60 protein-coding genes, 1 pseudogene and 1 riboswitch (1 of these 62 running past the window's edge) are annotated in these 53,867 nt (G+C 71.4%); of the genes and pseudogenes, 20 read left to right on the top strand and 41 right to left on the bottom strand.

Going from position 1 to position 53,867, the window contains the following annotated elements; genetic code table 11:
• From ACFWIA_RS20480 to ACFWIA_RS20380, 21 genes and pseudogenes are all read right to left on the bottom strand, one after another.
• A protein-coding gene (locus ACFWIA_RS20480) for a carbamoyltransferase (protein WP_387007118.1) crosses the window boundary here: on the bottom strand, nucleotides 1-1,650 show its 5' portion. 366 nt of this gene lie to the left of the window's left edge; 1,650 of the gene's 2,016 nt are visible here — the first part of the coding sequence; it begins with the start codon at nucleotides 1,648-1,650; its stop codon lies beyond the left edge, outside the window.
• A gap of 15 nt (nucleotides 1,651-1,665) precedes the next feature.
• Nucleotides 1,666-2,406, bottom strand: coding sequence for a phytanoyl-CoA dioxygenase family protein (locus ACFWIA_RS20475; RefSeq protein WP_387007115.1), 741 nt, complete (start codon nucleotides 2,404-2,406; stop codon nucleotides 1,666-1,668).
• A gap of 722 nt (nucleotides 2,407-3,128) precedes the next feature.
• Nucleotides 3,129-3,359: an acyl carrier protein gene (locus ACFWIA_RS20470; protein WP_385753725.1), complete on the bottom strand. Its 231-nt coding sequence runs from the start codon at nucleotides 3,357-3,359 to the stop codon at nucleotides 3,129-3,131.
• A gap of 57 nt (nucleotides 3,360-3,416) precedes the next feature.
• Nucleotides 3,417-4,457, bottom strand: a complete 1,041-nt coding sequence (locus ACFWIA_RS20465) for a beta-ketoacyl-ACP synthase III (protein WP_387007112.1) — start codon at nucleotides 4,455-4,457, stop codon at nucleotides 3,417-3,419.
• Nucleotides 4,458-4,989: 532 nt separating this feature from the next.
• Nucleotides 4,990-7,134, bottom strand: a complete 2,145-nt coding sequence (locus tag ACFWIA_RS20460; protein WP_387007109.1) for a UvrD-helicase domain-containing protein — start codon at nucleotides 7,132-7,134, stop codon at nucleotides 4,990-4,992.
• Between the two features lie 82 nt (nucleotides 7,135-7,216).
• Entirely contained in the window at nucleotides 7,217-7,648 is a 432-nt protein-coding gene (locus ACFWIA_RS20455; RefSeq protein WP_387007106.1) for a hypothetical protein, read from the bottom strand.
• An 83-nt stretch (nucleotides 7,649-7,731) separates the two neighbouring features.
• Complete coding sequence (locus ACFWIA_RS20450; protein ID WP_387007104.1) at nucleotides 7,732-9,000, bottom strand: hypothetical protein; 1,269 nt, start codon at nucleotides 8,998-9,000, stop codon at nucleotides 7,732-7,734.
• A gap of 13 nt (nucleotides 9,001-9,013) precedes the next feature.
• Complete coding sequence (locus ACFWIA_RS20445; RefSeq protein WP_387007101.1) at nucleotides 9,014-10,309, bottom strand: OmpA family protein; 1,296 nt, start codon at nucleotides 10,307-10,309, stop codon at nucleotides 9,014-9,016.
• Complete coding sequence (locus ACFWIA_RS20440; protein ID WP_387007099.1) at nucleotides 10,306-11,211, bottom strand: hypothetical protein; 906 nt, start codon at nucleotides 11,209-11,211, stop codon at nucleotides 10,306-10,308. Before ACFWIA_RS20440 ends, ACFWIA_RS20445 begins: the two co-directional genes overlap by 4 nt.
• Before the next feature lie 29 nt (nucleotides 11,212-11,240).
• The gene (locus tag ACFWIA_RS20435) at nucleotides 11,241-13,190 is read right to left on the bottom strand and encodes a hypothetical protein (RefSeq protein ID WP_387007096.1); all 1,950 of its coding nucleotides are present in this window, start codon (nucleotides 13,188-13,190) and stop codon (nucleotides 11,241-11,243) included.
• Between the two features lie 349 nt (nucleotides 13,191-13,539).
• On the bottom strand, nucleotides 13,540-14,244 hold the full coding sequence (locus ACFWIA_RS20430) for a toll/interleukin-1 receptor domain-containing protein (RefSeq protein WP_387007094.1): 705 nt from the start codon (nucleotides 14,242-14,244) through the stop codon (nucleotides 13,540-13,542).
• A 307-nt stretch (nucleotides 14,245-14,551) separates the two neighbouring features.
• A complete protein-coding gene (locus tag ACFWIA_RS20425; RefSeq protein WP_387007193.1) occupies nucleotides 14,552-15,679 on the bottom strand; it encodes a transcriptional regulator in 1,128 nt (375 codons plus the stop codon).
• A 3-nt stretch (nucleotides 15,680-15,682) separates the two neighbouring features.
• Nucleotides 15,683-15,883: pseudogene (locus tag ACFWIA_RS20420) on the bottom strand (helix-turn-helix domain-containing protein); the annotation flags it as partial.
• A 46-nt stretch (nucleotides 15,884-15,929) separates the two neighbouring features.
• Nucleotides 15,930-16,400: an HIT family protein gene (locus tag ACFWIA_RS20415; RefSeq protein WP_387007091.1), complete on the bottom strand. Its 471-nt coding sequence runs from the start codon at nucleotides 16,398-16,400 to the stop codon at nucleotides 15,930-15,932.
• A gap of 188 nt (nucleotides 16,401-16,588) precedes the next feature.
• Nucleotides 16,589-17,212, bottom strand: a complete 624-nt coding sequence (locus tag ACFWIA_RS20410; protein ID WP_387007088.1) for a hypothetical protein — start codon at nucleotides 17,210-17,212, stop codon at nucleotides 16,589-16,591.
• 9 nt (nucleotides 17,213-17,221) lie between these two features.
• Nucleotides 17,222-17,413 carry a hypothetical protein gene (locus ACFWIA_RS20405; protein ID WP_385484434.1) on the bottom strand — a complete coding sequence of 64 codons (192 nt, stop codon included), beginning with the start codon at nucleotides 17,411-17,413 and terminating at the stop codon, nucleotides 17,222-17,224.
• Between the two features lie 257 nt (nucleotides 17,414-17,670).
• Nucleotides 17,671-18,204 (bottom strand): Pycsar system effector family protein, encoded by a 534-nt coding sequence (locus ACFWIA_RS20400; RefSeq protein WP_387007085.1) that lies wholly within the window; start codon nucleotides 18,202-18,204, stop codon nucleotides 17,671-17,673.
• Nucleotides 18,201-19,187, bottom strand: a complete 987-nt coding sequence (locus ACFWIA_RS20395) for a hypothetical protein (RefSeq protein ID WP_387007082.1) — start codon at nucleotides 19,185-19,187, stop codon at nucleotides 18,201-18,203. Before ACFWIA_RS20395 ends, ACFWIA_RS20400 begins: the two co-directional genes overlap by 4 nt.
• A complete protein-coding gene (locus ACFWIA_RS20390) occupies nucleotides 19,187-21,223 on the bottom strand; it encodes a hypothetical protein (protein WP_387007079.1) in 2,037 nt (678 codons plus the stop codon). The genes ACFWIA_RS20395 and ACFWIA_RS20390 overlap by 1 nt, the downstream gene beginning before the upstream one ends.
• Nucleotides 21,220-22,143 (bottom strand): hypothetical protein, encoded by a 924-nt coding sequence (locus ACFWIA_RS20385; protein ID WP_387007076.1) that lies wholly within the window; start codon nucleotides 22,141-22,143, stop codon nucleotides 21,220-21,222. Before ACFWIA_RS20385 ends, ACFWIA_RS20390 begins: the two co-directional genes overlap by 4 nt.
• Before the next feature lie 160 nt (nucleotides 22,144-22,303).
• Entirely contained in the window at nucleotides 22,304-22,945 is a 642-nt protein-coding gene (locus tag ACFWIA_RS20380; RefSeq protein WP_387007073.1) for a Crp/Fnr family transcriptional regulator, read from the bottom strand.
• 224 nt (nucleotides 22,946-23,169) lie between these two features.
• On the opposite strand from ACFWIA_RS20380, the gene ACFWIA_RS20375 reads away from it, so the two are divergent.
• Nucleotides 23,170-23,772 (top strand): hypothetical protein, encoded by a 603-nt coding sequence (locus ACFWIA_RS20375; protein WP_387007071.1) that lies wholly within the window; start codon nucleotides 23,170-23,172, stop codon nucleotides 23,770-23,772.
• Here ACFWIA_RS20375 and ACFWIA_RS20370 read toward each other — a convergent pair.
• The gene (locus ACFWIA_RS20370; RefSeq protein ID WP_387007068.1) at nucleotides 23,759-24,565 is read right to left on the bottom strand and encodes a CbtA family protein; all 807 of its coding nucleotides are present in this window, start codon (nucleotides 24,563-24,565) and stop codon (nucleotides 23,759-23,761) included. The two genes, ACFWIA_RS20375 and ACFWIA_RS20370, sit on opposite strands and share 14 nt — an antisense overlap.
• 19 nt (nucleotides 24,566-24,584) lie before the next feature.
• Complete coding sequence (locus tag ACFWIA_RS20365; protein ID WP_387007065.1) at nucleotides 24,585-24,806, bottom strand: CbtB-domain containing protein; 222 nt, start codon at nucleotides 24,804-24,806, stop codon at nucleotides 24,585-24,587.
• A 63-nt stretch (nucleotides 24,807-24,869) separates the two neighbouring features.
• Nucleotides 24,870-24,947: riboswitch (cobalamin riboswitch) on the bottom strand.
• Nucleotides 24,948-25,128: 181 nt separating this feature from the next.
• Here ACFWIA_RS20365 and ACFWIA_RS20360 point away from each other — a divergent pair.
• Complete coding sequence (locus ACFWIA_RS20360) at nucleotides 25,129-25,713, top strand: histidine phosphatase family protein (RefSeq protein WP_387007062.1); 585 nt, start codon at nucleotides 25,129-25,131, stop codon at nucleotides 25,711-25,713.
• 24 nt (nucleotides 25,714-25,737) lie between these two features.
• Here the strand turns inward: ACFWIA_RS20360 and lysA are convergent, their stop codons facing one another.
• Both lysA and ACFWIA_RS20350 read right to left on the bottom strand, forming a co-directional pair.
• Nucleotides 25,738-27,087, bottom strand: coding sequence for a diaminopimelate decarboxylase (gene lysA / locus ACFWIA_RS20355; protein ID WP_387007059.1), 1,350 nt, complete (start codon nucleotides 27,085-27,087; stop codon nucleotides 25,738-25,740).
• Nucleotides 27,084-27,512, bottom strand: a complete 429-nt coding sequence (locus ACFWIA_RS20350) for an SAV_915 family protein (protein WP_387007056.1) — start codon at nucleotides 27,510-27,512, stop codon at nucleotides 27,084-27,086. Before ACFWIA_RS20350 ends, lysA begins: the two co-directional genes overlap by 4 nt.
• A 426-nt stretch (nucleotides 27,513-27,938) precedes the next feature.
• Here ACFWIA_RS20350 and ACFWIA_RS20345 point away from each other — a divergent pair, with 426 nt between their 5' ends.
• A complete protein-coding gene (locus ACFWIA_RS20345; RefSeq protein ID WP_387007053.1) occupies nucleotides 27,939-29,168 on the top strand; it encodes a 4-hydroxybenzoate 3-monooxygenase in 1,230 nt (409 codons plus the stop codon).
• A 49-nt stretch (nucleotides 29,169-29,217) separates the two neighbouring features.
• Nucleotides 29,218-29,895 (top strand): hypothetical protein, encoded by a 678-nt coding sequence (locus ACFWIA_RS20340; protein ID WP_387007050.1) that lies wholly within the window; start codon nucleotides 29,218-29,220, stop codon nucleotides 29,893-29,895.
• A 214-nt stretch (nucleotides 29,896-30,109) separates the two neighbouring features.
• Here the strand turns inward: ACFWIA_RS20340 and ACFWIA_RS20335 are convergent, their stop codons facing one another.
• Complete coding sequence (locus ACFWIA_RS20335) at nucleotides 30,110-30,613, bottom strand: hypothetical protein (RefSeq protein ID WP_387007047.1); 504 nt, start codon at nucleotides 30,611-30,613, stop codon at nucleotides 30,110-30,112.
• A gap of 137 nt (nucleotides 30,614-30,750) precedes the next feature.
• On the opposite strand from ACFWIA_RS20335, the gene ACFWIA_RS20330 reads away from it, so the two are divergent.
• From ACFWIA_RS20330 to ACFWIA_RS20320, 3 genes are read left to right on the top strand one after another with little or no spacing between them, the layout of a single operon-like run.
• A complete protein-coding gene (locus tag ACFWIA_RS20330) occupies nucleotides 30,751-31,698 on the top strand; it encodes a Scr1 family TA system antitoxin-like transcriptional regulator (RefSeq protein ID WP_387007044.1) in 948 nt (315 codons plus the stop codon).
• A complete protein-coding gene (locus tag ACFWIA_RS20325) occupies nucleotides 31,616-31,792 on the top strand; it encodes a DUF397 domain-containing protein (protein WP_387007189.1) in 177 nt (58 codons plus the stop codon). Before ACFWIA_RS20330 ends, ACFWIA_RS20325 begins: the two co-directional genes overlap by 83 nt.
• Nucleotides 31,773-31,994: a DUF397 domain-containing protein gene (locus ACFWIA_RS20320; protein ID WP_387007041.1), complete on the top strand. Its 222-nt coding sequence runs from the start codon at nucleotides 31,773-31,775 to the stop codon at nucleotides 31,992-31,994. Before ACFWIA_RS20325 ends, ACFWIA_RS20320 begins: the two co-directional genes overlap by 20 nt.
• Before the next feature lie 32 nt (nucleotides 31,995-32,026).
• Here ACFWIA_RS20320 and ACFWIA_RS20315 read toward each other — a convergent pair whose 3' ends face one another.
• On the bottom strand, nucleotides 32,027-32,839 hold the full coding sequence (locus ACFWIA_RS20315) for a phosphotransferase family protein (protein ID WP_387007038.1): 813 nt from the start codon (nucleotides 32,837-32,839) through the stop codon (nucleotides 32,027-32,029).
• Nucleotides 32,840-33,190: 351 nt separating this feature from the next.
• Here ACFWIA_RS20315 and ACFWIA_RS20310 point away from each other — a divergent pair, with 351 nt between their 5' ends.
• The gene (locus tag ACFWIA_RS20310) at nucleotides 33,191-33,406 is read left to right on the top strand and encodes a DUF397 domain-containing protein (protein ID WP_387007035.1); all 216 of its coding nucleotides are present in this window, start codon (nucleotides 33,191-33,193) and stop codon (nucleotides 33,404-33,406) included.
• Between the two features lie 19 nt (nucleotides 33,407-33,425).
• Here the strand turns inward: ACFWIA_RS20310 and tgmC are convergent, their stop codons facing one another.
• The 4 genes from tgmC to ACFWIA_RS20290 form a co-directional block, all read right to left on the bottom strand.
• On the bottom strand, nucleotides 33,426-34,580 hold the full coding sequence (tgmC, locus tag ACFWIA_RS20305) for an ATP-grasp peptide maturase system methyltransferase (protein ID WP_387007032.1): 1,155 nt from the start codon (nucleotides 34,578-34,580) through the stop codon (nucleotides 33,426-33,428).
• Nucleotides 34,577-35,545 (bottom strand): ATP-grasp ribosomal peptide maturase, encoded by a 969-nt coding sequence (tgmB, locus tag ACFWIA_RS20300; protein WP_387007029.1) that lies wholly within the window; start codon nucleotides 35,543-35,545, stop codon nucleotides 34,577-34,579. Before tgmB ends, tgmC begins: the two co-directional genes overlap by 4 nt.
• Complete coding sequence (gene tgmA, locus ACFWIA_RS20295) at nucleotides 35,542-35,790, bottom strand: putative ATP-grasp-modified RiPP (RefSeq protein ID WP_387007026.1); 249 nt, start codon at nucleotides 35,788-35,790, stop codon at nucleotides 35,542-35,544. Before tgmA ends, tgmB begins: the two co-directional genes overlap by 4 nt.
• 344 nt (nucleotides 35,791-36,134) lie before the next feature.
• Entirely contained in the window at nucleotides 36,135-36,503 is a 369-nt protein-coding gene (locus ACFWIA_RS20290; RefSeq protein WP_387007023.1) for a VOC family protein, read from the bottom strand.
• Nucleotides 36,504-36,849: 346 nt separating this feature from the next.
• On the opposite strand from ACFWIA_RS20290, the gene ACFWIA_RS20285 reads away from it, so the two are divergent.
• From ACFWIA_RS20285 to ACFWIA_RS20260, 6 genes are all read left to right on the top strand, one after another.
• A complete protein-coding gene (locus tag ACFWIA_RS20285; protein ID WP_387007019.1) occupies nucleotides 36,850-37,575 on the top strand; it encodes a dienelactone hydrolase family protein in 726 nt (241 codons plus the stop codon).
• A gap of 677 nt (nucleotides 37,576-38,252) precedes the next feature.
• A complete protein-coding gene (locus tag ACFWIA_RS20280; RefSeq protein WP_387007016.1) occupies nucleotides 38,253-38,945 on the top strand; it encodes a DUF6879 family protein in 693 nt (230 codons plus the stop codon).
• Between the two features lie 135 nt (nucleotides 38,946-39,080).
• Nucleotides 39,081-39,605 carry a DUF6879 family protein gene (locus ACFWIA_RS20275; protein WP_387007013.1) on the top strand — a complete coding sequence of 175 codons (525 nt, stop codon included), beginning with the start codon at nucleotides 39,081-39,083 and terminating at the stop codon, nucleotides 39,603-39,605.
• 18 nt (nucleotides 39,606-39,623) lie between these two features.
• Nucleotides 39,624-40,472 carry a helix-turn-helix domain-containing protein gene (locus ACFWIA_RS20270; protein ID WP_387007010.1) on the top strand — a complete coding sequence of 283 codons (849 nt, stop codon included), beginning with the start codon at nucleotides 39,624-39,626 and terminating at the stop codon, nucleotides 40,470-40,472.
• Nucleotides 40,473-40,560: 88 nt separating this feature from the next.
• Nucleotides 40,561-40,809, top strand: a complete 249-nt coding sequence (locus tag ACFWIA_RS20265; RefSeq protein ID WP_385484538.1) for a DUF397 domain-containing protein — start codon at nucleotides 40,561-40,563, stop codon at nucleotides 40,807-40,809.
• A gap of 85 nt (nucleotides 40,810-40,894) precedes the next feature.
• Complete coding sequence (locus ACFWIA_RS20260; protein ID WP_387007007.1) at nucleotides 40,895-41,359, top strand: hypothetical protein; 465 nt, start codon at nucleotides 40,895-40,897, stop codon at nucleotides 41,357-41,359.
• A gap of 12 nt (nucleotides 41,360-41,371) precedes the next feature.
• Here the strand turns inward: ACFWIA_RS20260 and ACFWIA_RS20255 are convergent, their stop codons facing one another.
• The 3 genes from ACFWIA_RS20255 to ACFWIA_RS20245 form a co-directional block, all read right to left on the bottom strand.
• On the bottom strand, nucleotides 41,372-41,980 hold the full coding sequence (locus ACFWIA_RS20255) for an HAAS signaling domain-containing protein (protein WP_387007004.1): 609 nt from the start codon (nucleotides 41,978-41,980) through the stop codon (nucleotides 41,372-41,374).
• Nucleotides 41,977-42,369 carry a PadR family transcriptional regulator gene (locus tag ACFWIA_RS20250; protein ID WP_385484547.1) on the bottom strand — a complete coding sequence of 131 codons (393 nt, stop codon included), beginning with the start codon at nucleotides 42,367-42,369 and terminating at the stop codon, nucleotides 41,977-41,979. The genes ACFWIA_RS20255 and ACFWIA_RS20250 overlap by 4 nt, the downstream gene beginning before the upstream one ends.
• An 89-nt stretch (nucleotides 42,370-42,458) precedes the next feature.
• Complete coding sequence (locus tag ACFWIA_RS20245) at nucleotides 42,459-43,580, bottom strand: MerR family DNA-binding transcriptional regulator (RefSeq protein ID WP_387007002.1); 1,122 nt, start codon at nucleotides 43,578-43,580, stop codon at nucleotides 42,459-42,461.
• Nucleotides 43,581-43,685: 105 nt separating this feature from the next.
• Between ACFWIA_RS20245 and ACFWIA_RS20240 the strand changes: the two genes are divergently transcribed.
• Together ACFWIA_RS20240 and ACFWIA_RS20235 are read left to right on the top strand one after the other, a co-directional pair.
• A complete protein-coding gene (locus ACFWIA_RS20240; RefSeq protein WP_387006999.1) occupies nucleotides 43,686-44,252 on the top strand; it encodes an isochorismatase family protein in 567 nt (188 codons plus the stop codon).
• Nucleotides 44,253-44,332: 80 nt separating this feature from the next.
• Nucleotides 44,333-45,022, top strand: coding sequence for a hypothetical protein (locus tag ACFWIA_RS20235; RefSeq protein WP_387006996.1), 690 nt, complete (start codon nucleotides 44,333-44,335; stop codon nucleotides 45,020-45,022).
• A gap of 42 nt (nucleotides 45,023-45,064) precedes the next feature.
• On the opposite strand, the gene ACFWIA_RS20230 is transcribed toward ACFWIA_RS20235, so the two are convergent.
• Nucleotides 45,065-45,790 (bottom strand): hypothetical protein, encoded by a 726-nt coding sequence (locus ACFWIA_RS20230; protein WP_387006993.1) that lies wholly within the window; start codon nucleotides 45,788-45,790, stop codon nucleotides 45,065-45,067.
• Between the two features lie 169 nt (nucleotides 45,791-45,959).
• On the bottom strand, nucleotides 45,960-46,352 hold the full coding sequence (locus ACFWIA_RS20225) for an SgcJ/EcaC family oxidoreductase (RefSeq protein WP_387006990.1): 393 nt from the start codon (nucleotides 46,350-46,352) through the stop codon (nucleotides 45,960-45,962).
• Between the two features lie 133 nt (nucleotides 46,353-46,485).
• Here ACFWIA_RS20225 and ACFWIA_RS20220 point away from each other — a divergent pair, with 133 nt between their 5' ends.
• The 4 genes from ACFWIA_RS20220 (at nucleotide 46,486) to ACFWIA_RS20205 (ending at nucleotide 50,071) form a co-directional block, all read left to right on the top strand.
• Nucleotides 46,486-46,881, top strand: a complete 396-nt coding sequence (locus tag ACFWIA_RS20220) for a molybdopterin-binding protein (protein WP_387006987.1) — start codon at nucleotides 46,486-46,488, stop codon at nucleotides 46,879-46,881.
• A 37-nt stretch (nucleotides 46,882-46,918) separates the two neighbouring features.
• Entirely contained in the window at nucleotides 46,919-47,722 is an 804-nt protein-coding gene (modA, locus tag ACFWIA_RS20215) for a molybdate ABC transporter substrate-binding protein (protein WP_387006984.1), read from the top strand.
• Nucleotides 47,719-49,653, top strand: coding sequence for an ABC transporter permease (locus ACFWIA_RS20210; RefSeq protein ID WP_387006981.1), 1,935 nt, complete (start codon nucleotides 47,719-47,721; stop codon nucleotides 49,651-49,653). Before modA ends, ACFWIA_RS20210 begins: the two co-directional genes overlap by 4 nt.
• A gap of 154 nt (nucleotides 49,654-49,807) precedes the next feature.
• Nucleotides 49,808-50,071 carry a chaplin gene (locus ACFWIA_RS20205; protein ID WP_387006977.1) on the top strand — a complete coding sequence of 88 codons (264 nt, stop codon included), beginning with the start codon at nucleotides 49,808-49,810 and terminating at the stop codon, nucleotides 50,069-50,071.
• A gap of 87 nt (nucleotides 50,072-50,158) precedes the next feature.
• On the opposite strand, the gene ACFWIA_RS20200 is transcribed toward ACFWIA_RS20205, so the two are convergent.
• The 5 genes from ACFWIA_RS20200 to ACFWIA_RS20180 form a co-directional block, all read right to left on the bottom strand.
• On the bottom strand, nucleotides 50,159-51,025 hold the full coding sequence (locus tag ACFWIA_RS20200) for a tyrosinase family protein (protein WP_387006974.1): 867 nt from the start codon (nucleotides 51,023-51,025) through the stop codon (nucleotides 50,159-50,161).
• A gap of 35 nt (nucleotides 51,026-51,060) precedes the next feature.
• Nucleotides 51,061-51,486 carry a tyrosinase family oxidase copper chaperone gene (locus ACFWIA_RS20195; protein WP_387006971.1) on the bottom strand — a complete coding sequence of 142 codons (426 nt, stop codon included), beginning with the start codon at nucleotides 51,484-51,486 and terminating at the stop codon, nucleotides 51,061-51,063.
• Between the two features lie 370 nt (nucleotides 51,487-51,856).
• Nucleotides 51,857-52,357 carry a hypothetical protein gene (locus tag ACFWIA_RS20190; RefSeq protein WP_387006969.1) on the bottom strand — a complete coding sequence of 167 codons (501 nt, stop codon included), beginning with the start codon at nucleotides 52,355-52,357 and terminating at the stop codon, nucleotides 51,857-51,859.
• Between the two features lie 143 nt (nucleotides 52,358-52,500).
• Entirely contained in the window at nucleotides 52,501-53,004 is a 504-nt protein-coding gene (locus ACFWIA_RS20185) for a DUF5949 family protein (protein ID WP_387006966.1), read from the bottom strand.
• Nucleotides 53,005-53,174: 170 nt separating this feature from the next.
• On the bottom strand, nucleotides 53,175-53,456 hold the full coding sequence (locus ACFWIA_RS20180; RefSeq protein ID WP_385484587.1) for a hypothetical protein: 282 nt from the start codon (nucleotides 53,454-53,456) through the stop codon (nucleotides 53,175-53,177).
• Nucleotides 53,457-53,867: the final 411 nt, after the last annotated feature.

Below are 53,867 nucleotides of genomic sequence, written 5' to 3'. Positions count from 1 at the left end.
AAGCAGCGCATCGATCGCCTGCGTCGGCGTCTCGACGATCGGTTCGCCACGGACGTTCATGCTCGTGTTGACCAGCACGGGTATCCCCGTGCGTTCTCCGAACGCGGTGAGCAGGGCATGCCATCGAGGATGGCGGATGCGGTCGACGGTCTGCACGCGTGCCGATCCATCGACGTGAGTCACGGCACCGAGCCGATCACGCCACTCCGGGCGCACCTGCACAACCCGCAGCATGTAAGGGCTCTCTTTGTCTGGCCCCATGTCGAAGAAAGTGTCGGCGGCTTCGACAGGCACGACTGGTGCGTAGGGCCGGAACTCTTCTCGGTACTTGATGGATCGGTTGAGGTGCTCCCACGTGGAGCGTTCGAAAGGGGCGGCCATGATGGAGCGATGGCCCAGCGCACGAGGCCCGAACTCCGAGCCACCCTCGAACCAGCCGATCACATGCCCCTGCACAAGCCGCTCGACGATCTGCCGCAGGTCATATCCGCCGGTGCTGAGGAAGCCGCTCCACCGGTTCAAAGCGGCGTCGACCTCCTCAGCCCGATAGGGCCTGCCGAGGAAGTCGTGGCTGACGGAAGTTCCCTTGGTTTCGCCAGTCAGCAGGTAGTGAGCCGCGGCCGCGACACCGATGGAGATCCCGGCATCGTGGCTGGCCGGCATCGCGTAGAACCGTTGCACCCCGGATTCGCGAACGATGCGCTGGTTCGCGACGCTGTTGAGCGCCACACCGCCAGCGTAGGCAAGGTCGGCCTCGCTTGTCAGGGCCAGGACTTGGGAAGCACGCTCGACCAGTGCGACCTCCAGATCCGCCTGTACTCTCGCGGCAAGGTCGCGATACTCCATGGGCTTGCCGCGCCGGTTGGCACGCCTTAGCCGCTGCTTCCATTCGCTCGTGAAGCGGGAGATCCCTGATTCGTCCCTCGTGAGCAGGCTTTCTCCGAACCTGGAAGCCTCGCCGTAGGGGGCGAGGCCCATCAGTTTCCCTCCCTCCTGCCAGTCACCGAAGACATACTGGGAAACCGATGCGTAGGTCTCTCCCAGGGACGATGAGCCGCACATGGGATGGAAGGACGCCGCTACACCGCGGTCGATCAGTCGGTAGCCGGAGCGGTCGAACACGTACGCCGACTCGACGTGATACGGAGGCCGCGGAACGGGCATCGGCCTGTTCACGTACTCGGCGAGCTCCGGCCCACGCAGGAGAAGATCATCGGCGCCGATCACGCTTCCTCCGGAACCATCCACTACCCACACTGCTGAGCGGTCGAAAGGACTGGAGAAGAACGTGGCGAACGCATGGGCCAGGTGATGGGATACGAACACCGAACGTTCGCCGACTGGGTCGAAGAGGTCGAAACACTCGTCTGCGAACGGAAAATTCAATCCCACTTGAGTGGGAACAAGGTTCTGTGAATTGAACGCGAACAGGTCGACGTCATCACGAGTCAGACCAGCCGCGTCCAGGCAATAGTCGGCGGCGGCACGCGTGTTGAGGAACGGCCGGCCGTCACGTTTGATTCGGGTGAGGCGTTCGAGCTGGATGGCAGCGACAATCTCGCCGCCGCGCAGGAGACAGGCCGAAGCGTCGTGGCTGCACGAAATGCCGAGAACGACGGGGCCGCCTTCTCTGACGTGGCTGGACACCATGGAGGGCATTACCGCCTAGGACAGTTGGTGGTGCGGAGCACGAAGAGGCAGCGTCGAGCCGTAACGCGATGTCTGCGTTTCACTCTTCGGCTGCGAGTAGTAGTTCACGACGGCGGCAAGCCTGTCATGGTCGGAAAGATTCTGCGCACTAGCGTGAACGGTCATGACGTCCAGGAACAGCGCGTCACCGGGCTCCATGATGGCCGGGCGAACCTGGCTCAGATCCAGCTCCTCCTCTCGCACCTGGTAGTCGTCCAAGTCTTCATGCGGAAGCAATCGCTTGTGCGAGCCGGGCAAGAGCTCGATCCCGCCGCGCTCAGGTGTTGCAGGATCTATCGCGCACCACAGTGTGACCTGACGGGCTGACATGTCGGTCCAGTACGCCAGGTCCTGGTGCATGGGCTTACGGCGGCCGCTTCTCGCCGGCTTGAAGATGAGCTTCGAGGAGTGGAGATAAATGCTGGGGCCAATCAGATCCTCAACGTGGTCGAGCGCGCGCGGCGAGCCGAATATCTCTCGGAAGCCGCGGTCGTTATCGAAAGGCGCTGGCACCCTACGGAGTACTGGTGCCTCGTTGTCGTCCTGGTCCCAGGCAGTGCTGTCCTGCTGCGAAGTGGAAGCCTGCGCCGCTGCGGATCGTGCGTAGTAGTCCTTGATGTAGTTGAGATCGCTTGGACTCAAGAAGGCCGGAATGATGCAGTATCCGTCGCGGTTGAACTGCTCGATCTGATCAGCAGTGAGAGCCTTGAGCGTCATGTGACTGAGAGTACTGATGTTCCCTCCTGCGATCAATGGGCTTGTCTGTAAAGGCGGTTCAGTAAGAGCGTCTCTCACGTGCGGTGATGACTGTGCGGCATGACGTGAGCCGTGCGTGCCGATCCGTCGAAGCCTCTGGTTCAGATGAACTCTGGTAGCTGGTCGTCCCGTTGCAGCCGTGGCCCACTGCTCGCCCACAGGGCGGAGGGACCACGCCGAGTGACGAACGGGCTAAACGCAAGGCGGTGTGTACGTGTTGACCAGCGGATGCGCCTAGCGGCATCAACCCACGGCGTTCGGCGCATCGTCAGTTCACGGTACGGACCGAGGCCGGCCCTGTGGCATCAGCCACACCGGGTCGCGCTCGACGAACTCGGTGCCTGGGGCTGGGGCGTCACCCGGCTTCGCCGTCGCGTGCGGTCGGGCGAACCGTCGTAACAGACGTGGTGATGAAGCCATGCCCTTCGGCTACAGGGAGGCCGTTATGACACCTCGCCGCGTTGTCGGATCGCCCGAATACACTCAGCATGAGGACGACCCTTCGCCTTGCAACGCACCGCAGCTGACAACGCGCGCTGATCCACCGCGGATTACGGATCAGCCCTTAGCGTCGACGAAGCGAAGTCAAGCCAGTAACAGGGTTGGGGCGTTCCCCGGCTGAAGCGTCACTGAGAGTTGGGCTCTCGACCCGGTGAGGCAGGTTCAGGGTTGGCACTGTTCAGTCAGACTCGTCCACTCCGCTGGCCTATCAAGTGAGCGAGGTCGGCGACCGTCGCGGCTTCGAGCAACTCGTCATCACTAATCTCGATACCGATCCGTTTGCTGAGCACCATAGACAACTCCACCATGGCAAGGGAGTCCAACCCGGCCTCATCACGGCTAGCCTCCGGCCGTATGTCTTCCTCCGCGAGGTGGAGATCAGTGATCAAGATGTCCTTGAGGGTGTCGTACACGGTTTCTCCCTGAGCTGCTGACGACGTGACAGATGAGTGTGTGGCGGGGCGGGACGACTACCGCTCGCCCTCAAGGGGGACGACGCCCTCAAGTTTGGGCCACACCACAGTGGTGGCACCCCATGTCAGGCCGCCGCCGAAGGCTGTGAGTAGGACTCGGTGCCCCGGGGCTAGGTGGCCCCTGGCGGTCGCTTCTGCGAGCAAGATGGGGACCGATGCCGCAGCAGTGTTGCCCACATGCTCGATGTTCTGGGCCTGGCGGTCCGAGGGGATGCCCAACTCTGAGGCGACGAAGGAAGTAATCCGTGCATTGGCCTGATGCGCGACGAACCTGTCGATCTGGTCGAGTCGCCAGCCAGCGGCTTCCACGGCGACGGTCGCCGCAGTGCTCATCCGCTCAACGGCATGACGGAAGACCTCACGTCCCTGCATCCGGAAGTACCCCTCCTGCCCGGTGGTGAACTGCTTCTGAGATCCGGCTGTTTCAACGGCAATCAGGTCACTGAGCTCGCCATCGCTTCCCAGCACCATCTTCCCGATTGCGCCGGGCTCATCAGCGGTCCCTCGGCGCAGCACAAGCGCGCCGGCGCCGTCTCCGAAGATCGGAACAGTGGTGCGATCTTCGGGATCTAGAAGAGTTGAAAAGGTGTCTGCTGCGATGAGCAGAACTCGTTCCGCAAGGCCGGCTGCGATGAACCCCGAGGCTGTCGCAAGCCCGTAGAGGAAACCCGTGCAGACTGCGGAGACGTCAAAGGCGGCGATCCCGGTCAGTCCCAACCGTGATGCGACCTCGGGAGCCGTGGCCGGGCAAGATCGGTCGGGAGTCGTCGTGGCCACTATCAGTGCTTGGACCTCGGCGTTGCCAGCAGACGCCAATGCTCGCGTTCCTGCTTCCACCGCCAGGTCGGATGTAACCATGCCGGGGGGCACCACATGACGAGATGAGATCCCAGTTCTTCTGTAGATCCACTCCGTAGAGGTGCCCAAACGGGCGTGCAGGTCCTCGTTGGTCACCACGTTCGGCGGCAGCCAGTACCCAAGGCCGCAGATGACCGCTGCCTTGCCCGGTAGTGCAGCCTGCGGAACTATGCCAGCCATCAGAGGCTCATGTCCGAGTAGCGAACGTTCCAAAAGATCCGTCGCAAGACGCCTCCTCCGCTAGTCAGTTGATGATCACATGATCAGTGTATGTTCAGCTCTCTCAAGCACCGTGCAATCGCGAAGCCCTGTGGTGCTCCCGCCGGCGACCGCGCCCGCGGGAAGGACGACACGAACCTCGAAGGCGGGAGCTGGACATCGCGGTCAACCCGTCGTTCCTCCTCGCCGGCCCGACCGCCCTGGACACCGAGCACGTCCAGTTTCAGTTCATGCCCCCAAGACGTCCGCCGTCCTGCGCCGGACTGGCAGAGCCGGCTGCACAGCCACGGCCGCGTGCATCAGCCTCTGTTCCATGCCCGTCCCACTCCAGGGAGGGCAAGGCTGTCAGACCGTCTAGCACGGCCGACCCGCCCGGCACACGGTCACGGCGATGCCGCAACCGTAGGCGCCCGGCACCGACGACCACTGGGAGCGGGCGTTTGGGGGTTCTCCTGGCACCCGCCTGCGCGGAAGGCATGGGCTAGGGGAGCACTCAGTGCGGGCTCTGACCGCGATCGCCGAAGGGCCGCGTCCGGCCGGGCCCGTTGATGCTGCCCAGCCAGAGCACGTCGCGCGCCCGGGTCATGGCCACGAACAGCTGGCTGCGGGCCAGCTCGTCGCGCTCGCGGCCCGTTTCCGAGACCTGCGGGTCGGCCGAGCGGACGCCGTTGGTCAGGGCGGCATCGTGCACGGGCAGGAACACGCGTTTGAACTCCAGGCCCTTGGCCCGGCGGTAGCTGCCCAGCTTGACGGCGTCGACCGGGCGCCCGTCGTAGTGCTCCAGGAGGCACACGGGAACGCCCGCGCGGTCGAGCAGCCGCTGGTAGTGGCCGATGGCGCGCATCGACAGGCACAGCACCGCGGCATCGGCACGGGCACCCGACGGCAGGGTCCGCAGGGCCTCCAGGAGCGCCTCGTCGTGCTCGGCCTGCGTCGGCTGCGACACCCGGATCACCTGACCGTCGTGGTAGGTGAGGTCGACGTCCCGCCGGCCCGACGTGTTCGACCCGTCGATGTCCTCGAAGGAGTCCTCGGCGACGACGGCGAGTGCCGTGTCCAGGATCTCCCGGGAGTTGCGGTAGTTGGTGCGCAGCACCTGCCCGCGGTCCCCCCGGATGTCGATCCCCGCGTCGGACATGCGGAAACCGCCCGGGTAGACGGCCTGCTGACCGTCCCCGACCAACAGCAGTCCGTTGGGCGCGTCGCCGACGAGTGCGTGCAGGAGCCGCACCCCGACCAGGGTCAGGTCCTGGACCTCGTCGACGATGACGGCCGCGTAGCGGCGTTGGCCCGTGCGGAGCCGGGCCTCCGCCAGGGCGAGGGAGAGGACGTCGTTGAAGTCGTGCACGCCGCGCTCCGTGCGACGCTCTTCGTACGCCTCGTACAGCGCCCAGACGGCCTGCCGGTGCGGGCGTCGCAGGCTCGCACGGCGACGTCTGCGGGGCACGGTGGCGTACTCCTCGAAGGAGACGATGCCGCGGCCCTTGATGACGTGGTCGATCTCCTCCTGCCAGTAGCCCGGGGCAGGATCGATCTCCGTGAGGCAGCTGCCGCGCCCCTGGTGCGCCCAGGCGAGGCTGAACGCGGTCCCGGCCTTGGCCCGGTGCAGCCGGACGGGGACGCCGCAGTCCTGGAGGAACTCCTGTGCCCAGGAGTGCAGGCTGCGGAAGTCGACCCGGTCGGCCACCGCGGGCGCCAGGTCCTTGAGGAAGGTGGCCTGCACCCGGGGGAGGTTGTTGGCGAAGGTGACGTACAGGATCCGGCCGGTGGTGCGCTGGGCCAGGTGGGCGGCCCGGTGCAGGGCGACGACCGTCTTGCCGGTGCCCGCAGGGCCGCTGATCCGTGCGGGGCCGGCCCAGTTGCGGCGTACCAGGGCCACCTGGTCGGGGTGCAGGAAGGTCATCCACTGTTCCACGGGTGCCCGCAGCGCCTCTTCGATCGCTGCGTCCCGCAGAGCGGCGAGGTCGATCAGGCCGTCGGACGGCTCCTGGTCCGGCGGCCTCCATGGAATCGGGGACGGCGACGGCGACGGTGTCATCTGCGGCAGGGACGATCCCTCGTACTTGGGGAAGACCCGTTCCAGGTGGTCGGCGATGGCACGAACGGACTCGGCGCGCAGTCGACGGGGCTCCGACAGCAGGGCCGGCCCCACCTCGCGCTCGCCCAGCAACCGGATCCTGCCGAGTTCCGCGTCGACGCGGCGCCCTGCGAAGACCATGAGGGGCTGGACCGCGACCGGGGACATCCCCAAGGACGCCACCGCCGACTCGGCCACCTTCGTCACGGCCAGGAGCTTGGTCGCGTGTTCGTCGCGCGGCTCGCCGTCGACGCTCAGCCTTCCGCCCGTGGTCTGCGGGGCGGAACGCCAGTTCTTGACGTCCAGGACGAACACCCCACCGGGGCCGACCAGCAGCATGTCCACGTTGGCGGTGCGCGTCCCGGGCCATTTGCGGTCCACCAACAGCCGCCAGCCACGGGCCACCAGGACCAACAGCTGGGCCGCGACCTTGCGTTCGCCCTCGCTCGCGAGTTCCCAGCGGCGGGCCTGCTCACGGGCCGTCTGCCACTGCTCCCTCAGTAGCCGTTCCTCCCTCCGCACCTCCTGCGCCCGCCGCGAAGCCGATCCACCAGCCGTCATGCCACGCCCCCTCGTACGCAGAGTAGCGATCATAGGACGATCAGCCATGACGAGACAGGGCGAGACGCAGGGGCGTGGCCTGTCAGGGGCCGGCGAGCAGCGCCAGGGCAACGACGACGTCTGCCAGGACGAGGGTCCCGTAGAACAGGCTCATCGTGCGCGACAGGGCGACGATGCGCCACGGGACGGACTGTGCGTAGCGGTCCGTGTCCATGCTGAACAGGGGGGTCTGGGCTGCGCCCGGGGCAGCCGAGCGCTCGTACAGGGAGCGGAACAGCCTCTCCTGCCCCAGGTAGTAGGTGTCCAGCAGCCAGAGCCCCGACGTCATCATGAGGGCGATCAACGCCCCGACCCATCCTGCGCCTCCCATCGCGGCGGCGATCAGCCCCCCGGTGAGGGCCATCGTCCATCCTTTGATCAGGAACGAGTTGGTGCCGAGGCGGCCGATGGTGGCCTGGAGCAGTTCTAGGTGCTTCACCCTCATCTCGTCCGGGGACTGCGGCACGGTGGTCATCTGATGGCCTCCCTGTCCTACTGGATCTCGGTCTCCTGCGCACTCCCGCAGGTCCTGTCGTCGGATGGTTCCGTGGTACCCCGCTACTGGTCGAGTTCCCCCAGCGCCGTCCGAAGCCGGCTGGCGAAGTCGTCCGGGCGGTGGTCGGCGAGCACCTTGCGTACCTCGTCGAGCATGTCGAAGCGGAGCTCCGGTCCGCCCTTGAGCTGCACCGGACCGAGCACGTCCCGGATCGTGTCCTGCTCGAAGGGCCATGCGGACGAGCGCAGGGGGTAGTCGAAGGCACCGGCGCGGCCCGTGCGGGCGCGTTCCTCCACGAGGCCCGTGGCGGCGGCCTCGACGCACGTGCGGGCGCTGTGCTCCGCCTCGTCGGCAGCGGCCTTGAGATCGAACCAGGTGGCGACGTGGGACACGAGTGCCTTCCGTGCCGTGTCGGCCAGGTCGTCGGCAACCTTGGTGCGCCGCTTCAGCGCCTTCTCCCCGGCCTTGACGGCCCTGGTCTCCTCGGCGTGCTGGGGCGCGTGGGGATCGTGCGACAGCACCTTGGTGGCAACGGAGGCGGCGCCCAGGAACAAGAGGAGAACCACGATCACCGGGTGGAAGGCCGCCAGGTAGGCGTCGTCCGAGCGCACCGCTATCTGGGTCCGCACGACTCCACAGGCCGCGATGAGTCCGAGGACCGCAAGGACGAACAGCCAGGGGGCCACCAGCAGACGCCGTCCGTGCCGGCCGCCACGGCCCGTTTCGGCGCCCTGGCCGGTCGCCGGGACGGACCGGGCCCGGCGGACGACGTCCAGACGCTCGGCCAGGAACGTTCCACCGACCAGCAGGCAGACCCCGATGGCAAGGCCGGGTAGGTACGCCAGCCAGTACGGCATCGTGCCGGGTCTCGTGTCGAGGACCTGCTGGACCACGGAGCCCACGAACGCCGAGTCGAAGACCGCACCGGCAACCGTCACGGGCCAGACCAACCACCGCCACAGGGCCGCCGGCCGTGGCTGCCGGGGTGTTCCGGGCTCCTCCGCAGCCAACGCCTTCCGTGGGACCGGCAGTTCCCCGGCGCGGGCGCGGCGGAGCCGATCAACGGCGCTGATGCCCCGCTCGACTCCCTGTGCGGACGTGACCACGGCGGCGCAGGCCGCCCCCAGGGCCCCGAAACGGTCTATCAGCTGGGTGTTGCCGTCGGTGAACGCTCCCATGAGGACCGCACGTTCGCGACTGTCCGTCCGGTCGACGAGACGAACGGGCGGCACCGTGCCCTCACAGGCACCGTCCTGACCGTTCCCGCCCGGACAGTCGATGGCCGAACCCAACAGCACGCCGTTGCGTGCACGGCCGTTCCCGATGCTCATCCGGCTCACTCCCTCATCGCACGACCACGATGTCGACACGGCGGTCGCACCGCAGCTTCTGGTTCTCGTTCAGATCGCCTCCGGAACCCGGGCACCCGTCGGCGACGCCCCTGCCGACGGCCGTCACGCCCCGCACGCCGAGCCGTTCCAGTTCGTTCTTGACGGCATCGGCGCGCGCCTGCGAGAGGCTGCGGTTGTTGGCCGTGCCGCCGCGTGGATCGACGTACCCGAAGACCCGGACGCCGACGTCGTCCTTTCCGCGCAACCCGACGGCGATTTTGGTGAGTTCGGGCAGCGCTTCCGGCAGGAGGACGGAGGAGTTCGTATCGAACAGGGCCCTGGCACCCGCCCGCTGGTACGTGCGCTGCGGGAACTCGACCGTCTGGTCGTCGGGGCGCCGCGCAGCCGCCTGCTCGTCGAGCGATTCGGCAGCGGCGGCGGTCAACGTGCAGTCCTCGGGACGGGCCGGCTGCGGGTGCGCTGCCGCGCAGAGCCGCTTCCACAGACCGCTGATCCACTCCGACTGCGCGGGCGAAGCCTGGGGCTCGTCGCGTGCGGTCCGTCCCAAGCCGACGAGCACGGTCCGCACGGAGCCCAGGACCTCCGGTGTGACCTCGCCTTCGGCCAGGCACCGCTCGACGATCGCATCGGTCTCCAGGCTCCCTTCGAAGCCGGAGTGCCGCAGATCGGCGCAGCCCTTCGTCGGCAGGCCGTCGGTGAGGACGATCAGTCGGCGAACGCCCTCGTCGTCGGCGAACGCTCCACGCGCCTCCCGAAGGGCCCCCAGCACGTCGCTGCCGCCGCGCTCGGGAACGGTGGACTGGGCCTCGGCCACCGCCCGCCCCAGGCACTCGGGTACGGCGGCGCTGCGCCGTCGCTCGTTCTCCTCGTTGCCGCCGCCGCGCGGCTTGGCGGCCCAGCCGCGCGCGATCCACCGGATGTCGTGCACGTCCCCCCCGAACGCGGCGACGGACACGGTCCCGACATCGGCGAGCCACGGGCCGATGTGCCGGGCGACGGCGGCGCGGTGGTCGAAGCCGCCGGACGTTGGAGCGGAACCGCGTACGGAGGAGGAGGCGTCGACGAGGATCACCGTTTGCCCCCCGCCGCGGGGTGCGTCCGTGGCCGCCTTGCGCATCCAGTCGCAGGCGACCTGCGGATCACGGCTCGTGCTGCACCCCGAGAGCAGGCCCGAGACGAGGGCGACCAGCAGCGGCACGGCGCACGCCTTCCAGGTCGTGCGGGCCGTGCGGGAGCCCGGCGCCGACCGTGCGCCTCGACGCGCCCCGGTGACGGGGGTCGCTGTCATTCGGGTCCCTCCGTCGTGTGCGAGGCGTCGAGAATCCACGAGAAGGGGGTGAGCCCCATCTGCTGGGAGAAGCTGTTCAGGGCCTTGTCGTAGGCATTGGCGAACTCGAAGAGTCCGACCTGTTCGTGGTTGGTGGTGGCCTGGTTGAGCACCTCGGCCAGGGCTTCCGTGCCCAGGCGACGTGCGGTCCTCAGCTTGTCGACCGCGGTGGCGAAGTCCCCGTCCGCGAGGACGGCCGCGAACGGTACGAGGAACGTCCGCTGCACCTGGGTGAGTTCGCCGCCCTGTTCGAGCGTCGCGATGACCTGGAGCCATTCCTCCGTCAGTTGCCTGGCGTGCGCGGCCTTCAACAGTCCCAGGCGAAGGTCCTCCTTCATCCCCTGTTCGGCCAGTCGCGCGGGACGCACGCGGTCACGCAGGACGGGGTCGACGCGCACCCGAGCGGTGGGCCGGCACTTGATCAGTCCCTCCGCGTCGTCGTAGCACCACCCCGCGGCGAGACGCGTGTTGATCAGCGTCTCGGCCGCTACGGGGTCGTCGGCGTCGCAATCGCGCGCCAGTCCCCAGGCCCGCCTGAGGAACTCGTCGCGGGCCTCGGCCGACAGCGCAGCGGCGCGTTCCCGCAGCCGCTCGACGGACATCTCACTGCTCTGCCACCGGAAGTGCGGCAGCACGTGGAAGTCGAAGGCGTCGCCGCGCGCCACGAGCAGCACGGGGTCCTCTCCGGGCGCCAGTTCGGCGTAGGAATCGATCTGGAGGGGGTCCACCGTGCCGAGCTGGGTCGACCCCGGGTCGACTCCCGTGCTCGGATCGTCGGCCGCGCGAGCGCGGCGGCGTTCCCGGCGGGCGCTCCACCAGGCGAACAACCGGGCCAGCAGGCCCCGCTTGTGTCGGGTCGTCATCGGTGTGTCCTTTCGTCGGCTCCGGCGGGTCATCCGAGGGCTTTCAGGACCCGGTGCAGGGTCGGGGAGTCCGGGTGGCGCAGCCGCCAGACCTGGTTCAGTTGGAACCGGGCCCGTTCGGGGAGCGGATCGGTGAAGATTCGCGGGGCGAGCGCTTCGTAGAGCGCGGCCAGGTCCTCGTTGCCCGCACCGTCCGCGTCCGGCAACCAGCGGCCGAGGTCGTTCCAGGCGCGGGTGGACGTTCCCCTGGTGGTCAGGGCGAGGTTCCAGAGCGCGACGAGCAGATCGGCGTTCTTGGCGTGGTCCAGGGCGAGTTCGGCGAGGGCGGGCCTGCTCGGACGATCTATGAGGGTGTATCGGGCCAGCGCGAGCATGGTGCGGACGGCGTGCCGCGGGAGGTACTCGTCGCCCGACGTGACCCAGCGGTCGAGCTCCGCCATCACCTCGTCCACCCGGCCCGCCAGGAACAGCCAGGCGGTGGAGTAGGCGACGGAGCTGGATGCCACGAGTCCCGGTTTCCGGCCCAGCCGGCCGAGTGCGGTGAGTGTGGCCGGGACGTCCCGCAGGCCGATGGACGTTCCGTAGGCGCGGGCCGCGCTGTCCTGGAGGGCGGCCCCGGGGCTGCGGGCCCAGTCCTGCACCTGGCGCGCGACCCGGTCCGCCGCACCGCCCTCGACCGCGGCCATCTCCAGCGCCAGGGCCGCGGACAGCCGGCGGACCCCGGATTCGGACCTGGCCCAGGGTCCCACCCGCTCCCGGTAGACGAAGTCGAACTCGTAGCCCATGAGGAGGCCGACGACTTGGGCGGCCCGGACCCTGATGCGTACCCGTCCGGGCCCGCGTCCGCCGACGAGGAGGTCGAGCCAGGCGAGCAGCGGAATCCGCAACCTGCCGTACGCGTCCCAGGTGGTTTCCAGCATGCTGTGCAGGAGTTGTTCGTGGACCAGCAGCGCTTCCCGGGCACTGGTTCGGGCGTCCGTCCCGGCGGCTTCCGGGGACCGCATCTGCGGCGGCACCAGTCGGTTGATGTTCTGCTCGGCCATGTGAGGCGCCAGGTCCGCCCCTGACACCCCGAAGTGGGGGAGGATGATTCGGCTGAGCAGGTCACCCGCCTCGACGACGTCGGACAGCGGATGACCGTTGAAGAGGGCGTAGGCGATCCGGAACGCCTGGTGGTGCGGGTCCGGAGCGTCTTCGTCCCGCCGGGCGTCCAGCCCCAGCATCTCCCGGGCGAGCAGCCGCAGCCAGTCGCGCCACCTGCCGATGATGTCGCCGAGTTCCTCGTCCGGCGCATGGACGTGATCGGCCAGCACCCGGGCGAGTTGGACGACCCCGGTGACCGAACGGGCCAGTCCCAGCGTGCTGTTCAGCTGGGGGTCCCCCGTCACCCGGGTGACGAACGCCTCCGTGCTGTTCGTGTCGCACGGGTGCCCACCGTCCTCCTCCCCCTGCCGGCAGCGGTGGCGGTGGCGGGCGAGCAGTGCCCGGAGATGGTCCTCAAGCACCTTCGCGGGGTCGGGCCCCCGGTGCTCGAAGGCATGGGCGTGGTGGGCTTCGTCGGGGAAGCACGACTGCGTGCCGGTGATCACGAGGTAGGACCCCGCGCGGGCCGCCAGTTGGGCCAGGCGCTCCAACGTCTCCGGGGTGACGGGCCGGGCGCCCGCCTCCACCAGGTAGCCGTGGCCCTTCTCCAGCACCTGGCCTGCCTGCTCGCACACGCCCCTGACCACGTCCGTGTCCTCGCAGTAGAGGGCACTCAGTGCGTAGCGGGGCCTGCTGCACTGCATCAGGACGGCCATCGCCGTGGAGCGCCGCCCTGTTCCTTCGTCTCCGTAGATCGCGATCACGTGGTGGCGACGGAGGCCGGCCTCCATCTCGTCCTGGCCGGGGACCTTCACGTGGATCGCCGTGACGACGGCGTCGGTGAACGGGACCACGTGGAGCCGGGCGGCCGAGGGGCTGCCGTCCCCGCTGTACATGCTCTCGATGTAGACGGCGCTGCCCGTCGTGCCGAGGTGGACGGCACTGCGGCTGGGCTTGATGAGGCTGTGCCGCTCCCGGGCCGCGCTGGCCTCCTCGAAGGAGACCGGCTGCTCTCGTGCAGACGTCCCGCCGGTGCCGCGCGACGTGTCCCCCGCCGCGGCCTCCCTCCCGTCCTGCGGGGAGGCGGCCGGGTGCGGGTCCGTGCTCTCGACGGGGCCGGCGGCGGTTCGCCGGCCGGGACCTCGCTCGGTGTCGCAGCAGGACCGGGTGCCGGCTCGGGGGAGTGGTGGGCGGACGCCGCACCCTGAGGGGGTGGTTCCGCGGGAACGTGGTCGGGCTGGTCGTTCATTCGGACTGCGCCCCGTTTCCGCGTCCGTACCGGGGGTCGGCCTCCAGGTACCTCGGGTTGTTCCCGAAGGCACTGCGCTTGATGGTGTAGGTGTTGTCGAAACCCATGTCGAAGACCGCGCCGGGATCGGTCCCCCCGCCGTTCCTCTCCTGACCCTCCCGGCCCGTCTGGCCCGTCGGGCCTGCCTTCTTCGCGGCCTTCTTCGCAGACTTCTTGACGGACTTCTTGACGGACTTCTTCTCGGGAACGTACTGCCGGAGTTCCTCGACGATGGCGTCGAGGTCGAAGTGTGCGTACCCCTCACGCAGGTGAATGGCCTGCCGGAATCCCAATCCGGCGATGGACGGGGGCAGTTCATCTGGCGTAGGAATCTTCGCGTCGAGCAGTACCGGAATGACGATCTTGTTGAGGTCGAGCGCGGTCTTGATCTCGTCGTGAACGTAGTCGTTCGGTACGTCGATCCGGCGGGAACCGGTCACGTCGTCACGGATTCCGAGCCAATTTCGCCCGATCAGGGCGAGGAGCACGGTGCAGTTCTCCAACTTCTCACGGAGGTGGTCGGGGAAATCCGTCCCCGGGCGCATGGACCGACGATCCCGGAACACCCTCCCCTTGCCGAATACCTTGACGAGTCGCTCGTCCACGAGTTCAGGGGCCTTTTCCCCGTCACCCGTCCTGTAGTTGATGAAGATCCTGGCCATCGGGTGACTCCTCACTTGTCGTGCACAGAGCTCTCCCGGGCCATCGCCGACGGGATCGGCGGCACGCCCGTACCTGGCGAGATTTCCATTACGAAGAGAGCCGGTCAATGCGTTTCCCGGGCCCACTTCGCCCGGGAAACGGAACACTCTCAAGAGGGAATGAAGAAGGCGCTGCGGCAGGCTGCGAAGTGTTTCCCGACGCGACGCCGGTGAACGGACTCGGCCGCCATCGGGCAGCGCAGCGCAGCCGGACGGACGGGAACCGGACACCTTCCGACCCCGGTGCGAGGGGCGGGGGCGAGCGCGGTCAACGACCACCGGTGTGCAGGGCTGCGGCGATCTGGTCGACCGCGCGTCGGGCATCGGGATCGCGCGGCCACCGGTTGAGCCTTCTGAGCAGCCGCTGGAGGTCGGCCCGGATGGTGGCCGAGTCGACCACCGATACCGAGGACGTCACCGCGTCGACGAGTGTGTAGACGGACTTCAGGTCCCCGGCCTCGGCGAGGGCCAGCGCCAAGCGGGCCGCGTACCGCGCCCTGGCCCTGCGGGCGTGCACGGGGACGGCGTCGAGGCCACTCTCCAGGTGCCCCAGCGCCTCGGCCGTCCGCCCGAGGTCATGGAGGCACCATCCGGCGACGAAGTCGGCCAGCCCGGCCAGGTGCATGCTGCCGATCACGGGCTCCGCCCCTGTGCTCGGCGCCTCGTCCAGACCCTCCTGGGCCGCCCGGGCCATCAACTCTGCCGCCCGGTCCAGGGATCGGAAGCAGGCGGCATCCTCACCCAGGAGTGCGTGCCCCTGAGCCCTGCGCTGGGCGGCGAGGCCACGGATGCGGTTGTTGCGCGACTGCTCCTCGGCACGTCGCGCGTACTCCACCGTTGCCCGCCCGTCCGTCCGGTACAGGGCGACGTCGGCCCGCCGCACCATGGTGTAGGCGACGAACTCGGCGTCGCCTCCCGTGTCCGCCAGGGCTACGGCGCGGTCGGTCCACCACAGTGACGCGGCGTCGTCACCGGCCTCCTGCTCCATCCACCCCGTGTACTCGGCGTACCGGGCGGCCAACCGCAGGGTCGCCTGCCGGTCGGCGTCGCGTGATGCGGACCGGGCCACGCCGCGCAGGGCGTTCATCGTGGCGACGAGCATCTGGGTGACGATCACGGGGCCGACGGACTGCCCGAGCCTGCGGTACTCGGCGAAGAGGGTCGAGAAGTGCGTCAGCGCATCGCCCGCCTCCGCATCGAGGTCCGGAAAGGAAGCCATCTTCCAGGACATCAGTCCGGGGGTGCGCGAAGAATCCGCCGAGGCCGTCTCGTCGTAGGCCACGAATTCGTTGCCGCGGTCGACGGACATGCGCAGCATCCAGGGCATGGTCCATTCGGTCGGCGCCCCGGCGGCGGGGATTTCGGGCTGCCCCTGATCGGATACCAGGGCACTCAACTCTCCTTCGGCACGGAGCGCCCGATCACACGCACGAGCGAATTCAAGACTGGCGTTCTTCTGCCCCCGTTCGACCTTGCTCACATGCCCTTTCGAATATCGGATCTGCCGCCCCAGTTCAGCGAGCGATCGCTCCGCGGCGATCCGCCGTCTACGCAGCTCGGCACCGAACGAAGCCGTCCGCCTCACGGTGTCCCCCCTCATCAACGGAGGTTCACTTCGGCCCCCGCACCCTGGTAGTACTCACGTCTTATCCCATGAAGGGTGGCCGAAACGCCGCGGTCTCTGCCGGAACTTGCCTCTCCGGCTCTCTCGCCGCGACGCGTCGCGCTCCGAGCACACCAGGGGACCAGGGCAGCAGGAGGCCGTCCTCATGGCGACGTGGAAGTACGTGCAAGTGCAGATGGAAGATCGATTGAGTAGCGAGTTCCCCGCGCGAAGTAATGATGTTGCATGCACCGAATTCGGCCGCCAGTTCAGCAGCACGCCGCATGGTGTCGGCGGCGACCAGCGGGTCCACTCCGATGTCGGCAACATGAGTCTTGGGAATGACCAAGGTGTGACCCGCGGTGACCGCCGACAAGGGCACGATGGCCAGGGAGTCCGGCCACCGCCTGACGATGCGGGCCGGGGCGCGGCCCGCCACGATCGCACAGAACGGACAGTCCCCGGACGGCACGCGGCCCGTCTCCCCAGGGGCGGGTTTGGGCGGTTCCGTCATCACGTTCAGCGTTCCTCGGCTTCTGGGTCGTACGGGCACCGGCCCGCGCCTCCGCCCGGTGCAGAGCCGACCGGGCAGTGCACGGCGAACGCAGGTTGCGGACCTCCGAACACGCAGCAAGACATACCCGCGGTACGAACCGCCGAACGGAACGCAGGGCACTCGATGCCGGGTCCTCAGTCGGCGCCTCAGTCGTCGCCTTTGGTGGAGCCCGTGGTGGAGCCCTTGGTGGGGAGCGCCGGGAGGCCCGCGGTGCGCAGGGCCGTCGGGTCGAAGCCGGGGAGGGTGGCGCGGGTGAGGAGGGCGGCGGCCAGCTGCTCGGCGTAGGCCGCGCCGGTGCGGGCCACCTCGATCTGCGTGTCGGCCCGCAGCGCCTCCACCCGCTCGACGTGGGCGTGCCGTTCGCGTCGCTCGCTGGCCTGCCGCTGGTACGCGACGCGGGTGCGCCGGTCCTCGCGCCAGTAGCGGGCGGCCAGCCCGTAGGCGGCTGCGGTGACCAGGGCCCACAGCAGCAGCGGCAGGGACAGTCCGTCGGCGTACGCGCAGACACCGGTGAGGGCGAGGGCGCCCGCGGCGGCGAACGCGGTTCCGGCGAGGGCGGGGTCTCCGTAACGGCCGAGGCTCGTGCAGACGCCGGCCGCCGCCGCGGCCAGCGACAGGAGGGTCATCAGTGCCGCGTTGCCGACGGAGTGTTCGGCGCCGTTGGCGTTCCAGATCCGGGCGAGCACGAGCACCGCGGTGGTGGCCACCGCGGGGGCGGCCTTCGGCACGATGACGGCGAGCCGGTGGCGGGCGACGGTCCGGTCGTCCATGCCGGCCACCTACTGGAGTTCGCCGAGGGCGCCGACGACGGCGACGGTGAACTCGTTGACCGGTCCCGCGGCGCTGGTGGAGGCGAGGAGGAAGCCGAAGAGGACCGCGACGAACGCGGCGCCGAAACCCAGGGACTTGGAGCGGAGCAGGATGAACAGGATGATCCCGAGCAGGAGCACCAGGGACACGGTCACGACCACGGCGGGTTCCTTCCAGTGGGCACCGGGGACGGCGGGGGCGTCACGGCGCGGGCGGGCGACGGTCCGGAACGGGGCGACCACACACCGTCAGGGGCAACCTAACGTGATCGTTCGCGGGGGTCCGTGAGCACGCGGAGTGAGCAGCACGGGTGACTCCTCTGGGGCAGCGCCGGGGTGCGGATGCGCACTTCTGTCCACTGGGCGCGTGTTCAGAGCAGGTTCGGCCGGGGACGGGCGACCAGCCCCGGCCGCCCGGATCAACCGGCGCCGGCCAGGGCGGGGACGGCCGCGGCGATCGCGGGGAGCAGGGCGAGGACGCCGCCGCGCACGCAGCGGTTCTTGGCCCGGGCGACCCGACTGGTCCCGGTCAGCGCCCGTAACAGACGGGGGCACGGGTCCGCGCCGCCCCTGCCGAGGCCCGCGTACAGCACCGCGCCCGCCTGCGCGGAGAGGACGTCCTCGTAGTAGGCGAGGACCGGCACGGGTCCCTCCGTCAGCGCGGTGGTGCGCGGAACGAGGGCCATCAGCAGGAGCAGCAGCGCCCCGGTCGTCATGACCGTCGCGCACCACCACAGGGGCGGGGCCGGCGTCGCGCCGGACGGGCGGCGGGCGAGCAGCAGGCCGAGCAGGGTCGCGCCGGTGGCGAGGAGGACGGCGGCCTTGCCGTCGGCGCGGCCGATCTCCTGGTGGTTCTGTGCGACCAGTTCCCGGGACAGCGCCGCGCCGTCGTCCCCGTACGGCCCCGCCCCGTACAGCCCCGTCCCATACGACCCCGTCCCGTACGGGTTCACGCCGACCGCCGGTGCGCGCCGCTCCCGTGCCCACCGGCCCCGTGCCCACCGGCCCCGTCCGGCGGCGCCCCGTTCGCCGCGGCCCCGGGGACACCGTCCCGTTGCATGCGCCGCAGGACCTCGTCCCCCTGGGGCAGGCCGACCTCCCGGAGCAGGTGCGCGACGTTCACGCCCACCAGGCCGCGGTGCTCCCCGTTCAGCCCGCGCAGCGTCGCGGCGAGCGAGTGCTCCCAGCCGTCCCGGTCGGTGAGCAGATCGCGGTGGGCCACCGTCCAGTCGAGGACGTCCCGGGCCTGGTCGGGGTGTTGGAACAGCCAGAAGGCGACCAGGTCCGCGGGGCCGCCGGCCACCACCTCGCGGTAGAAGCGGTACGCCTCCCGCTGCGCCTCGCCGAAGAGGGGCGGCACCACGGGGCCCGCGTCCACCGCTCCCGTCAGCGGTCCGGGTACCTGGTCCAGCAGCCAGTAGACGATGCCGACGCCCTCGATCACCCTCGGCTGTCCGGGCGGCGGGGCGAGCACGGGGGCACCGTGGCGCGGGGGCGGCTGCCGCAGGGGGTCCGGCGTTCCGGCCGGCGCCGCGACGTCCCGGGCGATCACCTGCCGTGCCGCCTCCTCGGTCAGGCCGCCCCGCACCGCGGTGACCGGGTCGCCGATCCGCCAGGCGACCTGATGGTGCTGCGGCGGTCGGAGCGGGCCGCCCGCAGCGACCTCGACGGTGCAGCGGCGTTCCACGAGCGACACCCGACTGACCCTGCGGAACCGGCCGTTCCACACCTGGCCCAGGGGCGGACGGGGGTACGGGGTCCCGGACCACCGGGGTGCCGGGCCGCGCGGGGGTTCCACCCGGTCGGCACCGTCGTCCGCCAGGAACACCAAGGCGGAGTGCGACTGCGCAACGAGGCCCAGCCGCGAGCCGAGCAGCGCCCGGAACGGCGACGAGTGCAGCGGGGCGATCAGGGGGTCGATGAGCCCAGTGATCATCAAACGGTCCTCTCGTGAGTGAGGCTGCGTCGTCGGTGCCGACGCAACAGGAACGGGGGCGGTCCGTGGTGCGCGGAGAACGTGCCGGCCAGCGCGGACAGGAAGGCGGGGAAGGCGGCCCGCACCTGCGGCCGGGGGTCCTCCTCCACGTCGAGCACCCCGTCCGTCACGGACTCGCGGAGGTCCGGGACGTCGAGGGCCTCGGACACCAGGGCGAGGGCCTGCTGCGGGTGCTCGACGATCACGTCGGCCAGGCTCACCTTCCGCGGGCCGGACCTGCCGGGGAGCGGGAACGTCGACAGGGCCATCGCTTCGACGGCTTCGGCCGCGAAGGCGTGGCGCTGGGTGCCGCCGTCGGCCCGCAACCACCGGTCGAGTTGGTCCAGTACGGGGACGCGGTTCGGCTTCTCGGTGAGCAGCACGCTGAGGGCGAACGAGACGGCCGGGTGCACGTTCCGCACGGTCAGTTCGTCCCGGGGGCCGTCGAGGACCGCGTCCAGCAGCCGGAGCGCCCCCGCGGGGCGGGCCAGTCCGTAGGTGCCGGCGCAGGTCTCAGCGACGGTGCACCGGACGTTCACCTGACGGGAGCGGCTCCAGCGGCGCAGCTGCTCGCGGACGGCGCCCTGGGAGTCGACGTGCTGGGCGGCCTCCCCGAGGGCGAACGCCACGAGGCGGCGTTGCCAGCGCAGCGAGGACACGGCGAACGGGGCGAGTTGGTCCAGCGCGTCGGGCCCGGTGGCGTGGGCCAGTACGGTGCCGATCGACCGTCCGGCCGCGAGGTCGGTGCCCGGCTGGTGGGGCAGGTCGCTGAGCGTGCGCCACACCAGCTCGGGCAGGCGTTCGTGGTCGAGCCACAGTTGCCGCAGCAGTGCCTCGGGGCGGTGCCGGCCGGCGAAGTCGACCCGTTGGACGGGGTAGCGGTGCCGGTGGGCCGAGCCGTGCTCGCGGGGCAGGAGCCGGGCGCCCACCGCGGCCAGCCGGTCCGCGAGGGAGGGGCCGAGCACATCGGGTCGGTCCGGCCGCTCCCCCGCCGGTCCGGCTTCGGCGGGTTCCCCGAGGAGGGGGCGCAGCCGGGCGGCGAACCGGGTGATGACCGTGCGGTCCTGACGGGGCAACAGGGCGACCGCGACCAGCAGGGCGACGGAGTCGGCGCTGTGCCGCGCCTTGTCCAGGGCGAGCCGGGCGGCGGTGTCGCTGCCGAGGCGCAACCCCTCCAGCGCGGTGGCGGCCGGCCGGTCGGCGCGTACGGCCGCGGCCAGTTCCGCGGCCAGTTCCGCGCCGTCGCCGGGCAGCCGGTGGGCCGCCAGGTACGCGCTGACCTCCTCGGATTCGAGGTGGGCCAGGGCGGTGGAGAGTCCCGCTCCGGTGAGCCTCCCGGTGTCGACCAGGGCGTGCAGGTGGGTGACGGCCACCTCCCGGGGCGGCGGCGGACCGTGCACCACCTGCCACGGCCGGGTGTCCGCCGGGAGCCCCACCTCTTCGCCCACCGTGACGACCAGATGGGCCCCGGCCCGGTGCAGCAGGTCGGCCAGGGCGGTCAGCTTCACGTCGTTGAGGGTGGCGGCGGCCTCCGGGGAGAGTCCCTGGAGCAGATAGCCGCGCCCCTCCTTCGGCTTCCAACTCGCCAGGTCGGCCTGGGGGTCGAGCCCGGTGACGCCCGCGACCCCGTGCCGTTCGGCGAGCAGGGCGAAGCCCGCCGTGCCCGCTCCGGTGCCGCTCTGCGCCCGCAGCAGCAGGACCCGGCCGTCCAGCACCTTGCGGCACCGGACGTGCGAGGTGGGCTCGACGAACCCGCACAACCTCGACGTCACCTGGTCGGCCGGGTACGGGCCCTCCCGCAGCACGGGCTTGAGCACCTGTTCGCTGACGGACACGCCCACGATCAGGTCCCCGTGCACGTCCCCCATCACCGCGGCGCCGCCGCCCTGCACCTGCTGCCGGTTGTCGCGGTAGGCGTCCCCGGCGGTCTCGGCGCCCGGGCCGGGGTCCTGTTCCGCCCGCTGGTCGTCGGCGGCGGGGTCCGGTGCCGGGTTCACGTCCGGTTCCCGTCGACGTGCTTGTCGCCGGAGACGTTGTCGCCGCCGCCCCAGTGCTGGTTGGTGCCGTGATACCCCGTGGACGTGGTGGACGTCGTGGAGGTGGTGGACCGGCCGGTGTACGTGAAGTCGCCGCCGATGTCGCCCATCACGGCCGCGCCCTCGGTGACCTGCTGGCTGTTGCCCTCGTACCGCCGCTGCGGCTGCTGCGGCGCCGCGGCGGGCTCCGCCGGGGGCACGGCGGGTTCCTCGCGCGCCGGTACGCCGGCCCGCAGCAGGCCGCTCGACGGGGAGGGCACGTAGAGCCACGCGCGCTGGGCGAAGTTCTTGCCGTCGACGGTGGCCGGCACCTCCAGGCAGCGGTCCGGGTGCAGGGCGGTGTACCCGCCGAGCACCACCTCCTCGTGGACCCGGTCGGAGATGATCGCGGCGAGGTGGGTGACGTGTTCGCTGCTGTCGGCGAGGATCGCCTTGACCGGGCGGGAGTCGAGCAGCCGGTGGACGTCGTTGCGGGGCATGCCGTTGCCGTCGCCGCGGCTGCCCCCGTCGGGCAGCGGGCCGACGTGGACGCTGGCCCGCAGCCGGATGCGCGGCCCGACCTCCTGGTGGTTGTAGGCGCCGAGCACCCCGTCCAGGACGCCCAGGAACGGGGCGAGCACGAACGGCAGGTGGACGGGGTCGAAGCCGAACACGATGCCGTCGCCGGTGCTGGCCGGGAACCGCTTGGCGTCCCGCAGCGCGTGCAGGTCGGCGCGTTCGAGGGCGTCGTCGACGAGTTCGGGGATCAGCTCGCTGACCGCGGCGTGCTGGACGGCGGGCAGCCCCGTGAAGTCCTTCGCGTCGACGGCGAGCAGGGCCCGGTACGGCGGCAGGGGGCGGCTCTCGGCGTTCGGGACGGGCGGGGTGGTGGTGACGGGCATGCGGAGGACTCCTCGGGAGCTCGGGCCTGGTGTCGGTGCCGCCGGAAGCGGCCGTACCGAGACTGGCCCCGCCCGTCCGGCCCGAGTGCCCAGCGCAGGGCGGAACCCGGGTGGCCCGCCTCACACGTGCGGCCCGCGGGTCACACCCGTGGTCCTCGGATCACTCCGCCGCGGCCCACCGCCGCAGCGCGCCGAGGTCCTTGACCACGATCACCCGGCGGGCCGTCTCCACGGCGCCCGCCTCCCGCAGTCGCTGGAGCCCGGTGATCGCCGCGTTCCGGGTCACGCCGATGGCCTGGGCGAGTTCCTCCTGCGCCAGTCCGCTCAGGCGTACGCTGCCCGCCCCGTCCGTGTGGCCGCCCAGTTCGGCCAGCCGCAGCAGGGCCCGCGCCAGCCGTACCACCACGGGCAGGGTGAGCAGTTCGGTGCGGTGCGCATCGGATTCGCGCAGCCGGGAGAACGCCTGACGGATGAGGTCCAGGAGCAACCCGCGTTCGTCGACGAACCGTTGGAACCGCAGGGCGTCCAACACGACCGCGGTGCACGGGGTGAGGGCGACCACTTCGGCGGTGCGCTCCGTTCCGTGGAACACCGACGCCTCGCCGAGCAGGTCACCGCGTCCCCGGAAGGCGAGCCAGGTCACCACGCCGCTCTCCTCCCGGCGCAGCACCTGGGCGATGCCCTCGGTGAGGGCCAGCAGATGGGTGCCGGGCGTCCCCTGCCGCAGCATGACCTCACGGGCCCGGAACCGGCGGGGCGTTCCCTGGGCGCGCAGCTCGCGCCAGACTTTCTCGGACAGCAACGAATCCTCCGGCGGGATGCTCGTCCATGTCTACCGGGTACACCGGGTCTCCCGGGTATACCGGGTCTACCGGACCAGGCAGTTGTACGCCCCCGGGCGCCCGCGGGACTCCCGAACCATCCACCTTGGCCGAGAATGTCCCCCCGCATGCGGATCGTCCGACGGGAGCCCGGACGGGTGCTCGACGCGGAGCGTTGTCAGTGGGCCGTCCTAGGCTCGTTCGCATGGCGCACACCCTCATGGTCTACGACGGCACCACGGACGCGACCTCCGCCGGACCCCGTACCGGTGGCATACCCCTGGCCCCCGCGGACTTCGCGTGGCCCCGGTGCGACACCTGCCGCGGGGCGATGCAGTTCCTGGCGCACCTGCCGTTCGACGACGCCGTGGTGGCGGTGTTCAGCTGTGCGAACGAACCCGGCCAGTGCGCGCAGTGGGAGGCGTTCGAGGGCGGCAACCGGGCGTTCCTGTTCCCGCCCGACGGACTCGTCCCGGCGACCGTGCCCGAGGCGGGCGAGACCCGGCTGGGCGCGGTGACGGCGATCCGGACGGAGGTCGTCGACGAGGACGCCTACGACGATGCGCGCGGGGTGTACGGGGCGCGGGTCGGCCGGGGGCGGGCCGTCCTGGGCTCCTGGGGCGGCGAGCCCGACTGGTACGACCCGGACGGCTGGCCGTCCTGCCCGCAGTGCGCGCGGCGCATGGACTTCGTGGCGCACCTGGAGGAGGGCTACGAGCACAGGACCGCCGCCAACTTCGGCGGCGGCCTCGGCTACGTACTGACCTGCGCGCCGTGCACGCGGGCCGTGTTCCTCACCCAGGGCTGACGGCGTCCCGGGCGGCGGCCTCCCGCGCGGTGGTCCGCCGGTCCGGGGCGAGCACCCGTTCGGCGAGTTCCCCGAAGAGCAGTCCGAAGGCCGTCCACAGGGTGGCCTGCACGGCGAGCGCGGCGACGCGGAACTTCCACACCACCGTCGCCGGGAAGTCCTCGGGCATCTCGTTGACGGACGGCAGGAACGCGAAGGCGAGCCCGACCACCAGCACCAGGAACGCCCCCGCGGCGACGGTCGCGTTCCAGTTGCCGAGCCGGGGCGCGAGCCGCTGCCCGAGGATGACCGCGCCGACGGTGAGCAGCACGCTCAGAACGAGCATCAGCAGGTAGAGCGTGGTGCGCCGGCCCACGCTGTCGTCGGCTCCCACGGCCGGCGGGTTGGCGGGGTACTTGAGGAACGGGACGACGTACACGGCGACGAGTCCGGCGACCGCGAGCAGCAGGGCGGTGGCGCGCGGCGTGAACCGCCCGATCCGGCCCAGTGCGTAGCAGTACGCGAGGGCGGCGAGCCCACCGAAGGCGACCCCGTAGACGAGGATGCCGGTGGCGAGTCCGGCGGTGGCCTGGAGGTCCCGGCTGACGAGCGGTTCCTCCTCGGCCGCGCCGTGGTCGTGGCCCGCGGCGCCGTGGTCGTGGCCGGCGCCGGCCGATTGGGCGTCCTCGTACGCGATGGCCGAGTCGACCTGCGGTTCGCCGAGGAAGTAGGCGACGAGCAGGGCGAGTACGCCCGCGGCGAGCCCCGCGAGCATGCCGCGCACGAGGAGCCGTCTGACGGTGGTGGAGTTCATGAGCGCGGTCCGGTTCCCCTCAGTGGCACGGGTAGCCGAGGAGGTGGCGGGCGTCGTGCACCCACTCGTGCACGCCCTCCCCCGAGACGAGCGCGACGGCACCTTGTTCGGCGCCGATGAAGTACAGCAGGATCAGCATCAGGACGCCGCCGAACACGGCCCAGGGCGCGATGTCCTTGAGCGGCAGCTTGGCGGGCGGTGCGGTGGGTGCGGCGGTCGGTTGGGCGACGGACTGCGCCATGGGGCAGGACCTCCTGGGGAACTCGCGTCCCGGCTCGGTGGTGCACAGGGACGAGGACCGCGGGTCTGACTCACCCGTACCCGCCCGGGGGCGCGTACGGGCACACAGTGGCGCGACCGTGCCGGATTCCCACCGGTTTCCGCCGTGCCCTCGTCGTTGACGTGATGGAGTGGTGCACGCACGCCAGGTTGGCGTGTACGCGACGTGAAGGTACCGCGTACCGGGTGGCGGGGAAAGAGGGCCTTGACGTGCGGTCCGCCCTGTTCACCGGACCGTCACGCACGGTGGTCCCTCCGGGGTGCGGTGCGAGGGAGTTGGCTGAATGACGACGACACGGGTGACCCTGGTGGCGCCGGCGCTCGGACGGGACCTGAGGGAGGCCAGGTTCGCCGGGGACGGCCCCTTGGACCCCGCGGCCCGGGCCGCGGCCACCGCGGCGGGCGCCGAACTCCCCGACGCCCCGCACTGGTTCTGCTCCCCCACCGGCCGCTGCCGTGACACCGCCCGCGCCCTACGGGCAGCCGCCGGCCCCCGACCCGTCGCGGAGCCGCCCGCCCTGACCGGTCTGGACGTGGGCCGCTGGCGGGGCCGGACGCTCGGGGAAGTGAGCGCCGACGACCCCGCCGGTCTGACCGCCTGGCTCGCCGACCCGGCGGCGACCCCGCACGGCGGCGAGTCCCTGCACGCCCTGCGCGCCCGCGTCGGCACCTGGCTGGACGCCCTCACCGACGAGGGCGGCCGGGTCCTCGTCGTCGCCGAACCGGACGTGGTCCGCGCCGCCCTCGCCCACGCCCTCGACCTGCCGGGGCCCTCGTTCTGGCGGCTCGACGTGGCACCACTGACCTCGGTGGACCTCAGCGGACGGTCCGGCCGCTGGAACGTCCGCCCCGGCCGCCCCCTCGGCTGAGGTCCGGGAGTCACACCGACCCCGTCACACCCCGACGTCCCGCCCGCACATGTCGTCCAGCGACTCCCGGCGGACCAGCAGCCGGGCCCGGCCGTCCCGTACGGCGACCACCGGCGGGCGGCCCACCAGGTTGTACGCCGACGCCATCGACAGGTGGTACGCCCCGGCGACCGGCACCGCGAGCAGGTCACCGGGGTGCACGTCCCCGGGCAGGGCCGCGTCCGCCGCGAGCACGTCCCCCGCCTCGCAGTGCCGTCCGACGACCGTCACGACCGCCGGTTCGGCCCGCGAGGCGCGGCCCACCAACCGGGGCGCGTACCGGACCCCGTACAGCGCGGGCCGCGGGTTGTCGCTCATCCCGCCGTCCACCGCGACGAACAACCGGGCGCCGGTGCGCTTCACAGCGAGCACCCGGTACAGCGCGACCCCGGCCGGCCCGGCGACCGCCCGCCCCGGCTCCACGATCAGCCGCGGCACCTCGATGCCCGCGGCGGCGCACCCACTGGCCAACTCGGTGCGCACCTTGTGGGCGAGGCGGGTGAGGTCGAGCGCCGGCTCACCGGGACGGTAGGCGATCCCGTGCCCGCCCCCGAGGTCCAACTCGGGCAGCACCAGACCGTGTTGCCGGTGCAGCCGGGCCATCAGCCCGACGATCCGCCGCACCGCCGCCAGATACGGCTTCACCGTGGTGATCTGTGAACCGAGGTGCACGTGCAGCCCGGTCAGGCGCAGTTGCGGCTGGTCGAGTATCCGGGCGATGGTGTGCTGCGCCGAGCCGTCGGTGAGCGACAGCCCGAACTTCTGGTCCTCGCCGCCCGTCCGGATCTTCTCGTGCCCCCCGGCGACGATCCCGGGAACCACCCGCACCATGACCTTCTGCGAGCCGCGGGGCCCGATCGCGGCGGCCAGCCGGGCGACCTCCGAGGCGCTGTCGATGACGATGCGCCCCACGCCGAGCCGCAGCGCGGTGTCCAGGTCACGGGGGCTCTTCGCGTTCCCGTGCAACACGATCCGCTCGGCCGGGAACCCGCTCGTGACGGCCAACTCCAGCTCACCGGCCGAGCAGACGTCGAGCCCCAGCCCCTCGTCCCGCACCCAGTGGACCATCGCCCGGCACAGGAACGCCTTCGCCGCGTACACCACATCGGCCTCGGCCGCGGGGAACGCCGCCCGGTACGTCCGGCACCGCTCCCGCACCTCGCCCTCGTCCAGCACGTACGCGGGGGTCCCGTACCGCTGCGCGACCTCCGTCAGCGACACCCCGCCGACCGCGAGGTCGCCGTGGGCCAGGTGCCCCGCCGAAGCGGGCCACACGGACAGGTCGTCGGGCCCCGGCGCACGGACGGCGTCGGGCGCCGCGTGCACGGTGGTCATCGCACACCCGCCGCGGTGGCCGCGAACAGGACCGGGGCCCCGGTCGTCGCACCCCGCACCGGACCCGCCACGAGCACCGGGTCGACGGTGAGCAGCGCCACGCCCAGCGGCACGGTCAGCGCGCGCAGTGCGGGGGCGGCGAGCCGGACGTACGCCTGCCCGGCGCCCAGCGCCCGGGCGAGCCGGGCCGCCGACGTGAACCCGACGGCCGTCCGCTCGCCCAACGGCGTACGGAACAACCGGGCCGCGCAGCCCACCGTGCCGGCCTGCACCGGCACGTACAGCGCGGCGCCCCGCGCGGACGCCGACCGCCCGGGCTCGGTATCCGGAGGCTCGGGTTCGTCCGCGCAGGCGCTCGCGCCCCCGGAACCGTCGGCGTCGGGGCGGTCGCCGCGCGGGCTGCTCACACCGGTGGGGTCGGCCATGGGGTCCTCCGTGGAGTGCGGGGTGGGTGTCCGGGTGGGGGCGCCCCCGGGCCCTCGGGAAGGCAGGGGCCCGGGAGGCCGTACGGTGACGCTATGCCCGGCCCGGCGGCCCCGGGGACACCCCCTGACGTGACGCTGATGCGCAGGGGGCGGACGTTGATGCAGGCCATACGCGAATGCCCCGGACACCTCGGGCACCTCGGGCGCACCACGGCGGACCGGGCAGCGAACCGCGCGGGAACTGCGGCAGGGGCTTCGACGCGGGCTTCGGCACAGCCCTCACCCGCCGGCTACCGACCCAATCCCGCCAATATTTGTCCGACCTTGAATGGACATTGTCCGCTTGTAGGCAAAATCAGCACTGATCGCACTCATCATGTCAATGTCCCTTATCCATCAGCTTATCGGCGCTTATGATGTTCTCTTATGAGAGAGGGCGGGGCGGCGGACGCCGCCGGTGACAGAACCGACGTGATCGTCCTCGGCGCGGGCCCCGCCGGGCTCGTCGTCGGGAACCTCCTCCAGGCAGCGGGCATCGACTGCGTCATCCTGGAACGGGCCACCCGGGCGGCCCTCCGGACCCGGGCCCGCGCGGGCTACCTCGCCGCGAACACCGTGCGCGTCCTCGAACGGCACGGCCTGGCGGATCGACTGCACCGGTACGGCCAGCAGCACTCCCACTGCGAGTTCCGCACCCCACAGGGCCGGTTCCGCCTGGACTACGGCCACCTCGGCCCGGGCGAACCGCACACCGTCTACCCCCAACAGGAACTCGTCACGGACCTGCTGACGCGGTACGTGGACACCGGGGGCCGCATCCACTTCGCCACCGAGGCGACCGCCGTACTGGACGCCGACGGCACCCGACCCTCGGTCCTCGCCCGGGACGCGGACGGCCGCCCCCGCCGCTGGCACGGCAGGTACGTGGCGGGGTGCGACGGCCGGTACGGCGCGGCCCGCCGCTCCCTCCCGCCCGGCACGGTCCGACGGCACCACCGCGACCACGCCGTGTCCTGGCTCGCCCTACTGGCCCGGGCACCGCAGAGCATCGACGCCGTGGGGTACGCCGTTCACCCCGCAGGATTCGCCGGACACATGGCGCGCGGCCCCGAGATCACCCGCTACTACCTCCAGTGCCCCCGCGGCACCCCGGCCGACGCCTGGCCCGACGACCGCATCTGGACCGAACTGGACCTGCGGATGCGCGCCACCGACTACGGCCCCCTCCACCGGGGCCCGATCCTCCAACGCCTCGTCTTCCCCCTGGAATCCGACGTGTTGGAACCCCTGCGCCACGGCACGCTGCTCCTCGCGGGCGACGCCGCCAGCCTGCTCGGCCCCTCCGCCGCCAAGGGCGCCAACCTCGCGGTGCTGGAGGCGGAACTCCTCGCCCGCGCCCTGACCGACGCCCTCCTGCACGACGACCCCCGCGGCCTCCACACCTACTCGGACCGCTGCCTGACCCACATCTGGCGGGCGCTGCGGTTCTCCCGGTGGATGATCCACCTCCTGCACGACCTTCCCGTCCCCCCGGGCCCGGGCACCCCCGGCCGACCGCCGGACCGCGACGCCCTCCCCCGACGCCCCTGCCTCGAAACGCTGCGCACCTCGCGCGCGGAGCAGGACTGGTTCGCCGAGAACTACACCGACGTCTGACCACGGCCCGGGCACCGGGCCGTTCGCCGAGGCCCGAGGAGGCCCCACGATGCCGTCGACGACACCGACCCCCACCACCGACGCGGACCGGCTGCGCACCGCGGCCCGCTTCGTCCGGAACCAGGACACCACCGCACTGCTGACGTCGTTGCTCCCCGGCCTCGACGACAGCAGGACACGGATGCTGGCGAACCGCTGCCGCTTCTCGCACGCCGCCCTGCTGATCTTCCCGCCCGACCCGCGCACGCTCCACGCCCAACTCGCCGCCTGCGGCCTGCCGGTGGACGAAAGAGCAACCCCGGTGCCCAGCGTCGTCGTACGCGACCGGCTGGCCGCTCGTCACCGGCGCGAGGCCCGAGAACTGGACGTCCGCATCCTGCGTCCGTCCGCGCCCGGGCCCCACGGCACGAACCGCACGGTGGAGGTGTTCGTCCTGCTCGTGCCGCCCGGCTCCGACCTCACCGAGGTCGCCGACCACGAACGCGCCCGGGACCACGAGGCGCACCTCGCCTTCGAGATCGACGACCCGGACCCACTGGTGCTGCACGGCGTGCACGCGACCCTCGTCGAACACGGTGCGATACCCGACGGCGGGGGCTACAACCCGCACGAGGACGGCACCGTGTTCTACTTCGTCGCCCCGGGGCACGCGCACGGCGGCTACCGAAGGCTGGAGCTGTACGCGCACGGTGACCACCGCGACCTGCTCACGGCCGCCGCCCCCTGAGTACGGCGCCCGTCACGCCCCCACAGGGGTCAGCCGGGCGTCCCGTGGAACACCGCGACGACGATCACCGCGAGCAGTCCGCCGACCGAGGACGTCATCAGGACGCCGCCCCAGAAGACCCCGTCCAGGGTCACTGCACGACGGACGCGGTACGGACGCCCGTGCCGCGACCGCCCCCGCCCACCACCGCAACGCCGCCGCCGCTTCACCCCGTTCACCGGCCCGACACCTCCTCCGGCGGCTCCAGCACCGCGTAGTCCGCGAAGGTCCTGCGGTACCGCAGGTGCCTGGTCTCCTGGGTGTGCGCCCGCAGCCAGTCCTCCACGTCCGCCGGGTGACCGCACGCCCCGGACTCCGCCCCGCAGTCCGCCTCCGCCCCCGACACGCACCGCGCCGCGTACTCCGGCTCCGCGGTGGGGTCCTGCGCGATGGTGAACGGCACGTACCGGAACACCCGCCGCAGCCGCCGCGACCGCGCCTGTGACCGCTGCTCGGAGCGCTCGTTCACCACCCGTAGCCCGGCGCTGATCCGCTCCTGGGCGGTCGCGGGCCGCAACCCCGCGAACTCCGCCTCCCACTTGCGTCCGCCGCCCACCGGACGCAACAGCGCGTACGGCCCCGACTTGGCCTGGTACTGGCCCACTTTCTGTCGAACGGGGTCGAACACAACAGCACCGCTAATCAATTCCTCGCCGTTGGCTTCCACTTGCTTAACCATGCCCACTCCGTAAGCGAAACCCGTCCTGGCACGACGGATACTCAATTACTGTTCGTGCATGCAGCGTTGCGCAACGGATGCGTGTCGTTCAATGCTGCGCGTGTTCCAACTGGTCCATGTCACGGAAGGGGCGCCCTGTGAGCCAACGCAACGCCACGGGGGAAACGGGAACCATCACGTCGGCCGGCATGTTCGGAGAGGTCCTACGACATTTCCGCAAGGCCGCGGACTACACCCAGGAGGGCTTGGCGCTGGACATCCCGTGCGACCGCTCCCTCGTCACGCGGGTCGAGTCGGCGACGAGGGTCCCCCAGGACAACTTCGCACGTCGCTGCGATGAGTTGCTCAGCACGGGGGGTGTCCTCATAAAGCTGTGGGGCAAGGTCAACTGGTACCCGGAGGTTGAGCATCCGGACTGGTTCCAGCGGCGCGTGGACATGGACGCGGTGGCGGTGGCCCTGCACGAGTACCAGATGTACGTAGTGCCTGGGCTGCTCCAGACAGAGGAGTACGCCCGCGCGATCCTCTCCTACACGTACAGCGGCGACGAACTCATTGAACGACTGCGTGCACGATTGAGCCGGCAGCAGCGATTCCTGGCGGCGGACGGACCGCTGTACCACGTTGTCCTAGATGAAAGCAGCCTGAGGAACGTCGTGGGCGGAGCCGCTGTGATGCGGGCGCAACTGGCCCACCTTCTAGACGTGGGAAGGCTCCCCAACATTCGCATTCAGGTGGCGCCTTCCAGTCTGGGCGGGCTCCAGCGCCCGGATGTCTCGATGTCACTCATCAAGCTTCCCGACGGTCGAGAGTGGATCTACTCGGAGTCACTGGATAGGGGGCACTTCATCAGCGATCCAGGGGCAATTGCCCTCCACAGCCGCACCTATGATGTGCTCAGGGCCGACACCTTGTCCGCCCCGATGTCCGCCGCTTGGATCAGCGAAGCACTGGAGGGGTACGGGCACGATGGAGAGACACCTTCTCAGCGCGGGAACGTGGATCAAGAGCAGCTACAGCGGATCAAACGCAGGCAACTGCATCGAAATCGCCCCAGGTATCCCCGACTGCGTCCCCGTGGGTGACACCAAGACCCCGCACGCACCGGCACTGTTCGCGAGCCACACCGCCTGGGCAACGTTCGTCACGGGAGTCAAGGATGGCCACTTCCCCGCCTGAACCAACGACCTGGCACCGTTCCTCGTACAGCGATCGTGACGGCGGCAACTGCGTCGAGTGGTCGCCGTCGCCCGCTCAGGCCCCCGGCAAAGTCGCCGTACGGGACAGCAAGCGGGCGGGGGACGACGGGACGGTCATCGTCACGTCCCCCGAAGCCTGGACCCACCTCCTCAGGTGGACGACGACCCACCACAGCAACTGAACACGCACCCCGCGGGGCCGCGACCCACCAGGTCACGGCCCCGTACGCGGTCGACCGGACGCGTCGAGCAGCCGCCGGAAGTCGGCGTTGCGGGGCTCCGCGTCCTTCTCCCCCGCGCGGTCGGTCCAGTGCCGGCAGGTGACGTCCACGAAGGTCTCCACCGCTCTGCGGTCGGCCCGTCGCCACACGGGGAACCCGTTCAGCCACGCGACGGCGCCCTCGGGCGGCTGTCCGCAGGCCATGAGCCAGACGGCCAGGTAGACGGCGTCGACCCATACGGGACCGAGCGCGGGCATCGCCCAGTCGACCACGTACGCGCCCCCGGACGTGTCGATCAGGACGTTGTGCGGGTTGGTGTCCGTGTGGAGCAGGTGCGTGCCGTGCAGCGCGTCCGCCTCGCCGGGCCGCAGGTGTCCGGCGAAGCCGTCCGCGAGCTGCGGAAGGGCGAAGGTGGGTGTCCGCACCTGGTGCATCCGGCGCGCGGTGCGGGCGAGCGCCCCCAGGTCACCGGTTCCGGGTCCGTAGTCCACGTGCCGCCCCTCGACGTGGGCGAACGCGAGGCAGCGCCAGCCCGCCGCTTCGACGCTGTGGCGGATGCGCGGACTGATGCCGCTCACCAGTGAGTTGACCTGTTCCTCGGCGCGCAGGCCGGCCACTGCCGCGGTGTCGGACGTCCGCACGCCCTTCAGGAACAGGGTGCCGTCCTCCCGGGTCCGCACCTTCAGCGCCACGGAGCAGTTGAACCCACTCGTCACCGTCTCCGTCCCGATCACCGGCCCGGTGCGCGCTTCGACGGCGTCACGGAGTTCGGCCGGGAGTTCGTCCCACTCAACACGTTCAGTCATCGGTCACCCATCCGGCGCCCCTCTCCCACGCGCGGGGTGCGGCGGCACCTCGCGAGGACTCAGCGTGGCAGCCGGGCCCGCCCGGGAGAAGACGGCACCGCACCCACGCGAACCGGGCGGAACGCCTTCCCCCGACCGGGCTCCACGGCCCTCCCGCACCCTCCCGGAGCTGGGACGATCGACCGCCGAGCCCTTCGATGATCCGACCGGGTCACGGACAACTACCGCCGCTTCACCCGATGTTCCAGCCGCACACTGTCACATCGGCTCGCGGCTCCGCCCGGGGTAGTAACCCGGTACGAGCCGGTTGCCGCCGCTCGGATCGGCGGAACAACGGAAGGAAAGACGACCATGGACGAGCACGGTCCGACCCCGACCACCTGGATCAAGAGCAGCCACAGCGACTTCCAAGAGGCCAACTGCCTGGAGTGGTCGCCGGCCCACGCCCCCGGCAAGGTGGCCGTACGGGACAGCAAGCGGGCACGGCACGACGGACCCGTCATCGTCACGTCCCCCGAAGCCTGGACCCACCTCCTCAGGTGGACGACGACCCACCACACCCACTGAACACGCACCCCGCGGCGCGTCAGGCCGGCAGCCGCCAGGACGGTCCGCCCGGAGCACCGAGCCAGACGGTCTGGACGGAGTCGGTGACGGTCATGCCGAAGTCGCGCTGCCCGGGCGAGCCCGCGTCGATCCACGCGGCGAGGCCGTGCTCGACCTGGTCCCAGAGCCGCAGCGGGCCGTCCTGGTGGACGAGGCGGACGCCGTCGCGGAGTTCGGTCCACGCCTGGGAGCCCGTCGCCACGTCCACCAGGACCGGTTCCGCCCCGATGTGCAGCAATTCGGCTGATGGCGCGGCGAGTTGGGCGACGAACAGGGCGGTCCAGTCGTCCAACAGCGCCGGGTCGAAGCGGGTGGGGCGCACCTCGCCGTCGTGCCGATGCAGGGACGGACGGGGCGGACGGTCATGGGGGCGGGCGAGCATGTAGGTGATCTCGTCGCCGGTGAAGCGACCGTGCGCGGTGCCGTCCTCGTCCAGGGCGAGCCGGATCAGCCCGGCGCCGAACATCCACCCGCTGAGCGTGCACGTGAGGCTGCCGCCGTGCGCGAGCTGCCACAGCCACGCGGGCGGTACGGACCGCACCGCGCAGGTGGCGACGATCGCGTCGTAGCCGTCGGCACCCGCGCCGTCCTCGTACCCGTCGAGCCCGTCCCCGACGACCAGGGTGGGCCCTGCCCCGGCCGCGGCGAGGTGGCGGGCGGCGGACGCGGCCACCAGCGGGTCGTACTCGATGCTGGTCACCCGCTCGTCACCGAGCCGGTGACACAGTACGGCCGTCGAGTACCCCGTACCCGTGCCGACTTCGAGGACCCGTTCCCGCCCGCGCAGTCCGGCCGCGGCGAGCGTGCGTACGACGACCGACGGCAACGTGGACGAGGAGGTCGGCGCCCCCGACACCGGGCCCCCGGCCGCCTCGGCACCGACCCCGTCGACCTGCGTGACCCAAGTCGTGTCCGCACGGGCCATCCGCAGCCAGGCGTCCTCCCCCACGTCAGCGCGCCGGACCGGCGCCCATCGGGTTCCGTCGCGCCGGAAGACGGCGTCCCCGAGGAACAGTTCCCGGGGCACGGAGTCGAGCGCGGGCAGCCACTCTTCCCCCACGCCCGCGAGTCGTTCGCCGACCACCTCGACGAGCGACCGAGGGGGGTTGACGGCGTCTTCGTCTTCACGGGTCATGCATACGCTCCGGGGCGCTGGAGTCGGTCGGCCAGGGCTGCGGCGATCCGACCGGTAATCGGCTCGGGGAACCAGGCCCACTGACCGTTGGGATTGCACTCGTACATCCAGGGCCGGCCGTCGTCGTCCACACCGAAGTCGAAGGCGCCGAAGACCAACCCGAACGCCCTCAGATACTCCCGTACGCCCTGGACCAGTTCCCGGGGCGTCTCGACCAGCTCGTACGAAAGGTCTTCGTAGTGCCGACGCCAGTCCAACCCCGGGGACCCGGTGATCCGCACCGTGAACAGTTCGTCGCCCACCGCCGTGAGGCGCAAGTCCGCCACGGCGGGAACCCGGCGCTGGAACAGGTGCGCCGTGAGGGCGACCCCGTCACCGATCCCGTCGGGTTCGACCTCGTCCACCCATACCGTCAGGGCCGTTCCGTTGGCATCGGCGTACTCGGTAGCACGTAGCGGCTTGTAGACGACTCGACCCTGGGCTCGGGCGAACTCCCGTGCTTGGGCAGGGTCGTTGGTGAGCAGGGTGGGCGGAACCGGCAGCCCGCATCGTGCCGCCGTCGCCAACTGCGCGGGCTTGTACTCGGCTGCCCGGTTGCGGAACGGATGGTTGACGTAGGCCGCGCCGGGCAGGGCGGCCAGCGCACCTCCGAGGCCGTACCGGGCCTCCTCCATGCACCACGCGATGTCCTGCGGGGCCAGGAAGGGGTCCGTGATCGCGTAGGGACTCGGGCGGCGCCAGTAGACGGATCTCACCCGGCCCAACGGGAGGGTGCGGCTGTCGGTCCGCACCGTACCGCTGAGCCCGTCGGGTCCGAAGCGAGCCGACAGAACGACCGAGGACGGAAACCCGCCCGGGTCGAGCCGGACGACCGGAACGTCCCGGCGGTTCAGCTCTCCGATCACCGTGTCCGCCGTCACGTCGTCGGGCTGGGTGACCACGAGCACCGGTGGGCTGCTGGTCAATCCGCGTCTCCGTCCTGGTCATGGCCCTCGTCCTTGGTGCCGTCGAGGCTCGTCTTGGGCTTGGTCTCCGCCCAGGTGCGCGAGCGCCGGTGGCGGACGGACGGCACTGTCGGACCGTCCGGGTCCAGCCACACCCCGGTCTGGGTCTCCGGATCGACCACCGCCCGGCCCGGTGGAACGGACACCACGTCCGGGTAGGGCCTCATCCGGGTCAGGCCCCAGGGAACCAGGTGGGAAGAGGGCATCGCACACCTCCGTCACGTCATCGCGGGCCCCAAGCGTGGCAGCCGGGCTCACCCGGGAGAAGACGGCACCGCACCCACGCGAACCGGGCGGAACGCTTCCCCCGACCGGGCTCCGCGGCCGTCCCACACCCTCCCCGAGCTGGGACGATCGACCGCCGAGCCCTGCGGTGACCCGGCCGAGTCACGGACAACTGCCTCCGCTTCACCCGATGTTCCAGCCGCGCACTGTCACATCGGCTCGCGGCTCCGCCCGGGGTAGTAACCCGGTACGAGCCGGACGCCGCCCCTCGGATCGGCGGAGCAACGGAAGGAACCGCGACGATGGACGAACACCCGGAACGGTGTCACCGGGCCGGGACCGGCTGGGTCAGGTTCACCGGGTTGCCGTCGGGGTCCTGAATGTGGGCGACGCGCTGTCCCCACGGCATGTCGTTGGGGCCGCTGAGGACCGAGCCGCCCAGAGCCTCCACGCGCCCGAGCGTCTCGTCGACGTCGTCGACACCGATGCTGAGCAGCATCCGCGGTGCCGCCCCGGTCCCCGGGTCCGTCTTGGCCACCAACCCGAGGTCGGTGTCTCCGATGCGCAAGCCGCGGTAGAAGGCCGGCCCTTCCTCCGGTACCCGGAAGATCTCCTCGGCCCCGAACAACTTCGTGTAGAAGCCGACCAGGACGTCCAGGTCGGAGGTCAGGATCACTGGCTGGATGGTGGACATGGCGCTCCAATCGAGAACGGTCGTGTCGCCGGGTAGACCGTTCGCGGACGGCGAACTCATCGGCACAGCCGCCCTGCCAAACGACCTCCACCCCAGACTGCCGTCCACGACCAGCGTGAGCACCCCGAGAACCGGTCACGCCAGCCCCTTGAACTGCGGTTTCACGTCGGCGGAGGCTCACTCAGGGGCTGGGTGCCAGGGCATCCGCGGGGCCGCGACAGCAGGTCACGGCCCCGTACGCGGTCAGTCGACGGCCGCTGATCGGGCGCCCGCCCGGCAGCCGAGCGGTTCTGCCGGCGGTGAACCCCGGCCCGATCAGGCCCGCCGATCACTACCGTCCAGTGGCATGACGACGATCACCACGCGCACGGTCGAGTACCAGGCCGACGGTCTGACGATGATCGGGCACCTCGCGCTGCCTGCCGGTACCGAGCGCCGGCCCGCAGTACTGCTCGGACCGGAGGGCACGGGGCTCAGCGACGTCGAGCGCCGCCGGGCCGACACCCTCGCTGAACGGGGATACGTGGCACTCGCCTTCGACCTCCACGGCGGACGCTACCTGGGCGACCCCCAGGAGATGCTGGCCCGTTGCCTGCCGCTGCTCGACGACCCCGACCGGATGCGGGACATCGGCCACGCGGCGCTCGACGTGCTGCGCGCCGAACCGCGGATCGACCCCGCCCGGATCGCCGCCGTCGGCTACGGCACCGGCGGCGCGATCGCCGTGGAACTCGGGCGCGACGGCGTCGACCTGCGCGCGATCGCGACCGTCAACGGACTGGTCACCGGCCGACCGGGCGAGGCGGCGCGCATTCGCTGCCCGGTGTGGGCCGGGGTCGGGTCGGAGGACCCGATCATGCCGCCCGCGCAACGGGACGCGTTCACCGCCGAGATGCAGGCCGCGGGCGTCGACTGGCGCCTCGTGGTCTACGGCGGCGCCGTGCACGCCTTCCACCACCCGCCGGTCGACCACACCGTGCTCCCCGGCGTCGGACACCACCCACGGCACGCGCAGCGAGCCTGGCGCGACGTCGTCGACCTGCTCACCGAGTGCCTGCCCGTGACGGAGTGACCCGGCCGGTCCCCACTCGGGCACCCACTGGCCAGCCTTGACCGGTCATGGGCGAACGCGGACGATCGACCGCCGAGCCCTCGTAGCCGTACGGGACGGCAAGCGGGCGCGGCACGACGGACCCGTCGTCGTCACGTCCCCCGAAGCCTGGACCCACCTCCTCAGGTGGACGACGACACACCACACCCACTGACCACGCACCGGGCGGAGCGTCAGGCCGGCAGCCGCCAGGACGGTCCGTCCGGAGCACCGAGCCAGACGGTCGATCCAGAGGTGTTCGCGCAACGGCCGCTAACGGGGAGGGGGCTCCTGCCGCTCGTGGCCCATGCGGCGGATGGGCACGGTGCCGGCGTCCAAGTCCACCCGGAAGGGCGGGTCCTGCGAACGAACCCGTACGTGTTCCAGTACCCCACCGGAACACCCGGGGTACTACCGAGCGCTTACCCGCACGGGCACAGTGAACGCAGCGCTGGGCCGCGGCGATTGGGCCTGCGTCCCGCCAAGCACCCCGTCCGTTCGTTACTCCCCGTCGCGGGCGGACGGGGCCACACCCGCCCGCTGATTGCCCTGCGGCAATGCCCTGCAACCTCGTGCAACATCGTGGCGACCCGGAGTCCCCGCGCCGTATCGTCTGTGCGCACTGAACCACCCGTCGCCTGCGGCAACACGGAGGGGTGATGTCACACCCGGTGCTTGAGGGACTGGCCAGGGCCCGGCACTCCGCCGTGCACCTGGAGATGCGGGACGCGTACCAGCCCGACGATCCGGAGTTCCTGGCGTGGCAGCGCGGCAAGCGCCTCGACCCGGCCGGCGATCGGTCCACGTGGTGGAGGCCGTTCCTGAACGTGGTGGTCGATACGACGGCCCGCGGCGTGGCCATGCGAAGGGCCAGGGTCGTGTCCGAGCCGGTGACGGACTACATCCGCTACGAGTACGACGTGACGTTCCCGAACGTCGAGGCGGGCGAGTCGGTCCGCTGGCTTCCCCGGCGCGACGCAGCTGACCTCGCCCTTCCGGCGACCGACCTGTGGATGTTCGACGACGAGACGGTGCTGTTCACCCACTTCTCCGGAGTCGGGGAGGTGGTCGGCCGCGAGCTGCGTACCGATCCGGTTGTGGTGGAGCTGGTGCGCAACGCGTTCGAAACGGTCTGGGAACGAGCGATCCCGCACGCCGACTACCGGCCCCTCAGGGACCCGAACGGATGTGAGCAGCTTCCCCCGTTCCCAGCCGTGTTCCCGTCGCCCACGGTCACCCCGCCGGCGACTCTGTCTCATGAAGGAGGCACATCATGTCCTTGCGTTTCATCGGTAAGGACCCCGAATCCGGGGACCACGGATCGCCCGCGGTGTGGGTGGACGAGAGCGTGAAGGACCTCGTCATCCAAGGGCTGACGGCGGACGAGGAGACCTCGACCACGTGTGCGGGAGATGTTCGCCTCCCCAGCCACGAAGCGGTCATCAGGGTTCCGAAGCAGATGATTCCGCTCCTCCGGGAGGCACTCGATGTCGCAGAGTCTGACTGACTTCTCCGACCTCATTCGCTCGGCTCGGGAATCCGCCGTCCATCTGGAGCTTCGAGACGAGTACCGGGTGGAGAACGAGGTCGAACGGTTCGCAGCATGGCAGCGGGGGCACCGTCTCGACGTGGACGACCGTCCATCATGGTGGCGACCGTGGCTCGACCTCGTACAAGAGGTCACGGCGAAGGGTGTGGCCGTTCGAAGGGCCCGGATCGTTTCGGAGCCCGTGAGCGAGTACATCGCCTTCGAGCACTCCGGCACGTTCACCAACGTCGCCGCAGGCGAGGAGGTCCGCTGGCTTCCTCGGGGTCGGGCCTCGGACCTGCTGCTGCCGGGCAACGACTACTGGCAGTTCGACGGCCGACTCGTCCAGTTCAACATCTTCGACGGCTCCGGCAACTGGGTTCGCACCGACCAGACGGACGATCCGGTCATCACACGACAGTGCGCGACCGCGTTCGACGCTGTCTGGCAACGTGCCGTCCCCCACGAGAAGTTCACCGTCTGAGTACTGGCCAGCCAGCTCATGTCCTCCTCACCCCTCTCAAGCGCCCGGGCTGCGAGGCAAGCAGTCGCGGTGCGTCTGCACGAGTTGATGCAGGACGCTGGACTCTCCGGGCACGAGCTGGCCGGTCGGTGCGGGTGGCACCGGTCCAAGTCATCACGCATCGCACGAGGCGTCACGCCACCCTCCGACGCGGACATCCGCGCCTGGTGTGCGGCCTGTGGGGCCGCTGAGCAAGCAGCCGACATCATCGCGGCCTCGCGTCATGCCGAGTCCATCTACGTCGAGTGGAAGCAGATCCACCGGGACGGAATGCGGCGCGTGCACGAGAGGACCGTTCCCCTCTACCAGCGAACGCGCACCTTCCGCGTCTACGCATCGAACGTGCTGCCCGGCATGCTCCAGACCGCCGGGTACGCCACCGGGCTGCTCAGGTCCATCACCGACTTCCAGGGAACTCCGGACGACGTGGCCGACGCGGTCCGAGCGAGATTGGACAGGTCCCGGGTCATCCGGAAGGGCGATCACCGCTTCGCACTCCTCATCGAGGAGACCGTGCTCTACTACCCGGTCTGCCCGGACGAGGACATGGCGGAGCAGCTCGACCACCTGCTGACCGTCATGAAGCAGCCGAACGTCTCGCTGGGCGTCATTCCGAAGCGGTCTCCCAGGACGGTGTGGCCACTCGAAGCGTTCTACGCGTTCGATGACCAACGCGTGGCTGTCGAAACGCTCACCGCGGAGATCAACCTGACCGCTCCCGGCGAGATCCACACGTACTTACGGGCCTTCACCGAACTGTCGCGGATCGCCGTGCACGGCTCCTCTGCGCGCGACCTGATCCGAGAGGCGATCGTCGCGCTCGGGTGAATCTCTGCAACTCCGTGCAACACGGTGGAGCACCCGCGAACCCCCTCCGTAGCGTCATCGGCACACCGAGCGACATGGAGGTTGCGACATGGTGCAGACCGGTACGACGACGTCCGACGACTTGTACGAACTCTCCATCGAGGGAGCCGAGTTCACCGCAGCGTGTGGGGGCAACACGCATCCGGACGGCGAGTCCTGCGTGACGCTCGCCCGCATCGGCACGGACGCCTGGGCCGTGGGCGACAGCAAGCGGCCGGACGCGCAGCCGCTCCGCTTCACGACGGCGGAGCTGGACGCGGCCGGCATCGACCCGGCCAGGTTCGGCCTGTCCGCCTGAGAGCGGTTCCCGATCGCCCCGCCCCGATGCGGCGCCGTCCTGGTGCGTCCGGGCGGGGCGATCACTTCCCCGGAAGGGAGCACCCGTGCACGTCCACGGCTACGCGTGGCTCGGCGAGAAGGCCGTGTTCGACAGGGAGAGCCTGCGACGGCCGCCGGGGGAACCGCCCTCGCCGACCAGTCCCCAAGACCTGCTGGAGCGGCACCGCCGGGCAGCGGCCGAGTTCCCGACGGCCGACGTTCCGCCGATCCAGACCGCCCACTGGCTGACGAAGCCCCCGTCGATGGTGCGGGGAACCTGGCAGGAGCCCAAGGAAGCCGCCGAGTGGCTCGGACGACAGCTGGCGGAGTTCGCTCCCCGCTTCGCGTCCGGGGCCGAGCGGGAGGAAGCCCGGCTGGCCCTCCTGGTGAAGACAGCCGCCGAGCGCGTCATGTGCGGTGACGACGTGTCCCTGGGGCACTACCTCAAGGGCACGGTGTTCCACTCGGTCGCGCTGGTGACGTGTTCCCCGAACCGGGCCGGCCCCGAACTCCCCTGCCCGACCCGGTGACCGTGCTCACGTTCAGGCGCGGCGGGCCCGCCAGAGCCAGGCTGCCGCGCCGGCCATCAGCACGAACGCGCCCAGGTTGGCGAGGAGCGCCGGGGTGCCGACCTCCGGGCCGCCGCCGGACAGGTTCGCGGTGGCGAAGACCACGCTCGGCAGCACGGCGACGAGCAGCACGCCGGTGGTCTTCTGGACGGCGGTCCAGTGCACCGAGGTGCAGAGCAGCACCGCGCCGGTGATGCGGAACAGGACGCCGAGCACCGGACCGGGCTGGTCGGGGAAGACCAGGATGAAGGGCAGCGAGAGGGTGAGCATCAGCAGCGGGACCAGGGGGTGCACCTTGCCGCGCCGGGCGGGTGCATCGCCGGCGCTCGGGGCACCCGGGGCGGCCGAGGTCCCGGCGGACCCGTGCCCCGCCTCCGCCAGCGCCGTCGCGGCGATCGTGCGGGGGTCACCCAGCTCCGACAGGATCTCGCTGATCGAGGCGTCGGGGCGTTCGGCGAGCGTCACCTCCACGTGTTCGACGAGGTCGGCGAGGAGTTCCTGGCGGCGGTCGGCGGAGAGGGCGGCAGCCTCGCGCTCGACGACGGACAGGTAGTCACGGACGGGGTCGGCGGTGGTCTTCATGCGAGGTCTCCGGTGGCGGGGTGCGGGGCGGCCGGGGAGGCCGGGGCGGTCAGGAAGGCGTCGACGGCGTTGCGGAAGCCGGGCCAGACGCGGGTGAACTCGTCGAGTGCGGCCCGACCGCTGTCCGTGAGCGCGTAGTAGCGACGGGGCGGACCGGAAAGGGACTCCTGCCAGGTGGTGGTGACCAGGTCGTCGCGGCGCAGCCGGGAGAGCAGCGGGTAGACCGTGCCCTGACTGGTGGCGAGGGCGCCGGACTCCTCCAGCGCCTGGAGGAGTTCCACGCCGTAGCGGGGGCGGTCCCGCATCAGGGCGAGTACGCAGTACTCCAGGACCCCCTTGCGCAGCTGGGCGGCTGCCCGGGCCTGCTTGGTCGACTCACCTGGTTCCATGCGATGCAAGATACCTGGTTCGACAAGTAAACGCGAAAGCGCGTGCGGGGGCGCCCCCCGCACGCGCCGGAGCGCCCCGCGATGCCCGGTCAGGCCACGAGGAGGCGCAGCCCCAGCTCCGCCGCGTCGAGGCCGACCAGCTCGCGGTTGCGTTCGGCCCACCGGCCCGAGACCAGGTCGTCGCGGAGCCGACCCACCGCCCGCTGCTCGGCCTGCGGCCCGACCCTGGTCCACACCGACACCGCACGGCGCACGTGTTCCTCCAGATACGCTTCGGGCCGGCGCCAGTAAGCCTCCAGGAAGCCGTCCGCGCAGTCCCACGGGACGAGCACCGGCTCCAGGCGGGCCCCGATCGCGCCGGCCAACTCGTCCACCGGGGGCCGGCCGGCGACCAGGCCGGCGATCTCGGGCAGGTAGTCGCGGGTGAGCCAGAACCGGTGACGCCACCCGGTGTCACTCGCGTCGTGCGTGAACACCACCACCCGGCGGGCCACCCGCCGCATCTCGCGCAGCCCGGCGATCGGGTCCTGCCAGTGGTGGACGGTGCTGAAGGCCATCGCCGCGTCGAAGGTCCGGTCGGCGAACGGCAGCCGCTCCGCGCGGGCGGCCACGCACGGCGCCGCGTCCGCGGGACGCTGCGCCCGCATCACCGCCGACGGTTCCACCGCCGTCACCTCCCGGTCCGCGGGCTCGTAGGAACCGGTGCCGGCACCGACGTTCAGCACCGTCCGGGCGTCCCCGAGCGCCGCCCGGACCTGCGCCGCGATCCGCGGGTCGGTGCGCCGCGTCGCCGGGTAGTCGGACCCGATGGCCTCGTACAACTGCGCTCCGAACATCTCCAGTTGGTCCTCCGGTGTGGTGTCGATCCCCATCGCCCGTGCCTCCAGTTCTCGGTCCAGAGCGGTCACCATGGCGGCGGCCCGGTCGCGTTGGTCCAGCAGCAGGCCGCGGAGCCGGTGCAGATGGGCGACCGCGTCGGTGGTCGGGTCGTCCACCAGGTCCGCGATCTCGCGCAACCCGAAGCCCAGCCGCCGGTACGCGAGCACCTCCCGCAGCCGCTCCACGTCGCCCGCCGCGTAGGCCCGGTAGCCGGCCGCGGTCCGCGCGGACGGCCGTACGAGGCCGATCTGGTCGTAGTGGTGCAGCGTGCGGACGCTCACCCCGGCCAGTTCGGCCACGCGTCCCACGGTCAGGTGCCCTCGCCCTCGCATAGCACCGACGATGCGGCATGACGTCACGTGAGGGTCAACCGCTCGGCCCCCGACGACGAACAAACGGGGCGACCGCGCACCGCGCCCCCCGCTACCGTGCCCCGCATGACTCCCGCACCCCGCACCCCCGGGCGCCCCGCGCTCCTCGTCATCGACATGCAGAACACCATGGTGGGCATCGCGCACCGCCCCGTGGAGACCGTGACCGCCATCGCGGGGCTCCGTGCCCGGGCCAGGGCGGCGGGCGTGCCGATCGTGACCGTGCAGCACCAGGACGACGGGCCGTTGGCGCCGGGCACGGACGGCTGGCGGATCGCACCGGAGCTGACGCCCGGGGACGACGAGGTGGTCGTCCCCAAGTCCACCCCGGACAGCTTCGTGGGTACGGACCTCGACCGGACGCTGCGGCGGCTGGACGTCACCGAGGTCGTCGTCACCGGGTTCGCCACCGAGATCTGCGTGGACACGACCGCCCGCGCGGCCCTCGGCCTCGGCTACGACCTGCTGTTGGTCGAGGACGGGCACACCACCTCCGTCCGACCGGACACCGGACCCTACGTCGCGCCGGACCCGTCGATCGCGCACCACAACGAGATCTTCCGGAACCTCCGCTACCCGGGCCGCCGTAGCCGGGTGCTGCCCGCCGCACAGGTGGACTTCGACGCCCGTTAGTCTGATCCGCCCAGGTCAGCGACCGCCCCCATGCGCTCGGCCGCCCTGGAAGCGTTCCGAACCGAGGGGGACCCGTCCGCATGCGACGCACCGTTGCGACCGCGCTGAGCTGTCTGCTGCTGGGCACCGCCCTGGCCGGCTGCACCGACAGCGCGCCGAAGAAGCAGGAGGAGGAGCGCTCGGCGCGGCAGCTGCTGGACGAGGCGAACGAGACGATGGCCGCGCTGGACTCGGTGACCGTCACCATGGACACCGCAATGGCGGACGGCACGCGCGTCAGCGGTCAGGTCACGACCGACCTCAAGCGGCGGTGCACGGGCAGGACCGACTTCGGAGCGGGCAAGCAGCTCGACGAGATCCGGATCGACGACACCGGCTACTTCCGGCCGAACCGCGCGTACCTCAAGGAGTGGGCCGAGGAGCGGGGCCTGGCCGACGTCGCGGGGAGGAAGCCCTGGGTCAAGGCCGTGTCCGACGGCGCACGGGGCATCACCTGCACCCGGGAGTTCGCCTTCTTCGGAGAGGCGAAGAAGGGGAAGCCCGGCGAAGTGGACGGGGTCCCGACGATCGCGCTGGTGGTCACCGACGAGGCGGACGAGGGCGGGACCTACGCCTTCCACGTCGCCACCGAGGGCGAGCCGTACCTGCTCAAGGTGGCGTACGAGGGCACCGACCACCGCAACACCACCACGTTCAGCGGCTTCGACGCGCCGCTGGACGTGCGGGCCCCCGCCCCGTCCGAGGTCGTCGACGCGACGGCCCGCCGTTAGCGATCCCCCGGGACACGCGGCGCCGAGCCTCCAGCCGCCCGCTCAGATGAAGTTGTTCGGCCAGATCATGGTGCGCCACATGTGGGCCACCGGGGAGTCGTCGAAGCCCAATCCCTGCGCGGGCTGGGCGAAGTGGCGGCCCACCACGTCCTCGAACTCCTCGAACTCGATGTCGACCTCGGAGTCGAAGGTGTACACGTCGTTGATGGTGACCATGCGGGCCGACATGTACCAGCGGTGGCGACGGGCCTTCGCGTAGGCGGCCCGGGTGTGGGCCGGCGGCTGGTACTCGGCCCCGAAGAAGTCCCGGTACGCCTCCGGGTAGCCGTATCCCACGCTCTCGTCGGGGAAGTAGCGCAGGACCTCGTGCTGTCGGATGGCCCAGGCCACTTCCTCGTCGACGTACGGCCCCACCAGCTGGGCCCCCCAGTGACCGTGCTGGCTGCGTAGCAGACCGGCGAGCGCGATGTCGTGCAGGAGGCAGGCCAGCACCACCTTGTCGCCCATGCCCTGCTCCCGGGCCCGGCGTGCACTGTGCAGCATGTGCCGCACGGCGAAGGGGTCCAACGCGAACCGCAATCGGAAGAAGTCCGCGAGCGTGGGCCGCTCGGGCATGACGGGGAGGGCGGGGTTGTCCCCCATCATGAACACCTGCCCCGGCCGGCGCGAGGACAGCCATTCGCTGCCGGAACGGTGGTCGTCGGTGCCGAGGGTCGCGGCGGCCGGCGGACAGATGATGCGGAGGCGCTCGGGCTGACCCTGGGACATCTACGACCTTCCTGAGGGGGCACCGGCCCCGGGCACCGGACACCGGAGTTCCGATCCCATCAGGCGGAACCGCGCGCGGCGCTCCGCGTTCACCCGTACGGCGGAGCGTGCGACGGGAAACCCCCCGGCGCGGTGGGGCCCGGGACGCGCGGGTGCGGCACGCTGCGCCCTACTCCGCGTACACCGACGTGTTCTGATTGACCGTCAGCAGCCACCTCCCGTCCTCCTGCTTGGTCATCACGTAGAGCGGGCTGCCCTCCTGCGGGCCCTCGGCGAGGTGGTACACCTGCTTGACCTTGACGGCCGCCACGTCGGGCCGCAGGAACTGGAGGTGCACCACCTCGTAGGTGACCTCGCCGTCCTGGGGCGCGTCGGGCAGCACGGAACGGGTGAACTCGGCGATCGCGTCGAACCCGATCAGGACCTTGCCGTGTCCGGTGGTCCACAGGGCGTCGGGGTGGAAGAGCGCGAGGAAGCCCTCGACGTCCCGGGCGCGCTGGGTGCGCTCGACGGTGGCGACGACCTGCTCGATGGCCTTGATGTCTTCGGTTTCCGTAGTCATGGGCATCAGCCTGCTCCCTCAAGTTTGGTTGAGGTCAAGCCCCGGTCCACCACGAAGTACACCCCCGCAACCACCAGGAACAACCACCCATAAGGGTTGCATCTGCGCCGTGATTCTCCTTAACGTGGCGCACATGCCGTCGTACACCATCGGGCAGGCCGCCCGTCTCCTGGGCGTCAGCCCCGACACCGCCCGCCGCTGGGCCGACGCCGGACGCGTCGCCACCCACCGCGACGACAGCGGGCGCCGCCTCGTCGACGGCGTGGACCTGGCCGCCTTCTCCGTCGAGCTGGCCCAGGGCACCGGCAACGACGAGGAGGTCCCGTACACCTCCGTGCGCAACGCGTTCCCCGGGATCGTCACCGCCGTGAAGCTCGGGGACGTCGCCGCGCAGGTGGAGATCCAGGCGGGGCCGCACCGGCTGGTCTCCCTCCTCACCCGCGAAGCCGTCGAGGAACTGGGCCTGGAGGTCGGCGCGCAGGCCACCGCCCGGGTCAAGGCCACCAACGTCCACATCGACCGCACCTGAGCCCCCTGCCCCCCCGTCGTCACCCCTGGAGGACCCCGTGCCCAGAACCGCCCGTGTCGCCGGACTGGCCGTCGCCGCCCTGCTCGTCCCGCTCCTCGCGGCCTGCGGAAGCGACGACAAGAGCGACGGCGACCGGAAGGACGGGCGGGGCGGCGGCAGCGCGGGCCCGGCCTCCTCCAGCAAGCTGACCGTCCTCGCCGCCGCCTCCCTCACCGACGTGTTCAAGACGGTGAAGACCGCGTACGAGGACGCCCACCCCGGGGTCGAGCTCACCTTCTCCTTCGCGGGCTCCCAGGAACTCGCCGCACAAGTGCGGCAGGGCGCACCCGCCGACGCGATCGTCACCGCCGACACCAAGACCATGGACGGACTGCGCGCCGAAACCGGCACCCCCTCCGTCATCGCGAAGAACCGCCTGGTCATCGCCACCCGCGAGGGCAACCCCGACGAGGTCAAGACCCTCAAGGACCTCGCCGACCCGAAGCTGAAGGTCGTCCTCGCCGCCGAGGAGGTCCCCGTCGGCCGCTACAGCCGCCAGGTCCTCGACGCGCAGCGGGTCGACGTCAAGCCGGTCTCCGAGGAGCCGAACGTCCGGGCCGTGCTCAGCAAGGTCGAACTCGGCGAGGCCGACGCGGGCATCGTCTACAAGACCGACGCCGACACCAAGCCCGACAAGGTCGACGCGATCGCCATCCCGGACGGGCAGAACGCCGTCGCCCAGTACCCGGCCGCCGTCCTCAAGGAGTCCGGCGACAGCCCCTCGGCCCAGGCGTTCGTGGAGTGGCTGTCCTCGCCGCCCGCGCAGCAGATCCTGCGGGACGCCGGCTTCCAGAAGCCGTGACCGGAGCCGCCACCCGGCCCGCCCGTCCACCACTGGCCCTGGCCCTCCTCGCCCTGCTCGCGGTCGCGTTCCTGCTCGTCCCCCTGCTGGGCGTACTGGTCCGCACCCCGTGGGACGACCTGGGCACCCACCTGACCGCACCGGAGTCCGTCACCGCGCTCAAGCTGTCCCTCGTCGTGTCGCTGAGCGCGCTCGGCGTCTCGCTGGTGCTCGGCGTGCCGCTGGCCTGGCTGCTCGCCCGGGTCCCGTTCCGCGGCAAGGCGCTCGTCCGCTCGCTGGTGCTGCTGCCGATGGTGCTGCCGCCCACCGTCGGCGGGGTCGCCCTGCTGCTCGGCTTCGGCCGGCGCGGGCTGCTCGGGCCCTGGCTGGAGGACTGGTTCGGCGTCACCCTGCCCTTCCACACGGCGGGCGCGGTGGTCGCCGCGACGTTCGTCTCGATGCCGTTCCTGGTCATCTCCCTGGAGGGCACGCTCGCCGCGCTCCACCCCCGCTACGAGGAGACCGCCGCCTCGCTCGGCGCGAGCCCGCTGCGGGTGTTCCGCACGGTCACCCTGCCGATGGTCGCCCCCGGCCTGGCCGCCGGCGCCGCGCTCACCTGGGCCCGGGCGCTGGGCGAGTTCGGCGCCACGATCACCTTCGCGGGCAACCTCCCGGGCACCACCCAGACCCTCCCGCTCCAGGTGTACCTGCTGCTCCAGGACGACCCCGAGGCGGCGACCTCGGTGTCCCTGCTGCTGCTCGCCGTCGCCATGGCCGTCCTGATCGCCCTCCGCGGACGCTGGACCACCGCCCCCGCCAAAGCCGCACCAGCAGGGGCCGCTCCCGCCGAGGCCCCCGCCCCGCAGCCCCCCGCTCCCCGACCGACGGCGGACGCCCCGCCGCGCCGCGCCCCCTCGGCCGCCCGCCTCGACGCGCACCTCACCGGCTACACCGACCTCGCGCTCGCCGCCCCCGGCGGCACCACCCTCGCCGTGGTGGGCCCCAACGGCGCCGGGAAGACCACCCTGCTGCGGGCCCTGCTGGGCCTGCCCACCCAGTCCGCCGCCCGGCTCGCCCTCGGCGGCACCGACCTCTCCGCCGCGCCCCCGCACCGCCGCGACACCGCCTGGGTGCCGCAGGACCCGGCCCTGTTCCCGCACCTCACCGCCCTCGCCAACACCGCCTACGGCCCCCGCGCCCACGGGGTGCCGCGCGCCGAGGCGCTGCGCACCGCACGGGAGTGGCTCGACCGGCTGGAGGTCGGCCACCTCGCCCACCGCAGGCCCGGCGAACTCTCCGGCGGGCAGGCCGGCCGGGTCGCCCTGGCCCGCGCGCTCGCCTCGCGCCCCCGGCTGCTCCTCCTGGACGAGCCGCTGGCCGCGCTCGACCAGACCACCCGCGGCCGGGTCCGCCACACCCTGCGCCGCCATCTGGACGCGTTCGACGGGGTCTGCCTGATCGTCACCCACGACCCGGTGGAGGCGGTGTCCCTCGCCGACCGGGTGCTCGTCCTGGAGGACGGCCGCACCGTGCAGGACGCCCCGCCCGCCGAGGTGGCCCGCCACCCCCGCTCCGCCTGGGTGGCCCGGATGCTCGGCGCCAACGCCTGGCCGGGCACCGCCACCGCCGAGGGACTCGTCACCGCCGGAGGGACCCGGGTGGTCGCCGCCGAACCCCTCGCCCCCGCCACGGACGCACTCGCCGTCTTCGCCCCGGAGGCCGTGGCCCTGCACCGCGAGCGCCCCTCGGGCAGCCCCCGCAACGTCTGGCCGGGCACCGTGCGGGAACTGACCGCCGTCGGCAGCCGGCTCCGGGTCCTCGTCACCTCCGACGGGGCCCCCGACCTGGTCGCGGAGGTCACCCCGGGCGCCGCCGCCGACCTGGGGCTGCACGACGGCAGCGCCGTCTTCACCAGCGTCAAGGCCACCGAGATCACCCTCGTCGCCCGCTGAAGCACCCGACCGGCCGGGCGCCGCGCCTTTCCCCGCGGCGAGGGATGACAAACCGTGACCCCGGCCGCCTCCTGACGTTGAAGGGGGCGTGCGGACGTCATTCCCCCCGACACCCCGCACGGACCACCGCACAACCCAACTGAAGGAGTACGTGATGTCTCGCATCGCGAAGGCGGCCGTCCTGGCCGTCAGCTCGGGCGCCGTGATGCTCGGTGGCGCGGGCATGGCCACCGCCGACGCGGGTGCCGCCGCCGAGGCCGTCGGTTCGCCGGGCGTCCTGTCCGGCAACATCGTGCAGATCCCCGTGCACGTCCCCGTCAACGTCTGCGGCAACACCATCGACGTGATCGGCATCCTGAACCCGGCGTTCGGCAACACCTGTGTCAACGGCAGCGGCCCCGCCGGCTACGGATACTGAGCACCGCGTACGGAGACCTCCGTCCCCGTACGCAGCCGCCCCCGTCAGCACGCCGGCCGACGGGGGCTCCGCCGTTCCCGCGGCACGTCACGCGTAGCGGTAGATCCCGCCGTGCTGCTCCAACGAGGCCGGGGTGACGTCCCACGGCGGCATCCGCTCGTTGCGGGCGACGATCCGACCGCGCTCCAGCGAGCCGAACCCGGGCGGCTCGGCCGGCTCGTACGCACCGTCCGGATGTGCCTTGCGCCACCGCGACCACAGCAGGTCGACGAACGAGTGGTGCAACCAGAACACCGGATCGTTGACCGACGCACCACCGAGCATGGTCCCGCCGACCCAGCGGTGCACCCGGTTGTGGTTGCGCCACCGGCCGTCCCCCGTCCGGACGCCCGTCCAGCCCTCCAGGCCGTTGCGGAAACCGGACGACACGGTGGAGTTCCAGGGCTCCACGTCGTACACCGACTCCCGCATGGCCAGGGCGAGTTCGTCCTTCGACGGCAACGCGAACGGGTTGGACGGCCGCCCCAGGTCCCGGACCAGGAAGTCGTCGTCCGTGATGTTCTCGCGGACGATCCAGCCGTTGGCCCGCGCGAACGGGCCGGTCGCCACCCGGCGTTCGGTGCCCCGCCCGGTGCCGCCGAGGAGGTCGTCCGTCCAGGGGGACCCCACCGGGGAACGCGCCGCCGTCCAGTCCCAGTACGGGACGGTGACCCCGGGGGCCTCCCGCTGGAGTGCGCGTTCGAACTCCAGGAGGAACCTGCGGTGCCACGGCAGGAAGGACGGCGCCATGTGGGCGACCCGGCGGTTGGTGTCCCCGTCGGCGACGTAGTAGTCGATGTGGACGCGGACGAACTCGTCGTACCGGCCCTTGCGTTTGAGCGCGAGTACCGCGTTCACGAACCGTTTGCGCTCCGCGCTGCTCAGCTTGGTCACGTTCTTGCGGGTGTACACCACGTGCGTTCCCTCTCCGAAGGCCGGTGCCGGTGCGTTCAGGCGCGGTGCGTCGGGGACGCGGAGAGGTGGGCGGCGCCCAGTTCGTCCACCGCGGCCCGGGCCGCCGCCAGCGGAGTCGGGTACGAGACGTAGTGGTCGACCACGGTGAGGTAACCGCCGTCCGCGCGGCGCATCAGGTGCAGCGGGCGTCCGTCCACGGTGACGCGCAGGGCGTCCGGCTCGTTGCCGGTGCCGTGCCCGGCCGGGGAGCCCGTGCGGCGGCCCCGTAGGCGCCGTCCGCGGTAGGTCTCGTCGAACAGGACCTCACCGCGGAGGGCGCCGGGGGCGCCCGGGGCGCGGGGCGCGCGGGGGCGGCGGGCGTTGCGGTCCGCGGTGAGGACGGGGGTCAGGGCGGCGGCTGTTCCTCCCGCCAGGGCGGTGAGGAACAGGGCCCTCAGCAGGGCGCGGCGGGTCGCTCGCAACGGTGGCCTCCCGGGTCGGTCTGCGCGTCGTCGTGCCCAACGCGCAAGGGTGCGCGAGGGCACGCAATCGCTGGGCGCTTGGCCCTTCGGGTGCGCTGTCCCGTGCGGGTGCGTCGTGGCCGCCCGCGCAGTTCCCCGCGCCCCTGAGGTGCGTCCATCTCGGGGTGCGCTGTGTGGGTGCCGTGCGCACGGGCTTCGCGCAGTTCCCCGCGCCCCCTATCGGGGCGCGTTTCGCTGGGCGTGCGTTGCACCGCCCCGATAGGGTCACGGCGAACTGCGCAACACCGGGACGCACCTGATCAAGGGGCGCGGGGAACTGCGCAACACCGGGACGTACCTCGCGGGACAACGCACGCGCAGGGGGGGACCGTCAGGTCAAGTGGAGCCAGGCGGCGGGAGCGGTCTGGAGGGGAGCCGTACGCAGCCCGGCAACGGGCAACGCGGCCCGCGGCAGCCCGAACGCATCGGCCTGAGGCCCACTGACCGGCGCGTCGAACGACACCCCGGGCGTACCGACGACCGCATCGGGCCCCCCGACCACCGCGGAGGCCCGGTCGGCCCCGCCCCCCACCACATGGGGCACCAACGACTCCGCCGCGACCCCGGGCAACGGCACGCTGAACGGCACGACCGGAACCAACCCGGCCGGCAGCAACCGCCCCTCCACGTAACGGGGTCCGTCCACCGCCCCCGGCACCGGAACCGGCAGCTCCGCCCCGACCTTGGGCGCCGAGATCCCGAGCGAGTGCTCCACGCCCTCCATGGGTACGGAGACGGGCACCCGCTCCCCCGCAGCGGCGGACCCGGCTCCCGCGGCGACGGCCGCACAGGCCAGGAGCGCGGCAAGGCTTCCACGCGTCGGTGACTTCATGTCAACGGTCCCCTTCGGGGGTCGGCAGGTCTGGACATCCGGTTAACGAGGGAGTCCGGACGACCGCCGCAGAGTTCCCCCGCAGGGGGCAATCGGCGGGTTGTCGGACCGGCGGAGGGAGCCCCGCCCCCGGCGGGCAGCCCTCAGGTGCGCAGGCTGCGCGCGGGCAGCAGACAGTGCGCGGCCCCCGCGAGCATCTCCTCGTCCCCGGCGAACGCGGACAGCGTGGCCTGGGTCATCTCCACGCCGGGCGACCCCTCGGGCCAGGGCCGGGTCGCGAAGATGAAGTACGCGTGACCGCGCTCCCGGACCGCGGCGAGCCACTCCGGCGGTACGAGGCACTGGGCGTTCAGCTGGGGCATGTTGACGACGGCCTGCCCGGCTTCGACGAGGAGCGAGACGGGGAAGCTGGGGCGCGTCGTGGCGTCGACGACGGGTCCGCCGACGGGCAGCCCGGTGTTCTCCAGCAGGGTGCGCACGGCGGCCGACGTGCCCTCGGGACCGCCGGGCCCGTCACCGAGCGCGTAGGCGAGCAGGAAGGCCAGGTCGCCCCGTTCGTCGGGGTGTTCGCCACTCCAGGCCATGACGGCGAGGGTGCCCAGTTCGGCCGGGTGGAAGGGACGCTTGTCGGTGGGGGTTGAGGTCACCACGGCACCGTAGCGACATACGGGGAGCACCCGGATGCCCGTGTCACTCGTCCGGGCGACCCGTGCTCCCGGATCACACGATGGGGGCCGCGCACGCGGCCCGGGGAGGGCGCGGGGCCGGTCCGCGCGCCGGTGGGCGGGACGCACCGTCGCACGGACCGCCGGGCGGCCTACTTGCCGACCGGGAGTCCGCCGAGCAGCGGGGCGGCCTTGGCTCCGCCGGCGTTCATCTGGTCGGCGGTGGTCTGCACGCTGTTCAGGAGGGTGCCCTCCTTCTCCGTGTCGAGCGCATTGCTGTGCAGCGGCTGCGCGTCGAGCGTGGACTGGGTGGTGAGCGTCTCCAGAGCGCCGTTCAGGCTGGTGGGCGTCGGGGTGGTGGCGAACGCCGGTGCGGCGGCACCGACCAGGGCGAAGGACCCGGCGACGACTGCGGCAGCCTTGAGGGGCTTCATCGTGTTCCTTTCTTCGGCGGCCTCCGGCGACCGCCTGGGGGAAGGCGTACTACCGCGTTGGCTAACGACCTCCGCCCGCACCGGAAACCCCCGGTACGTGAATTCCACACAACCCCCACCCGAAGGAGTTCCGGCACCGTTCCCCGGGAGGATCGGAAAAACCTTGGCAATCATCTTGTATGAATAATTACCGGCCTGGAGATCGCCTATTGCGCCCGGCGGGAATTCCCGCGTTCGGGACCGCGGGGAGCGTTCGGCGCGGTTCTCAGTACGGCTCCCGGTCTGGTTCTCGGCACGGAAAAGCCCGTCGGGGGCGGGCCCCGGGGGGGCGGGCCCCGGGGCTTATAAAAAAAAGTAGCGGGCGCCGCGTTAGGGGGTGTAGTTGAGGGGGGGGGGGGGGTGAATTAAAAA

The sequence above is a fragment of the Streptomyces sp. NPDC127068 genome (assembly GCF_042724695.1).
Lineage (GTDB): Bacteria > Actinomycetota > Actinomycetes > Streptomycetales > Streptomycetaceae > Streptomyces.
The sequence above is the reverse complement of the archived record's forward strand: the minus strand, read 5'-3'. Positions and strand labels throughout refer to the sequence as shown.

Excerpts from the sequence above, each read along its gene's own strand:
- ACFWIA_RS20410 (WP_387007088.1), bottom strand. The coding sequence starts at position 17,212 with ATGGACGACCGGACCGTCGCCCGCCACCGGCTCGCCGTCATCGTGCCG.
- ACFWIA_RS20475 (WP_387007115.1), bottom strand. The coding sequence starts at position 2,406 with ATGACGCTCAAGGCTCTCACTGCTGATCAGATCGAGCAGTTCAACCGC.
- ACFWIA_RS20430 (WP_387007094.1), bottom strand. The coding sequence starts at position 14,244 with ATGGCCAGGATCTTCATCAACTACAGGACGGGTGACGGGGAAAAGGCC.
- ACFWIA_RS20395 (WP_387007082.1), bottom strand. The coding sequence starts at position 19,187 with ATGATCACTGGGCTCATCGACCCCCTGATCGCCCCGCTGCACTCGTCG.
- ACFWIA_RS20370 (WP_387007068.1), bottom strand. The coding sequence starts at position 24,565 with ATGAACTCCACCACCGTCAGACGGCTCCTCGTGCGCGGCATGCTCGCG.
- ACFWIA_RS20180 (WP_385484587.1), bottom strand. The coding sequence starts at position 53,456 with ATGAAGCCCCTCAAGGCTGCCGCAGTCGTCGCCGGGTCCTTCGCCCTG.
- ACFWIA_RS20450 (WP_387007104.1), bottom strand. The coding sequence starts at position 9,000 with ATGAGCATCGGGAACGGCCGTGCACGCAACGGCGTGCTGTTGGGTTCG.
- ACFWIA_RS20250 (WP_385484547.1), bottom strand. The coding sequence starts at position 42,369 with ATGGAACCAGGTGAGTCGACCAAGCAGGCCCGGGCAGCCGCCCAGCTG.
- ACFWIA_RS20445 (WP_387007101.1), bottom strand. The coding sequence starts at position 10,309 with ATGACAGCGACCCCCGTCACCGGGGCGCGTCGAGGCGCACGGTCGGCG.
- ACFWIA_RS20435 (WP_387007096.1), bottom strand. The coding sequence starts at position 13,190 with ATGTACAGCGGGGACGGCAGCCCCTCGGCCGCCCGGCTCCACGTGGTC.
- ACFWIA_RS20225 (WP_387006990.1), bottom strand. The coding sequence starts at position 46,352 with ATGACTACGGAAACCGAAGACATCAAGGCCATCGAGCAGGTCGTCGCC.
- ACFWIA_RS20365 (WP_387007065.1), bottom strand. The coding sequence starts at position 24,806 with ATGGCGCAGTCCGTCGCCCAACCGACCGCCGCACCCACCGCACCGCCC.
- tgmA (WP_387007026.1), bottom strand. The coding sequence starts at position 35,790 with ATGCCCTCTTCCCACCTGGTTCCCTGGGGCCTGACCCGGATGAGGCCC.
- ACFWIA_RS20345 (WP_387007053.1), top strand. The coding sequence starts at position 27,939 with ATGAGAGAGGGCGGGGCGGCGGACGCCGCCGGTGACAGAACCGACGTG.
- ACFWIA_RS20290 (WP_387007023.1), bottom strand. The coding sequence starts at position 36,503 with ATGTCCACCATCCAGCCAGTGATCCTGACCTCCGACCTGGACGTCCTG.
- ACFWIA_RS20375 (WP_387007071.1), top strand. The coding sequence starts at position 23,170 with ATGGCGCACACCCTCATGGTCTACGACGGCACCACGGACGCGACCTCC.
- ACFWIA_RS20235 (WP_387006996.1), top strand. The coding sequence starts at position 44,333 with ATGCGACGCACCGTTGCGACCGCGCTGAGCTGTCTGCTGCTGGGCACC.
- ACFWIA_RS20240 (WP_387006999.1), top strand. The coding sequence starts at position 43,686 with ATGACTCCCGCACCCCGCACCCCCGGGCGCCCCGCGCTCCTCGTCATC.
- ACFWIA_RS20280 (WP_387007016.1), top strand. The coding sequence starts at position 38,253 with ATGTCACACCCGGTGCTTGAGGGACTGGCCAGGGCCCGGCACTCCGCC.
- tgmC (WP_387007032.1), bottom strand. The coding sequence starts at position 34,580 with ATGACCCGTGAAGACGAAGACGCCGTCAACCCCCCTCGGTCGCTCGTC.
- ACFWIA_RS20190 (WP_387006969.1), bottom strand. The coding sequence starts at position 52,357 with ATGAAGTCACCGACGCGTGGAAGCCTTGCCGCGCTCCTGGCCTGTGCG.
- ACFWIA_RS20275 (WP_387007013.1), top strand. The coding sequence starts at position 39,081 with ATGTCGCAGAGTCTGACTGACTTCTCCGACCTCATTCGCTCGGCTCGG.
- ACFWIA_RS20315 (WP_387007038.1), bottom strand. The coding sequence starts at position 32,839 with ATGACTGAACGTGTTGAGTGGGACGAACTCCCGGCCGAACTCCGTGAC.
- ACFWIA_RS20310 (WP_387007035.1), top strand. The coding sequence starts at position 33,191 with ATGGACGAGCACGGTCCGACCCCGACCACCTGGATCAAGAGCAGCCAC.
- ACFWIA_RS20285 (WP_387007019.1), top strand. The coding sequence starts at position 36,850 with ATGACGACGATCACCACGCGCACGGTCGAGTACCAGGCCGACGGTCTG.
- ACFWIA_RS20220 (WP_387006987.1), top strand. The coding sequence starts at position 46,486 with ATGCCGTCGTACACCATCGGGCAGGCCGCCCGTCTCCTGGGCGTCAGC.
- ACFWIA_RS20245 (WP_387007002.1), bottom strand. The coding sequence starts at position 43,580 with ATGCGAGGGCGAGGGCACCTGACCGTGGGACGCGTGGCCGAACTGGCC.
- ACFWIA_RS20320 (WP_387007041.1), top strand. The coding sequence starts at position 31,773 with ATGGCCACTTCCCCGCCTGAACCAACGACCTGGCACCGTTCCTCGTAC.
- ACFWIA_RS20335 (WP_387007047.1), bottom strand. The coding sequence starts at position 30,613 with ATGGTTAAGCAAGTGGAAGCCAACGGCGAGGAATTGATTAGCGGTGCT.
- ACFWIA_RS20350 (WP_387007056.1), bottom strand. The coding sequence starts at position 27,512 with ATGGCCGACCCCACCGGTGTGAGCAGCCCGCGCGGCGACCGCCCCGAC.
- ACFWIA_RS20360 (WP_387007062.1), top strand. The coding sequence starts at position 25,129 with ATGACGACGACACGGGTGACCCTGGTGGCGCCGGCGCTCGGACGGGAC.
- ACFWIA_RS20270 (WP_387007010.1), top strand. The coding sequence starts at position 39,624 with ATGTCCTCCTCACCCCTCTCAAGCGCCCGGGCTGCGAGGCAAGCAGTC.
- ACFWIA_RS20340 (WP_387007050.1), top strand. The coding sequence starts at position 29,218 with ATGCCGTCGACGACACCGACCCCCACCACCGACGCGGACCGGCTGCGC.
- ACFWIA_RS20440 (WP_387007099.1), bottom strand. The coding sequence starts at position 11,211 with ATGACGACCCGACACAAGCGGGGCCTGCTGGCCCGGTTGTTCGCCTGG.
- ACFWIA_RS20255 (WP_387007004.1), bottom strand. The coding sequence starts at position 41,980 with ATGAAGACCACCGCCGACCCCGTCCGTGACTACCTGTCCGTCGTCGAG.
- ACFWIA_RS20415 (WP_387007091.1), bottom strand. The coding sequence starts at position 16,400 with ATGACGGAACCGCCCAAACCCGCCCCTGGGGAGACGGGCCGCGTGCCG.
- ACFWIA_RS20265 (WP_385484538.1), top strand. The coding sequence starts at position 40,561 with ATGGTGCAGACCGGTACGACGACGTCCGACGACTTGTACGAACTCTCC.
- lysA (WP_387007059.1), bottom strand. The coding sequence starts at position 27,087 with ATGACCACCGTGCACGCGGCGCCCGACGCCGTCCGTGCGCCGGGGCCC.
- ACFWIA_RS20205 (WP_387006977.1), top strand. The coding sequence starts at position 49,808 with ATGTCTCGCATCGCGAAGGCGGCCGTCCTGGCCGTCAGCTCGGGCGCC.
- ACFWIA_RS20460 (WP_387007109.1), bottom strand. The coding sequence starts at position 7,134 with ATGACGGCTGGTGGATCGGCTTCGCGGCGGGCGCAGGAGGTGCGGAGG.
- ACFWIA_RS20455 (WP_387007106.1), bottom strand. The coding sequence starts at position 7,648 with ATGACCACCGTGCCGCAGTCCCCGGACGAGATGAGGGTGAAGCACCTA.
- ACFWIA_RS20230 (WP_387006993.1), bottom strand. The coding sequence starts at position 45,790 with ATGTCCCAGGGTCAGCCCGAGCGCCTCCGCATCATCTGTCCGCCGGCC.
- ACFWIA_RS20385 (WP_387007076.1), bottom strand. The coding sequence starts at position 22,143 with ATGCCCGTCACCACCACCCCGCCCGTCCCGAACGCCGAGAGCCGCCCC.
- ACFWIA_RS20465 (WP_387007112.1), bottom strand. The coding sequence starts at position 4,457 with ATGGCTGGCATAGTTCCGCAGGCTGCACTACCGGGCAAGGCAGCGGTC.